General features: G+C 72.2%; 47 protein-coding genes and 2 pseudogenes (2 of these 49 only partly in view). 21 read left to right on the forward strand and 28 right to left on the reverse strand.

Annotated features, from left to right (window positions below):
- Both Asera_RS24230 and Asera_RS24235 read left to right on the forward strand, forming a co-directional pair.
- A protein-coding gene (locus tag Asera_RS24230; RefSeq protein WP_051802530.1) for an MFS transporter crosses the window boundary here: on the forward strand, positions 1-800 show its 3' portion. It extends 478 nt beyond the left edge of the window; 800 of the gene's 1278 nt are visible here — the last part of the coding sequence; the start codon falls outside the window, past its left edge; the stop codon is at positions 798-800.
- Positions 797-1249: a GNAT family N-acetyltransferase gene (locus tag Asera_RS24235; RefSeq protein ID WP_030447512.1), complete on the forward strand. Its 453-nt coding sequence runs from the start codon at positions 797-799 to the stop codon at positions 1247-1249. The genes Asera_RS24230 and Asera_RS24235 overlap by 4 nt, the downstream gene beginning before the upstream one ends.
- An 89-nt stretch (positions 1250-1338) precedes the next feature.
- Here Asera_RS24235 and Asera_RS24240 read toward each other — a convergent pair whose 3' ends face one another.
- Positions 1339-2961, reverse strand: a complete 1623-nt coding sequence (locus Asera_RS24240; protein ID WP_030447513.1) for an ABC-F family ATP-binding cassette domain-containing protein — start codon at positions 2959-2961, stop codon at positions 1339-1341.
- A gap of 227 nt (positions 2962-3188) precedes the next feature.
- Positions 3189-3998, reverse strand: coding sequence for an acVLRF1 family peptidyl-tRNA hydrolase (locus Asera_RS24245; RefSeq protein ID WP_035297374.1), 810 nt, complete (start codon positions 3996-3998; stop codon positions 3189-3191).
- Positions 3999-4068: 70 nt separating this feature from the next.
- Between Asera_RS24245 and Asera_RS24250 the strand changes: the two genes are divergently transcribed.
- Positions 4069-4773 carry a DNA alkylation repair protein gene (locus tag Asera_RS24250; RefSeq protein ID WP_030447515.1) on the forward strand — a complete coding sequence of 235 codons (705 nt, stop codon included), beginning with the start codon at positions 4069-4071 and terminating at the stop codon, positions 4771-4773.
- 75 nt (positions 4774-4848) lie between these two features.
- Here Asera_RS24250 and Asera_RS24255 read toward each other — a convergent pair whose 3' ends face one another.
- From Asera_RS24255 to Asera_RS24290, 8 genes and pseudogenes are all read right to left on the reverse strand, one after another.
- The gene (locus Asera_RS24255; protein ID WP_030447516.1) at positions 4849-5289 is read right to left on the reverse strand and encodes a metal-sulfur cluster assembly factor; all 441 of its coding nucleotides are present in this window, start codon (positions 5287-5289) and stop codon (positions 4849-4851) included.
- Positions 5289-5777: a Fe-S cluster assembly sulfur transfer protein SufU gene (gene sufU / locus Asera_RS24260; protein WP_030447517.1), complete on the reverse strand. Its 489-nt coding sequence runs from the start codon at positions 5775-5777 to the stop codon at positions 5289-5291. Before sufU ends, Asera_RS24255 begins: the two co-directional genes overlap by 1 nt.
- A 44-nt stretch (positions 5778-5821) precedes the next feature.
- A complete protein-coding gene (locus Asera_RS24265; protein ID WP_035297478.1) occupies positions 5822-7132 on the reverse strand; it encodes a cysteine desulfurase in 1311 nt (436 codons plus the stop codon).
- Positions 7133-7144: 12 nt separating this feature from the next.
- Positions 7145-7909 (reverse strand): Fe-S cluster assembly ATPase SufC, encoded by a 765-nt coding sequence (gene sufC / locus Asera_RS24270; protein WP_030447519.1) that lies wholly within the window; start codon positions 7907-7909, stop codon positions 7145-7147.
- 95 nt (positions 7910-8004) lie between these two features.
- Entirely contained in the window at positions 8005-8328 is a 324-nt protein-coding gene (locus Asera_RS24275; RefSeq protein ID WP_030447520.1) for a non-heme iron oxygenase ferredoxin subunit, read from the reverse strand.
- A 1-nt stretch (position 8329) separates the two neighbouring features.
- A complete protein-coding gene (sufD, locus tag Asera_RS24280) occupies positions 8330-9523 on the reverse strand; it encodes a Fe-S cluster assembly protein SufD (RefSeq protein ID WP_084131998.1) in 1194 nt (397 codons plus the stop codon).
- A 122-nt stretch (positions 9524-9645) separates the two neighbouring features.
- Positions 9646-11055: a Fe-S cluster assembly protein SufB gene (sufB, locus tag Asera_RS24285; RefSeq protein WP_030447522.1), complete on the reverse strand. Its 1410-nt coding sequence runs from the start codon at positions 11053-11055 to the stop codon at positions 9646-9648.
- Between the two features lie 209 nt (positions 11056-11264).
- Positions 11265-11948, reverse strand: a pseudogene (locus Asera_RS24290) (helix-turn-helix transcriptional regulator); the annotation flags it as partial.
- Between the two features lie 209 nt (positions 11949-12157).
- On the opposite strand from Asera_RS24290, the gene Asera_RS24295 reads away from it, so the two are divergent.
- The 5 genes from Asera_RS24295 to Asera_RS24315 all read left to right on the forward strand — a co-directional run bounded on the left by Asera_RS24295 (position 12158) and on the right by Asera_RS24315 (position 19620).
- Positions 12158-13108 carry a COX15/CtaA family protein gene (locus Asera_RS24295; RefSeq protein WP_035297376.1) on the forward strand — a complete coding sequence of 317 codons (951 nt, stop codon included), beginning with the start codon at positions 12158-12160 and terminating at the stop codon, positions 13106-13108.
- Between the two features lie 91 nt (positions 13109-13199).
- A complete protein-coding gene (locus Asera_RS24300; protein ID WP_211255644.1) occupies positions 13200-15704 on the forward strand; it encodes an HAD-IB family hydrolase in 2505 nt (834 codons plus the stop codon).
- Positions 15701-16966 (forward strand): zinc-dependent alcohol dehydrogenase, encoded by a 1266-nt coding sequence (locus tag Asera_RS24305; RefSeq protein WP_030447526.1) that lies wholly within the window; start codon positions 15701-15703, stop codon positions 16964-16966. Before Asera_RS24300 ends, Asera_RS24305 begins: the two co-directional genes overlap by 4 nt.
- 79 nt (positions 16967-17045) lie before the next feature.
- A complete protein-coding gene (larAH, locus tag Asera_RS24310) occupies positions 17046-18623 on the forward strand; it encodes an NPN-dependent hydroxyacid isomerase, LarAH14/15/16 family (RefSeq protein WP_030447527.1) in 1578 nt (525 codons plus the stop codon).
- A 4-nt stretch (positions 18624-18627) separates the two neighbouring features.
- A complete protein-coding gene (locus tag Asera_RS24315) occupies positions 18628-19620 on the forward strand; it encodes a lysophospholipid acyltransferase family protein (RefSeq protein WP_035297378.1) in 993 nt (330 codons plus the stop codon).
- A gap of 161 nt (positions 19621-19781) precedes the next feature.
- Here the strand turns inward: Asera_RS24315 and Asera_RS24320 are convergent, their stop codons facing one another.
- Together Asera_RS24320 and Asera_RS24325 are read right to left on the reverse strand one after the other, a co-directional pair.
- A complete protein-coding gene (locus Asera_RS24320) occupies positions 19782-20087 on the reverse strand; it encodes a hypothetical protein (protein WP_244844008.1) in 306 nt (101 codons plus the stop codon).
- A gap of 188 nt (positions 20088-20275) precedes the next feature.
- A complete protein-coding gene (locus Asera_RS24325; protein ID WP_030447530.1) occupies positions 20276-21235 on the reverse strand; it encodes a heme o synthase in 960 nt (319 codons plus the stop codon).
- A 440-nt stretch (positions 21236-21675) separates the two neighbouring features.
- On the opposite strand from Asera_RS24325, the gene tkt reads away from it, so the two are divergent.
- The 5 genes from tkt (at position 21676) to pgl (ending at position 28541) form a co-directional block, all read left to right on the forward strand.
- A complete protein-coding gene (tkt, locus tag Asera_RS24330) occupies positions 21676-23769 on the forward strand; it encodes a transketolase (RefSeq protein WP_030447531.1) in 2094 nt (697 codons plus the stop codon).
- Between the two features lie 113 nt (positions 23770-23882).
- Positions 23883-24989 (forward strand): transaldolase, encoded by a 1107-nt coding sequence (tal, locus tag Asera_RS24335; protein WP_030447532.1) that lies wholly within the window; start codon positions 23883-23885, stop codon positions 24987-24989.
- A gap of 71 nt (positions 24990-25060) precedes the next feature.
- A complete protein-coding gene (gene zwf, locus Asera_RS24340) occupies positions 25061-26611 on the forward strand; it encodes a glucose-6-phosphate dehydrogenase (RefSeq protein ID WP_030447533.1) in 1551 nt (516 codons plus the stop codon).
- Positions 26608-27645: a glucose-6-phosphate dehydrogenase assembly protein OpcA gene (locus Asera_RS24345; RefSeq protein WP_084132004.1), complete on the forward strand. Its 1038-nt coding sequence runs from the start codon at positions 26608-26610 to the stop codon at positions 27643-27645. Before zwf ends, Asera_RS24345 begins: the two co-directional genes overlap by 4 nt.
- Positions 27646-27758: 113 nt before the next feature.
- The gene (pgl, locus tag Asera_RS24350) at positions 27759-28541 is read left to right on the forward strand and encodes a 6-phosphogluconolactonase (RefSeq protein ID WP_030447535.1); all 783 of its coding nucleotides are present in this window, start codon (positions 27759-27761) and stop codon (positions 28539-28541) included.
- Positions 28542-28633: 92 nt separating this feature from the next.
- On the opposite strand, the gene Asera_RS24355 is transcribed toward pgl, so the two are convergent.
- The 3 genes from Asera_RS24355 to Asera_RS24365 all read right to left on the reverse strand — a co-directional run bounded on the left by Asera_RS24355 (position 28634) and on the right by Asera_RS24365 (position 31257).
- Complete coding sequence (locus tag Asera_RS24355) at positions 28634-28975, reverse strand: RNA polymerase-binding protein RbpA (RefSeq protein ID WP_030447536.1); 342 nt, start codon at positions 28973-28975, stop codon at positions 28634-28636.
- Between the two features lie 164 nt (positions 28976-29139).
- Positions 29140-29394, reverse strand: a complete 255-nt coding sequence (gene secG, locus Asera_RS24360) for a preprotein translocase subunit SecG (protein ID WP_030447537.1) — start codon at positions 29392-29394, stop codon at positions 29140-29142.
- A gap of 192 nt (positions 29395-29586) precedes the next feature.
- Entirely contained in the window at positions 29587-31257 is a 1671-nt protein-coding gene (locus tag Asera_RS24365) for an ABC transporter substrate-binding protein (RefSeq protein WP_157034946.1), read from the reverse strand.
- A gap of 167 nt (positions 31258-31424) precedes the next feature.
- On the opposite strand from Asera_RS24365, the gene Asera_RS24370 reads away from it, so the two are divergent.
- Positions 31425-32267, forward strand: coding sequence for a DUF6082 family protein (locus Asera_RS24370; RefSeq protein ID WP_030447539.1), 843 nt, complete (start codon positions 31425-31427; stop codon positions 32265-32267).
- 13 nt (positions 32268-32280) lie between these two features.
- Here the strand turns inward: Asera_RS24370 and tpiA are convergent, their stop codons facing one another.
- The 7 genes from tpiA to uvrC all read right to left on the reverse strand — a co-directional run bounded on the left by tpiA (position 32281) and on the right by uvrC (position 40737).
- Positions 32281-33084 carry a triose-phosphate isomerase gene (tpiA, locus tag Asera_RS24375; RefSeq protein ID WP_030447540.1) on the reverse strand — a complete coding sequence of 268 codons (804 nt, stop codon included), beginning with the start codon at positions 33082-33084 and terminating at the stop codon, positions 32281-32283.
- A 4-nt stretch (positions 33085-33088) separates the two neighbouring features.
- Positions 33089-34285 carry a phosphoglycerate kinase gene (locus Asera_RS24380; RefSeq protein ID WP_030447541.1) on the reverse strand — a complete coding sequence of 399 codons (1197 nt, stop codon included), beginning with the start codon at positions 34283-34285 and terminating at the stop codon, positions 33089-33091.
- Positions 34286-34293: 8 nt separating this feature from the next.
- Entirely contained in the window at positions 34294-35304 is a 1011-nt protein-coding gene (gene gap / locus Asera_RS24385) for a type I glyceraldehyde-3-phosphate dehydrogenase (protein WP_030447542.1), read from the reverse strand.
- Between the two features lie 285 nt (positions 35305-35589).
- Positions 35590-36576 (reverse strand): DNA-binding protein WhiA, encoded by a 987-nt coding sequence (gene whiA, locus Asera_RS24390; protein ID WP_030447543.1) that lies wholly within the window; start codon positions 36574-36576, stop codon positions 35590-35592.
- Positions 36577-36584: 8 nt separating this feature from the next.
- Positions 36585-37601, reverse strand: a complete 1017-nt coding sequence (locus tag Asera_RS24395) for a gluconeogenesis factor YvcK family protein (protein ID WP_051802532.1) — start codon at positions 37599-37601, stop codon at positions 36585-36587.
- Positions 37598-38452 carry an RNase adapter RapZ gene (rapZ, locus tag Asera_RS24400; protein WP_030447545.1) on the reverse strand — a complete coding sequence of 285 codons (855 nt, stop codon included), beginning with the start codon at positions 38450-38452 and terminating at the stop codon, positions 37598-37600. Before rapZ ends, Asera_RS24395 begins: the two co-directional genes overlap by 4 nt.
- Positions 38453-38532: 80 nt before the next feature.
- Positions 38533-40737: an excinuclease ABC subunit UvrC gene (gene uvrC / locus Asera_RS24405; RefSeq protein WP_084132007.1), complete on the reverse strand. Its 2205-nt coding sequence runs from the start codon at positions 40735-40737 to the stop codon at positions 38533-38535.
- A 139-nt stretch (positions 40738-40876) separates the two neighbouring features.
- On the opposite strand from uvrC, the gene Asera_RS24410 reads away from it, so the two are divergent.
- Complete coding sequence (locus Asera_RS24410; RefSeq protein WP_030447547.1) at positions 40877-41737, forward strand: hypothetical protein; 861 nt, start codon at positions 40877-40879, stop codon at positions 41735-41737.
- Positions 41738-42082: 345 nt separating this feature from the next.
- On the opposite strand, the pseudogene uvrA reads toward Asera_RS24410, so the two are convergent.
- Both uvrA and rsgA read right to left on the reverse strand, forming a co-directional pair.
- Positions 42083-44983: pseudogene (gene uvrA / locus Asera_RS24415) on the reverse strand (excinuclease ABC subunit UvrA); the annotation flags it as partial.
- Positions 44984-45420: 437 nt separating this feature from the next.
- On the reverse strand, positions 45421-46524 hold the full coding sequence (gene rsgA / locus Asera_RS24420) for a ribosome small subunit-dependent GTPase A (RefSeq protein ID WP_051802558.1): 1104 nt from the start codon (positions 46522-46524) through the stop codon (positions 45421-45423).
- Positions 46525-46773: 249 nt separating this feature from the next.
- On the opposite strand from rsgA, the gene Asera_RS24425 reads away from it, so the two are divergent.
- Entirely contained in the window at positions 46774-47424 is a 651-nt protein-coding gene (locus Asera_RS24425) for an MBL fold metallo-hydrolase (protein ID WP_030447550.1), read from the forward strand.
- Positions 47425-47526: 102 nt separating this feature from the next.
- Here Asera_RS24425 and Asera_RS24430 read toward each other — a convergent pair whose 3' ends face one another.
- Positions 47527-48990 carry a glycosyltransferase family 39 protein gene (locus tag Asera_RS24430; RefSeq protein WP_051802533.1) on the reverse strand — a complete coding sequence of 488 codons (1464 nt, stop codon included), beginning with the start codon at positions 48988-48990 and terminating at the stop codon, positions 47527-47529.
- Between the two features lie 166 nt (positions 48991-49156).
- On the opposite strand from Asera_RS24430, the gene Asera_RS24435 reads away from it, so the two are divergent.
- The 3 genes from Asera_RS24435 (at position 49157) to Asera_RS24445 (ending at position 52924) form a co-directional block, all read left to right on the forward strand.
- Complete coding sequence (locus Asera_RS24435) at positions 49157-50062, forward strand: GNAT family N-acetyltransferase (RefSeq protein WP_211255645.1); 906 nt, start codon at positions 49157-49159, stop codon at positions 50060-50062.
- 72 nt (positions 50063-50134) lie between these two features.
- Entirely contained in the window at positions 50135-52006 is a 1872-nt protein-coding gene (gene typA / locus Asera_RS24440; protein ID WP_030447553.1) for a translational GTPase TypA, read from the forward strand.
- Between the two features lie 78 nt (positions 52007-52084).
- Complete coding sequence (locus Asera_RS24445) at positions 52085-52924, forward strand: serine hydrolase (protein ID WP_051802534.1); 840 nt, start codon at positions 52085-52087, stop codon at positions 52922-52924.
- Between the two features lie 65 nt (positions 52925-52989).
- Here the strand turns inward: Asera_RS24445 and Asera_RS24450 are convergent, their stop codons facing one another.
- Together Asera_RS24450 and Asera_RS24455 are read right to left on the reverse strand one after the other, a co-directional pair.
- Positions 52990-53700 carry a YqeB family protein gene (locus Asera_RS24450; RefSeq protein WP_035297381.1) on the reverse strand — a complete coding sequence of 237 codons (711 nt, stop codon included), beginning with the start codon at positions 53698-53700 and terminating at the stop codon, positions 52990-52992.
- Entirely contained in the window at positions 53697-54377 is a 681-nt protein-coding gene (locus Asera_RS24455) for a TetR/AcrR family transcriptional regulator (protein WP_084132014.1), read from the reverse strand. Before Asera_RS24455 ends, Asera_RS24450 begins: the two co-directional genes overlap by 4 nt.
- Positions 54378-54568: 191 nt before the next feature.
- Here Asera_RS24455 and Asera_RS24460 point away from each other — a divergent pair, with 191 nt between their 5' ends.
- Both Asera_RS24460 and Asera_RS24465 read left to right on the forward strand, forming a co-directional pair.
- Positions 54569-55666, forward strand: a complete 1098-nt coding sequence (locus Asera_RS24460; RefSeq protein ID WP_030447557.1) for a mandelate racemase/muconate lactonizing enzyme family protein — start codon at positions 54569-54571, stop codon at positions 55664-55666.
- 293 nt (positions 55667-55959) lie between these two features.
- Complete coding sequence (locus tag Asera_RS24465) at positions 55960-56805, forward strand: C40 family peptidase (protein ID WP_244844009.1); 846 nt, start codon at positions 55960-55962, stop codon at positions 56803-56805.
- Positions 56806-56994: 189 nt separating this feature from the next.
- On the opposite strand, the gene Asera_RS24470 is transcribed toward Asera_RS24465, so the two are convergent.
- Positions 56995-57671, reverse strand: the 3' portion of a protein-coding gene (locus Asera_RS24470; RefSeq protein WP_030447559.1) for a TerC family protein. 316 nt of this gene lie beyond the right edge of the window; only the last 677 of its 993 coding nucleotides appear in the window; the start codon falls outside the window, past its right edge; it ends in the stop codon at positions 56995-56997.

Genomic DNA, 57671 nt, shown 5'->3' on the forward strand with positions numbered 1-57671 from the left:
CCAACGTGGGGATCGGCGCCGGCTCGGCGCTCGCCGCGGTGGCGCTGTCGATCGACACCCGGAGCGGCTACCTGACCCTGATCGCGGTGGACGCCGCGACCTTCCTCGCCACCACCCTGCTGCTGCGCGGCATCCCGGCCGGTACTCCGGCGCGGCGTGCGGCCGACGCGCCCCGCGGCCGGCGGTTCGGCGCGCTGGGCGACCCGGCGTTCCTCGCCGTCACCGCGCTCAACGGGGTGCTGGCCATCCAGTTCAGCCTGATCGACGTGACCGTGCCGCTGTGGGTGGTCGGGCACACGCAGGCGCCCGCCGCGGTGGTGTCCGCGATCATGATCACCAACACGGTGCTGATCGTACTGTTCCAGGTGCGCGCCACCCGCAACATCGCCGACCCGGCACCGGCGGCCCGGGTCGCCCGGCGCGCCGGGCTGCTGCTCGCCGCCGCCTGCGCGGTGTACGGCCTGGCGCACGGCGTCGGACCGGTCGCGGCGGTACTGATCCTGTTGGCGGCCACCGGGTTGCAGGCGGTCGCCGAGATGCTGTCGTCGGCGGCCGGCTGGGCGCTGAGCTACGAGCTCGCCGATCCGGCCGCACCCGGCGCGTACCAGGGCCTGTACAACACGGGGTTCGCCGCGGCGAGCATGCTGGCGCCGGCGCTGACCACCAACACCGCCATCCGGTTCGGGCTCGGCGGATGGCTGGCCCTGGCCGCACTGTTCGCGGTCGCCGGCGCGGCACTGGTACCGGTCACCCGCTGGGCCCTGGCCACCCGACCGTCCACAGTGGAGGAGCAGACATGACCGAACTGACCGTACGGCGGGCCCGCCCCGCCGACGTGCCCGCGATCGTGGCGCTGATCGCCGCCGACCAACTCGGCGCGGGCCGGGAGACACCGGACGACCCGGTGCCCTACCTCGCCGCGTTCGCCGCGATCGACGCCGATGCGAACCAGTACCTCGCCGTGGCGGAGCTCGACGGTGCGCTGGTCGGCACGCTGCAACTGACCTACCTGCCGGGACTGTCGCACCGCGGTGGCTGGCGGGCGCAGATCGAGGCGGTCCGCATCGCCGAGCCGCACCGGGGCAGCGGACTGGGCAGCGATCTGATCGCCTGGGCGATCGGGCAGGCCCGCGACCGCGGCTGCCGGATGGTGCAGCTGACCTCGAACGCCACCCGGGACGGCGCGCACCGCTTCTACACCCGGCTCGGCTTCGTGCCGAGCCACGTGGGCTTCAAGCTCGCGCTCTGACCCCGCCGCCGGCCGCCTGCCGGCCGGCACCGACACCGGCCGGCCGTCGAGCAACGGCCGGGCCACGGCGTCGGGCCGGACGGCCGGCCTCAGGCCAGCTCGACGAGCTCGAGCAGGTCGTCGCTCCAGGCGTCCTCGTCGCCGTCGGGCAGCAGGATCGCCCGGTCCGGCCGCAGCGCCTGCACCGCGCCCGGGTCGTGGGTGACCAGCACGATCGCGCCGGGGAACCGGGAGATCGCGTCCAGCACCTGCTCCCGGCTGATCGGGTCGAGGTTGTTCGTCGGCTCGTCCAGCAGCAGCACGTTGGCGCCCGAGGTGACCAGAGTGGCCAGCGCCAGCCGGGTCTTCTCGCCACCGGAGAGCACGCCGGCCGGTTTGTCCACGTCGTCACCGGAGAACAGGAACGCACCGAGGATCTTGCGCAGGTCGGTGTCGGTCTGCTTGCCGCCGTTGGCCGAGTCGGCGGTGCGCATGTGCTCCAGTACGGACCGGTCGACGTCGAGGGTCTCGTGTTCCTGCGCGTAGTAACCGATCCGCAGGCCGTGCCCGGGGACCAGCTCGCCGGTGTCGGGCTGCTCGTACCCGCCGATCAACCGCAGCAGCGTGGTCTTACCGGCACCGTTGAGACCGAGGATGACCACCCGGGACCCGCGGTCGACGTTCACGTCGACGTCGACGAACACCTCCAGCGACCCATACGACTTGGACAGGCCGCGGGCGGTCAGCGGAACCTTGCCGCACGGCGCCGGGTTCGGGAACCGGACCTTGGCCACCTTGTCGGCGACCCGGACCTCCTCCAGCCCGGACAGCAGCTTCTCCGCCCGGCGGGCCATGTTCTGCGCGGCGGTCGCCTTGGTCGCCTTGGCGCCGAGCTTCGCCGCCTGCGCCTGCAGCGCGCCGGCCTTGCGCTCGGCGTTGGCCCGCTCCCGGCGCCGGCGGCGCTCGTCGGTCTCCCGCTGCTCCTGGTACTTCTTCCAGCCCATGTTGTACGCGTCGACCACCGAGCGGTTCGCGTCCAGGTACCAGACCTTGTTGACCACGTCGGCGAGCAGCTCGACGTCGTGGCTGATCACGATCAGGCCGCCCTTGTGCCCGGACAGGAAGCCGCGCAGCCAGGTGATCGAATCCGCGTCCAGGTGGTTGGTCGGCTCGTCCAGCAGCAGCGTGCCGCCGGATGCCCCCTCGGAGAACAGGATCCGGGCCAGCTCGATGCGCCGGCGCTGCCCGCCGGACAGGGTGCGCAGCGGCTGGGCCAGCGAACGGTCCGGCAGCGCCAGGTTCGCGCAGATCCGGGCCGCCTCGGCCTCCGCCGCGTACCCGCCGAGCGCGGCGAACCGGTCCTCCAGGTTGCCGTACCGGCGAACCAGCTTGTCGCGCTGACCGTCGTCGGCCGCCTCGGCCAGCGCGGTCTGCAGCTTGGCCATCTCGGTCAGCAGCGTGTCCAGGCCGCGGGCGGACAGCACCCGGTCCCGGCCGGTCACGTCCAGGTCACCGGTGCGTGGGTCCTGCGGCAGGTAGCCGATCGGGCCGCGGCGATCCACCGAGCCCGCGTATGGGGTGCCCTCGCCGGCGAGCACCTTCAGCGTGGTGGTCTTGCCGGCACCGTTGCGGCCGACCAGGCCGATCCGGTCACCGGGTTGCACCCGCAGCGCGGTGTCGGACAGCAGAATGCGTGATCCGGCACGCAGTTCCAGACCGGAAACGGTGATCATGGGATGACGCTGCCTCTCTGAGGGAAAGGGGACCGACCGCGGGCACACGAAAGCACCGGCTGAGCGATCTCAGTCGGTGCTGGGCTGGTCAGTCTTCGCAGAGGAGCACCCGACAAGTGTAGCGGAGCACCGCGGGCGGCCCGCCAGTGATTTACGCCAAGCCGACCCGTCGCCACCAGGCCCGTGTGCATCGGCAGGGACCCGGTTCTTCTCCCAGGTGGTCCGCATCAGTCCCCCGGCTCGGTGAGCCGGATCCGGACCTCGCGGTACCGCCGGGCCACCTCGACCAGCGTCGCACGCCGCGGCTCCGGCACGTCCGGCAGTTCCACCCGGGGCAGCGCGGCGACCGGCCGCAGCCGCGGATCGTCGAGTACCGCGCTCAGCAGCGCCCGGTCCCCGCCCAGGACCAACCCGGACAGGGTCGGCTCGGACGACAGCAGCCGGGCGGCATGGTCCGCGGCGGCCTCCGTCGACTCGCGGGTCTGCTTGTCCCGGCGCCGGGCGAACCGCTGCTGCGACCAGCCGCCCGCGGCGGTACGGCCCTGCACGTACCGGGTGTCCACCTTCGAGGTGACCAGCCGGTCGCCGTCGGCGACGCCGACCGCGTGCGCGCCGCGGCGGACCAGCAGCAGGCCGACCCGGCGCGTCGCGACCGCGGCGGCGACCAGCGCGGCGACCCCGGCACCGGACGTCCCGGCGGAATCCGCACCGAGCACCGAGGCACCATCGGTGCCGGTCCTATCCGCACCGAGCGCCGAGGCACCGTCGGTGCTGGACGTCCCGGCGGGACCCGCACCGAGCACCGGGGCGGTGGTGCCGGGTTCATCCCCGGTCGCGGGCTCGGCCGGCCAGCCGAACGGCAGGTGGCACTCGGCGCGGGCGCCGTCCGGCGCCGAAGCGACCGCACCGTCCGGAATCCTCGACCAGGCCAGCGGGGCGCCGTGCCGGTCGGCGAAGCCGTCCAGCCAGCGCGGGAGGCGGGCCGGGTCGAGCGGGATCCACCGGCCGCCGCCGGCCGCCGGACGTGGTTTCGGCACCGCGACCTCCCGACACGCCGATCCGGCGATCTTCGCTTCCTGCCCGCCGACGGTACGCGATCCTGAAGGCGTGGCCGACACCACGAGCGGGACCGAGCTGGCCGATCGGGTACTGGACCGGCTCGACACCCTGTACGAGCCGGCCCGCGACGAGACGCGGGCGGCCGCGATGACCAGGTACATGCGCGGCGAGTTCCCGTTCCTGGGCATCCCGGCGCCGCGGCAACGGCTGCTGGCCCGGCAGGCCATCGGCACCCTGCCGCGGCCATCGGAGCCCGACCTGGTGGCCGTCGCCGTCGCCTGCTGGGACCGGGCGGAGCGGGAGTACCAGTACTTCGCCTGCGGGTACCTGCGCCGCTACGTGCGGGTGTGCTCCGCCTCGTTCGCGCCCACGGTGCAGCAGCTGATCACCACGAAGTCGTGGTGGGACACGGTCGACCCGCTCGCCGCGCACGTGGTGGGTGGCCTCGTGGCGCGGCACCCGCGGCTGGTCTCGCTGATGGACCGGTGGGCACTGTCCGACAACCGCTGGCTGGTCCGCAGCGCGCTGCTGCACCAGCTGCACTACCGGGAGAGCACCGACCCGAAGCGGCTGTTCCGGTACTGCACCGAGCAGTCCACGCATCCGGACTTCTTCGTCCGCAAGGCGATCGGCTGGGCGCTCCGGGAGTACGCGAAGACCGACCCGGGCGCGGTCCGCCGGTACGTGTCGGCGCACCGCGGTCGGATGTCGCCGCTGTCGGTGCGCGAGGCCCTCAAGCACCTCGCCGGCTGACCGCGCGCCGGTCCGGCCGGGCCGCACACACCGGGACCCGGCCCGCACGATGGCGAACCGGGTCCCGGGCGGCACTCAGACGTTGAAGCCGAGCGAGCGCAGCTGCTCGCGGCCATCGTCGGTGATCTTGTCGGGGCCCCACGGCGGGATCCACACCCAGTTGATCCGAACGCCGCCGACCAGCGGACTCGGCCCGCCGCACAGCGCCTGCTGCGCCTGGTCCTCGATCACGTCGGTCAGTGGGCAGGCCGCAGAGGTCAGCGTCATGTCCACGATCGCGGTGTTCTCGTCGTCCACGTACAACCCGTAGACCAGCCCGAGGTCGACCACGTTGATGCCGAGTTCCGGGTCGACGACGTCCCGGAGCGCCTCCTCGACGTCCTCGATCTTCGCCTTGGCACCGGCGTCGGCCGGCGGGTCGGCCGGGGCCGGCGGCTGCGCCTGCTCGGCGGGCTCCGGTTCGGTCGCGCCGGCCAGCCCGGCCGGGTCGACCGTGCGCGTCTGTTGCTCGCTCATCAGTTGCCTCCTGCGGTTTCCGCGGTGGCCCGCGCGGCGGCGTCCTTGAACGCCATCCAGGACAGTAGTGCGCACTTGACCCGGGCCGGGTACCGCGCGACGCCGGCGAACGCGACCGCGTCCTCCAGCAGTTCCTCGTCCGGCTCGACCTGCCCGCGGCCGGTCATCAGCTCGTTGAACGCCTCGTGCAGCCGCAGCGCCTCGTCCAGGGTGCGACCCGACACCAGGTCGTGCAGCACGCTCGCGGACGCCTGGCTGATCGAGCAACCCATCCCGTCGTACGACACGTCCGACACCCGGGCCTTGTCGCCGTCGCCGGTCAGGTGCACTCGGACGGTCATCTCGTCACCACAGGTCGGGTTGACGTGATGCGCCTCGGCCACGTGCGGGGCGCTCTCCCCGGCCGCGTCCGGCTCCCGCAGGCCACGGCCGTGCGGATGCTTGTAGTGGTCCAGGATGATCTCCTGGTAGAGCGAGTCAAGCTGCATCTCGGGTCATGATCCTCGGGTCGGTCTGGTCGGGTGAGACACGCTCAGGAAAACAGCTTCCGGACGCTGCCAATTCCTCGGACCAGCGCGTCGATCTCCTCGGTCGTCGTGTACAGGTAGAACGAGGCACGGGTGACCGCAGGAACGCCGAAGCGGGCACAGGTGGGCCGGGCGCAGCCGTGACCCACCCGAACCGCGACGCCCTCGGCGTCCAGCACCTGCCCCACGTCGTGCGGGTGGATGCCGTCCAGCGCGAACGAGATCGTACCGCCGCGGCCGACCGGGACCTCCGGCCCGAAGATCCGCAGCCCCGGGATCTCGGTGAGCGCGTCCAGCGCGTACGCGGTGAGCTCCTTCTCGTGCCAGCGCACCGCGTCCATGCCGATCGAGGTCAGGTAGTCGACCGCCGCACCGAGCCCGATCGCCTGCGCGATCGGCGGCGTACCGGCCTCGAACCGCGCCGGCGGCGGGGCGAAGGTGGAGCCCTCCATCTTCACCGTCTCGATCATCTCGCCACCGCCCAGGAACGGCGGCATCGCGTCGAGCAGCTCCGCGCGGCCCCACAACGCCCCGATGCCGGTCGGGCCGCACATCTTGTGCCCGGTGAAGGCGAGGAAGTCGACGTCCAGGTCGGTCACGTCGACCGGCGAGTGCGGGACCGCCTGCGAGGCGTCCAGCATCACCAGCGCGCCGACCTCGTGCGCCCGGCGAACGATCTCGGCGACCGGGTTGATCGTGCCGAGGATGTTCGACTGCAGCACGTACGAGACGATCTTGGTCTTCTCGTTCACCAGCTCGTCCAGGTTGGACGTGTCGAGCCGGCCGTTGTCGGTGATGCCGAACCAGCGCAGCGTCGCGCCGGTGCGCTGGCACAGCAGCTGCCACGGCACGATGTTCGAGTGGTGCTCCATCTCGGAGATCACCACCTCGTCGCCCGGGCCCAACCGGAACCGCGGATCGACGTCCGCACCGGCGTGCCCGAACGAGTACGCGACCAGGTTCATCGCCTCGGACGAGTTCTTGGTGAACACGACCTCGCCGGCGGTGCTGGCGCCGATGAACCGGGCGATCTTCGCCCGGGCCCCCTCGTACGCGTCGGTGGCCTCGGTACCGAGCGTGTGCACGGCCCGGGCCACATTGGCGTTGTGGTGCTCGTAATGGTCGGCGAGCACCTCCAGCACCTGGCGCGGTTTCTGCGAGGTGTTGGCCGAGTCGAGGTAGACCAGCGGGTGACCGTCGATCTCCCGGGTCAGGATCGGGAAGTCGGCCCGCACCTTCGCCACGTCGAAGCGCGGCACGTCGGTGTACGCCGGCATGCCGCCATGCCGGCCCGCTGCGCGCGTGTCGCTGGTCATCTCGATCATCGCCTATGCACCCACCTTGTTGACGAACCGCTCGTAGCCGGACGCTTCCAGGTCCTCGGCGAGCTCCTTGCCACCCTCCTCGACGATGCGCCCGGCGACGAACACGTGCACGAAGTCGGGCTGCACGTACCGCAGGATCCGGGTGTAGTGGGTGATCACCACCAGACCGGTCGAGCCGGCGTCCTTGACCCGGTTGATGCCCTGGCTGACCTCGCGCAGCGCGTCGATGTCCAGGCCGGAGTCGGTCTCGTCCAGGATCGCCATCTTCGGCTTGAGCAGTTCCAGCTGCACGATCTCGTGCCGCTTCTTCTCGCCGCCGGAGAACCCCTCGTTGACGTTGCGCTCGGCGAACGCCGGGTCCATGCCCAGCTTCTCCATCGAGGTGCGCAGCTCCTTGACCCAGGTGCGCAGCTTCGGTGCCTCGCCGTCGATCGCGGTCTTCGCGGTGCGCAGGAAGTTCGCCACCGACACGCCCGGCACCTCGACCGGGTACTGCATGGCGAGGAACAGGCCGGCCCGGGCGCGCGCGTCGACGCTCATCGACAGCACGTCCTCGCCGTCCAGCGTCACGCTGCCGCTGGTGATCTTGTACTTCGGGTGGCCGGCGATCGCGTACGCGGTCGTCGACTTGCCCGAGCCGTTCGGGCCCATGATCGCGTGCGTCTCCCCGGACCGGATGGTCAGGTCGACGCCGTGCAGGATCGGCTTCAACTCGTCCTCGGACACCTGCACCGATGCGTGCAGGTCGCGGATCTCCAGAACGCTCACGTCAGTCCTTGCTCTTTCGTCGTTCGGCCGCTGTCGGCCGTATCACGTCGCCGGCTTCCGCCGGCCAGGTAACGCCGGCCGCCCGCCGGCCGGGTTCACTTCTTCGGTTCGGGGCACACGTAGATGTCGTCGTCGCGGATCTCGACCGGGTAGACCGGCACCGGTTCGGTGGCCGGCAGCCCGGTCGGCGCACCGGTCCGCAGGTCGAAGCGGGAGCCGTGCAGCCAGCACTCCAGGGTGCAGCCCTCGATCTCCCCCTCGCTCAGCGGCACCTCGGCGTGCGAGCACACGTCGCGGATCGCGTACACCTCGCCGTTGTCGGTGTGCACCACCGCGATCGGCTCGTCGTCGATGTCGACGTGCACCGCGGTGCCCTTCTCGATCTCGTCGAGGCCACAGATGCGCAGGAAGTCGGCCATCTCAGGCACCGGCCTTGCTCAGCCGCTGGTCGATCTCGCCCTCCAGCCGCTCGCGCAGCTCGCCGGCCGGGATCTTCTCCAGCAGTTCGACGAAGAAGCCGCGGACCACCAGCCGCCGCGCGGACAGCTCGTCGATGCCACGCGACATCAGATAGAACAGGTGCTCGTCCTCGAACCGACCGGTGGCGCTGGCGTGCCCGGCGCCGACGATCTCGCCGGTCTCGATCTCCAGGTTCGGCACCGAGTCGGCCCGCGCACCGTCGGTGAGCACCAGGTTCCGGTTCACCTCGTACGTGTCGGTGCCGGTGGCGTTCGCCCCGATCAGCACGTCGCCGACCCAGACGGTGTGCGCGTCGACGCCCTGCAGCGCGCCGCGGTAGGTGACCCGGCTGCGGCAGTCGTTCACCTGGTGCTCGACGAACTGCCGGTGCTCCAGGTGCTGCCCGCCGTCGGCGAAGTAGACCCCGTAGGCCTCCAGGTCACCGCCCGGGCCCGCGTACTCCACCGAGACGTACTGCCGGACCAGGTCGCCGCCGAGGTTGACCGCGATGTGCACGGCGCGGGCGTCGCGGCCCAGCCGCAGCTTCTGGTGCTGTGCCTGCACCGCATCGCCGGCCCAGTCGGCCACCCACACCAGGGTCAGCCGGGCGCCGTCGCCGACCACCACCTCGACGTTGTCGGCGTAGGTGGTGCTGCCGGTCTGGTCCACGATCAGGGTCACCTCGGCCAGCGCACCGACCTCGATGAACGTGTGCCCGAACGACGCGCCGTCGGCCCCGGTCCCGGTCAGCCGCACCGTCACCGGCTCGGCGACCACGGCCTCGCGCGCCACGTCGACCACCAGCGTCTCGGTCGACCGCTCGTAGGCCAGCGCGCTGATCCGGTCGAACGGGGTCAGCACCGAACCCTTGCGCGGCTCGTCGGCGACCCGGCGGATGGTCACCCCGGCCGGCGGCTCGTCGAACCGCGCGGCCGGCGGTGTGCCACCGTCGGCGAAGGTGTCGTCGGTCAGCCCGCGCAGCCGCTTGATCGGGGTGAACCGCCACTCCTCCTCGCGGCCGGTCACCGCCGGGAAGTCTGCCACCGCGTACGAGCGCAGTGCCTGTGCCTTGGTCTCCGCCGGCTTGGTCGCGGCCACCGCCGCCTCGCCCCCGTGGCTGTGCGGGCGCGACACGACGGGTACGTCAGTCGTCATCGTGCGAGTGTTCTCCTGCAATTCGTGGCCCGTAGGGGCTCAGCTGGTCAGCATGGGTCGCGCCGGAGGCACCGCACCCCCGGCCGGCACGGCGCGCGGCGCCGACCGGGGTATCGGACCGGTCAGCCGACGGCGCCTTCCATCTGCATCTCGATCAGCCGGTTGAGCTCCAGCGCGTACTCCATCGGCAGCTCCTTGGCGATCGGCTCGATGAAGCCGCGGACGATCATCGCCATCGCCTCGTCCTCGGTCATCCCCCGGCTCATCAGGTAGAAGAGCTGGTCCTCGCTGACCTTGGACACCGTCGCCTCGTGGCCCATCTGCACGTCGTCCTCGCGCACGTCCACGTACGGGTAGGTGTCGGACCGGGAGATCGCGTCCACCAGCAGCGCGTCGCACTTAACCGTGCTCTTGGACTGCTCGGAGCCCTCCAGCACCTGCACCAGCCCGCGGTACGAGGTGCGGCCGCCCCCGCGCGCGATCGACTTGGAGATGATCGTCGAGGACGTGTTCGGCGCCTGGTGCACCATCTTCGCGCCGGCGTCCTGGTGCTGGCCCTCGCCGGCCATCGCGACCGACAGCACCTCGCCCTTGGCGTGCTCGCCGAGCAGGTAGACCGACGGGTACTTCATCGTCACCTTGGAGCCGAGGTTGCCGTCGATCCACTCCATCGTCGCGCCCTCCTCGCAGGTGGCGCGCTTGGTGACCAGGTTGTAGACGTTGGTCGACCAGTTCTGGATGGTGGTGTAGCGGCAGCGGGCGCCCTTCTTGACGATGATCTCCACGACCGCCGAGTGCAGCGAGTCGGACTGGTAGATCGGCGCCGTGCAGCCCTCGACGTAGTGCACGTAGGCGTCCTCGTCGACGATGATCAGCGTCCGCTCGAACTGGCCCATGTTCTCGGTGTTGATCCGGAAGTAGGCCTGCAGCGGGATCTCCACGTGCACGCCCTTCGGCACGTAGATGAACGAGCCGCCGGACCACACCGCCGTGTTCAGCGCGGCGAACTTGTTGTCACCGGCCGGGATGACGGTGCCGAAGTACTCCTCGAACAGCTCCGGGTGCTCCTTGAGGCCGGTGTCGGTGTCCAGGAACAGGACGCCCTGCTCCTCCAGGTCCTCGCGGATCTTGTGGTACACGACCTCCGACTCGTACTGCGCGGCCACACCGGCGATCAGCCGCTGCTTCTCCGCCTCCGGGATACCGAGCCGGTCGTAGGTGTTCTTGATGTCCGCCGGCAGCTCGTCCCAGGTGGTCGCCTGCTTCTCGGTGGAGCGCACGAAGTACTTGATGTTGTCGAAGTCGATGCCGGACAGGTCGGCGCCCCAGTTCGGCATGGGCTTGCGGCCGAACAGCTTCAGGCCCTTGAGCCGCCGGGAGAGCATCCACTCGGGCTCGCTCTTCTTCGCCGAGATGTCGCGCACCACGGCCTCGGACAGACCACGCTTCGCCGTCGCGCCGGCCGCGTCCGAGTCGGCCCAGCCGTACTGGTAGCGGCCGATCCGCTCGAGCTCCTCGGCCTGCGCGGCCATCGGGTCGAGCACCTGCTCCGGCGCCTGGTTGGTCGTCTCTGCCGTCATCGCATCCTCACCGGATTCGGATCATCAGTGTCGGGTTCGGCCACACCGTCGGCGCGGCCTGGTGGTGCGGGTCGTTCAACCGCCGAGTGACTGGGCGGTTCGACCGTCGAGCGGTCTTCTGCTGGTGCCGGGTCCGCGAGCGTGCGGGCACGTCGCGGATCGGGTATGTAGGTGGTGCAGATCCCGTCGCCGTTGGCGATCGTGGCCAGCCGCTGCACGTGGGTGCCGACCAGGCGGCTGATCACCTGCGTCTCGGCCTCGCACAGCTGCGGGAACTCGGCCGCGACGTGCGCCACCGGGCAGTGGTGCTGGCACAGCTGGCCACCGGCGGCGAGGGCCGAGGCGCTCGCCGCGTACCCCTCGCCGGACAGCGCGCTGGCCAGCGCGTTCGCCCGGGCGAGCGGGTCGTCGCCGGCGTCCTCCATGGCCGTGCGGCAGCTGTCCTCCAGCGCCGCCACCTGCTGGGCGACGAACGCGGAGACCGCGTCGGCGCCGCCGGAGGCGTAGATCCAGCGCAGCGCGGCGGCGGCCAGGTCGTCGTAGGTGTGCGGGCCGCAGCTGCCCCGGCCGGAGTCGGTGAGCACGAACTCGCGGGCCGGCCGGCCGCGCCGGCGCCGGCCCCGGACCACCCGGTCACGGTCGGCGACCAGGCCGTCGGCGAGCATGGCGTCCAGGTGGCGGCGGATGGCGGCCGGACTGACCCCGAGCTCGGCGCCGAGCTCGGCGGCGGTCAGCGCGCCGCGCTCCAGCAGCAGCCGGGTGACCGCGTCCCGGGTGCGGCCGTCCCGGGCGCGCGCGTCACCGGCGGTGTCGCCGAGCCGACCGGACGACCGTGGCTCCGGCACACCGCCCGCGCGCGCCCCGAGATCCGGGGTCGAGCTGGCCGCGTTTTTCACAACATCAGTGTGACGTATTTCAGGGGGCCGGTGCAAACGGGGGCGGCGGTGAAACAAGACACGAAGCCGAGCCTTACCTCAATTCACGCTCATCCGCCCGCGACCAGCCCGCACACCCCGTCTACGACGCGTAGAACGTCCGCGCCTACGATGGCCGGGTGAGTCTGGAACGGGTGCGGGTCTCGGCCACCACGGTTCGCCGACTGGCCCTCACGACGGTGGCGCTCAACGTCGTCCTGGTGGTCACCGGTGGCGCGGTGCGACTGACCGGTTCCGGCCTCGGCTGCCCCACCTGGCCGAAATGTACCGATGCGTCGTACCACAACACCCCGGCGTACGGCATCCACGGCTACATCGAGTTCAGCAACCGGATGCTGACCTTCGTCCTGGTCGGCGCGGTCGTGTTGACGTTCCTCGCGGCCCTGGTGACGAACCCGCGCCGGCGCTCGCTGATCTGGCTGTCGGTGCTGTCCGGGGCGACCATCCCGGCCCAGGCGGTCATCGGCGGCATGACCGTGCTCACCGACCTCAACCCGTACGTGGTCGCCGGGCACTTCCTGTTCACCGTGCTGATCATCGCCATCGCATACTGGCTGTGGAAGCGCAGCCGGGAGGGCGACGAGCCGGCGCAGACGCTGGTCCGGTCGCCGCTGCGCGGGCTGACCATGCTGCTCGCCGCGCTGACCGTCGCGGTGCTCACCATCGGCACCGTGGTCACCGGCTCCGGGCCGCACGCCGGCGACGAGGACGCCCGGCGGACCGGGCTGGACCCGGGCATGGTGGCACAGCTGCACGCCGACTCGGTGATGCTGCTGATCGGGGCGAGCGTCGCGGCCTGGTTCGCGTTCCGGGCGACCCGCGCACCGGCCGTGGTGCAGCGGGCCGCGGTGGCGCTGGTCGCCATCGAGCTGGCGCAGGGGGTGATCGGCTTCGTGCAGTACTTCACCCACCTGCCGATCCTGCTGGTCGGGCTGCACATGGCCGGCGCCGCCGCGGTGTGGCTCGCGGCGCTGGTCCTGCTGTTCGCCACCCGCAGCCGTGGCCCGGCGCCGGAACCGGCGACGGTGACCGGCCCGGAGGTGGTTCCGCCCGGTTCGGTCCCCGCCTGAGACAACCCGGCACCGCAGGTCATCGCGACGTCGCGGTACGAATCGAGGCATCGTCACCCGGCCTGGAACACCGCGGGTGGCAACGTATAACGTGTCGGAGCCGACGGGATCGGCCGGCGACTGCCGGGACCGGGCCGCGGTGATGGCGATCGATCTGCCGGGGAGGGCGCAGGTGGCGGACGACCACAGCGGCGAGCACGTCGGTACGGGCGGGGAAGCTCGCCGGTTGGCCGGTGCGCACGTCTTGCTCACCGGGGCGACCGGCTTCCTGGGTCAGGCGACCCTGGAGAAGCTGCTGTCCGACTATCCGGACACGCGGGTCTCGGTGCTGATCCGGCGCAAGGGCAGCACGCCCGCCGCGCAGCGACTGGACAGCATGCTGCGCAAGCCGGTGTTCAACACCTGGCGCGAGCGGGTCGGCGACGAGGAGGCGGCCCGGATCGCGGCCGAACGCGTCGACGTGGTCGAGGGCGACCTGGGCGGCAACCCGCCGAGCCTGCCGGACGATCTGGACGTGGTGATTCACTGCGCGTCCACGGTGTCGTTCGACCCACCGATCGACGAGGCGTTCCGGACCAACGTGTCCGGCGTGGTCAACCTGTACCAGGCGATCGCGGCGACCGGCACCAGCCCGCACGTGGTGCACATCTCGACCGCGTACGTCGCCGGCGCCCGCAAGGGCGTGGTGCCCGAGGCGTCGCTGGATCACACCGTCGACTGGCAGACCGAGCTCGCCTCGGCGCTGGCCGCGCGCGACGAGGTGGAGCGCGACTCGCGCCGGCCGGAGGCGCTGCGCAAGGCGCTCGCCGAGGCCCGCGAGGAGCACGGCAAGGCCGGCCCGCAGTCGGCCGCGCTGGCCGCCGAGGAGGCCCGCAAGGAGTGGGTGTCCAAGCGGCTGATCGACTACGGCCGGCTGCGCGCGCAGAGCCTCGGCTGGCCGGACGTGTACACGTTCACCAAGGCGCTGGGCGAGCGCGCCGCGGAGCAGCTGTGGGCCGGCGCCGGCCACCGGCTGACCGTGGTGCGACCGGCGATCGTGGAAAGTGCCCTGAAGTACCCGTTCCCGGGGTGGATCGACGGCTTCAAGATGGCCGACCCGATCATCCTGGCGTACGGGCGGGGTGTGTTGCAGGAGTTCCCCGGCCTGCCGGACGGCGTGCTCGACGTGATCCCGGTCGACCTGGTCGTCAACGCCACGCTGGCCGCCGCGACCGCACCGACGCAGCCGGGCGAGGCACAGTACTTCCACGTCGGGTCCGGGCACTCCAACCCGCTGCCGATCCGGGAGATGTACCGGACCATCCGGGAGTACTTCGAGGCGCACCCGATGCCCGACGGCGGGCGCGGCGAGATCAAGGTGCCGCTCTGGACGTTCCCCGGCTCGCAGGCGGTCGAGCGGCTGCTGCGCACCGGCGAGCGGGCGACCGGTTTCGCCGAGTCCGCGCTGCTGAAGATGCCGGCGTCGCCGCGCACCCGCGACTGGATGACCAAGGTCCACCGCAAGCAGCGCGAGCTGGAGTTCCTGCGCAAGTACTCCGATCTCTACGGGGTGTACACCGAGGCCGAGGTCATCTACACCGACGACCGGCTGCTCGCGCTGCACGAGTCGCTGCCGGCCGACGAGCGGGAGCGGCACGGCTTCGATCCGCGCGTCATCGACTGGACCTACTACCTCGAGGACGTGCACTACCCGGCGATCACCGCGGCGATGCGGGCGATCGGGTCGCGGCCCCGCTCGCGTACCGTCGCCAAGCGCGAGACGCTGCCGGAGCGCACCGATGCGGTCGCGGTGTTCGACCTCGAGGGCACGGTCATCGCCTCGAACATGATCGAGGCGTACCTGTGGGCCCGGCTCGCCGGCCGACCGAAGTCCGGCTGGGTGGGCGAGCTGGCCGACCTGGCCACCTCGATGCCGAAGTACCTGCGCGCCGAGCGGCGCGACCGGGGCGACTTCGTCCGCACCTTCCTGCGCCGCTACGAGGGCGCCGACGAGCAGGCGCTGCGCCGGATCGTCGCGGACCGGCTCGGTGACACGCTTCTGGCCCGGGCGCTGCCGGAGGCGGTCCGGCAGATCCGCAGGCACAAGGCCGCCGGGCATCGCACGCTGCTGATCACCGGCGCGATCGACATCCTGGTCGAACCGCTGAACGGGCTGTTCGACGACATCGTGGCGAGCCGGTTGCACGTGGTGGACGGCCGGTTCACCGGCTACCTGGACGGGCCGCCGCTGGTCGGCGAGGCGCGGGCGGCGTTCCTGCGCCGCTACGCCCGGCTCAACGGGTTCGACCTCGGCAAGTCGTACGCCTACGGCGACAGCTTCTCCGACCGACCGCTGCTCGAGGCGGTCGGCAACCCGAACGCGGTCAACCCCGACCCGAAGCTGTACCGGCATGCGAAGCGGAAGAAGTGGACAGTGCGCGAGTGGGGTAAGCACACCCGCGGCCCGGTGGAGGCGCTGATGGACGGCAGTCGCGACAGCCTGCTCGCGGGCAGCTGGGGGCAGGCGGCGGTGTTGCCGACCGGGACGAGCACGACCGCGCTGCCGGGTGCGCCGGTCCGCTCGCTGCCCGCCGGCGGGTCGGAGGTGACCCGGTGATCCTGGCGCTGGAATACCACCGCTCCGCGGCCCGGTACATCGCGACCCGCACCGCGACCGGCACCAAGCTCGGCGGCCGGATGGCCGGCCTGCTCGTCGGCAACATGGCGCCGCTGCGGCTGACCAACAAGTCCGAGCCGCGCCGGCCCAGCGACGAGTGGACCCGGCTCAAGCCGCTGCTGTCCGGCATCTGCGGCTCGGACCTGGGGCTGCTGTCCGGCTCGAACTCGCCCTACCTGTCGCCGATGATCTCGACGCCGTTCGTGCCCGGGCACGAGGTCGTCGCGGAGACCATGGACGAGCTGCCCGGCCTGCCGAAGGGCAGCCGGGTGGTGATGGACCCGGTGCTGTCCTGCCGGCCGCGCGGCGTCGAGCCGTGCATCTGGTGCGCCACCGGCCGCGAGTCGCGCTGCGACCGGATCACCGGCGGCGCGGTCTCCTCCGGGTTGCAGACCGGGTTCTGCGGCGACACCGGCGGCGGCTGGAGCAAGCAGTTCGTGGCGCACGCGAGCCAGCTGCACCCGGTACCGGACGAGCTGAGCAACGAGCGCGCGGTGCTGGTCGAGCCGATCGCGTGCGCCGTGCACTCGGTCCGCCGGGTACACGTACCGGCCGGCGCCTCGGTACTGCTGATCGGCGCCGGCACGGTCGGCCTGTTCACCCTGCTGGCGCTGCGCGAGTTCACCCAGGCCGGCCCGATCTACGTCGTCGCCAAGCACCGCCACCAGCGGGAGCGCGCGCTGCAGCTGGGCGCCACCGAGGTGTTCGAGCCGAAGCGGGCGGCGCGGGCGCTGCGCCGCGCCACCGGCGGTTCGTTGCAACACCCGCAGATGGGTGCGGACTTCCTGCTCGGCGGCGCGGACATCGCGTTCGAGTGCACCGGCGGGGCCGGCGGCCTGACCTCCGCGCTGCGGATGGTGCGCGCCGGCGGCACCGTGGTCGCCTCCGGCATCCCGGCGAGCGGCGTCGACCTGACCCCGCTGTGGTACCGGGAGCTGAGCCTGGTCGGCGCCTACGCCTCCGACCACGGCGGCCCGGAGAAGGTCACCGACGACGTGCCGAACGCGGCCGAGGAGCGCACCCGCGCCGATGGCCGGGACGGCGACTTCGCCGAGGCGATGGCGCTCGCCGGAACCGCGCCGCTGGACGGTTACGTGGACGCGGTCTACTCGCTGAGCCAGTGGCGGGACGCGATCGGGCACGCCTTCGCGGCGGGCCGGCTCGGTACCGTCAAGGTCGCCTTCGCCCCGGGCCAGCAGTGACGGGGGCGGTCATGACGAAGGCGGCGCGGACAGACGCGATGGACACGACATTTGTTGGTACCCAACGGGAGGCTGCGGCGTGAGCAGGCCAGGGTTCGTACTTGAGGTCGATGAGCGGACCCCACCGCTGCTGATCCACCAGGGCGAGGGGTTCCGGCTGGAAAATCTGCCGCTGGGCAGCAAGGTCATCTACGGGCCGGATCCGCTGCCCGGGCTGCGGGACGTGAACGCCGCGATCCGGCACGCGCTGCTGCACCCGCACGGCATGGAGCCGCTGCCCGAGCTGCTGAAGCCGGGCATGAAGCTGACGATCGCGTTCGACGACATCTCGCTGCCGTTGCCGCAGATGCAGACCCCGGACATCCGGCAGCGCATCCTCGAGCACGTGCTGGAGCTGGCCGCGCGCAAGGGCGTCAACGACGTCGAGCTGGTCGCGGCGAACGCGCTGCACCGGCGGATGACGCCGAGCGAGCTGAAGCGGGCGGTCGGCGAGCGGGTGTTCCGCGCGTTCTTCCCCGAGCACCTGCGCAACCACGACGCCGAGGACAAGGACAACATGGTCCACCTCGGCAAGACCGACCACGGTGAGGACGTGGAGCTCAACAAGCGGGCGATGGAGTCCGACCTGTTGATCTACGTCAACATCAACCTGACCCCGATGTCCGGTGGCCCGAAGTCGGTGTCGGTGGGCCTGGCCGGCTACAACAGCCTGCGCCACCACCACAACTCGCACGTGCTGAAGCACTCGCGGTCGTTCAACGACCCGCCGAACTCGGCGATGCACCACTCGTACAACCGGATGGCCGACCTGCTCGGCGGGCACGTCAAGGTGTTCACCATCGAGACGAGCGTCAACAGCGAGTCGTTCCCGTCCGCGATGGGCTTCCTGAACAAGCGCGAGTGGGAGTGGAACCTCAAGGACCAGGCGTCCTACCTCGCGGTCAAGCGGGCCAACGAGATGCTGCCGACCAAGATGCGGCGCAAGGTCTGGCAGAGCCAGTACGCGCCGTACAAGATGACCGGCATCAACGCCGGTGCGCCGAGCGAGGTGCACCCGCTGACCATGGCCAAGGTCCACGAGCAGCAGCGGGTCGAGGTCAACGGCCAGGCCGACATCGGCATCTTCGGCGTGCCGTTCATCTGCCCCTACAACGTCAACTCGATCATGAACCCGATCCTGGTGACGTCGATGGGGCTGGGCTACCAGTTCAACATGTACCTGAACAAGCCGATCGTGCGGCAGGGCGGCGTCGGCATCTTCTACCACCCGATGCCGAACGAGTTCCATCCGGTGCACCACCCGAGCTACATCGACTTCTTCGAAGAGGTGCTGGCCGAGACGACCGACCCGGCGCAGCTGGAAGCCAAGTACGAGAAGCAGTTCGCCACCGACGAGTGGTACATCCACCTGTACCGCAACTCGTACGCGTACCACGGCGTGCACCCGTTCTACATGTGGTACTGGGCGTCGCACGCCATGGACCACCTGGGCGACGTGATCTTCGTCGGCGCGGACCGCAAGACCGCCGCACGGCTGGGCTTCCGTACCGCGACGACGCTGGGCGACGCGCTGGAGATGGCCAAGCACACGGTCGGGTCCAGCCCGGAGATCAGCTACCTGCACATGCCGCCGCTGACCCTCGCGGATGTGAGGTAGGGCCATGGGTCTGATCAGTGAGGCCAAGCTGCTGTCGCGGGGCCGGGACTGGCGTGGCCGGTCCCGCACCCCGCGCTCGGCCGAGCCGTGGGCGCACAAGCACGAGCCGAAGGAGTTCCCGACCGCGTGGGCGCGCACCCCGGTCACCGGCATCGTGCGCACCGCGATCCAGCGCGGCGTGCTCAAGCCGGTGGCCTGGAGCCAGACCCGGGTTACCGTCGAGGGGCGCGAATACCTCGACGGGCTGCGCGGCCCGGCGATCTTCATCGCCAACCACTCCAGCCACCTCGACACGCCGATGATCCTCGGTTCGCTGCCTCGCCGGTTCACCGACCGGCTGGCGGTCGGCGCCGCGGCCGACTACTTCTTCGACGCCCGCTGGCGCGCCTTCACCACCGCGCTGGTGTTCAACACCTTCCCGGTGGAGCGGTACGGGTCGCGCCGGCTGCGCGGGCTCGCCGGCCGGCTGGTCGACGACGCCTGGTCGCTGCTGCTGTTCCCGGAGGGCACCCGGTCGCAGGACGGCTGGATGAACCCGTTCAAGGTGGGCGCCGCGGCGCTGTGCATCTCCAAGGGCATCCCGTGCGTGCCGATCTCGCTGCGCGGCACGTACGGTGCCATGCCGCGCGGCCGCAACTGGCCGCGGCCGGGCCGCCCGAAGGTCGTCATCCGGTACGGCCGGCCGATGCGGGCCGAGGCCGGTGAGGGTGTGCGCGACTTCAGCTTCCGGATGATGTCCGAGGTCACCCGGCTGTGGAACGAGGAGGAGCTCGGCTGGTACGAGGCGCTGCGGGCCTCGGCCGCGGGCCAGCTCTCCGCCCCGACCGGGCCGAAGGCGATCGCCGCCGAGGCCACGCCGGCCATCGAGGCGGCCCCGGCCGCCGGTACCGACGTGGCGCCGGCCGAGCCGGCGGACGCGTCCCGGTGGCGGCGGATCTGGGAGTCCACCCGGCCGCTCGACGACGAGCGCCCCCGCCCGGTCTGGCCCGGCCGCTGAGGCACGGCGGGTACCTGCCGCCCGGCAGGTGCCCGCTCCCGGCGGACATGCCATCGCCGGCGCGGACCGCTTGATTTTCGCTGCGGCGCCCCGTTGAAAGAATCCGATCCGGATCACCGGTACGGCCCCGCCGGCGCGACGCCCGACGGGGCCGGCGCGGGTCAGCGGGCCAGCGCGGTGCGGCCCATCGAACCCCACAGCGAGGGGCCGCCGTGCATGTTCTCGGTCAGTTCGCGCTCCCAGCCGTTCTCGACCGGTACGCCGGCCTCCCGGCACGCTGCCCGGGCGACGTCGGTGGCCGGGGCGAGCTGGTCGCCCCACGCGCCGTCCTCGCCGACCAGCACGATGCGCGCGCCGCGGCGGCCGACGTACTCGATCACGGCGGTAGCACCGTCGTGCTCACTGGTGAACGCCTTGAGTCCCGCCACGATCCCGGAGGGGACCTGTTCGGACTCCGTTGAAGCCATGGGGGTATCTGGCATGTCAGTGAGGCTAGGCAGTCGATGCGCGGCCCGCGGCGGAACTCGTCAAAAGCTGTGATGCGACTTACTGCTCATCGGCCCGTTTACCGCCGGTTTAGTCCGGTCCGCGAGCGCGTCCCGGACCACCATATCGATGGGCATGACATCCCTCACCCGGGGGCCCCGTTCGGTGCCTACAGGAAGGCGTCGACGGCCAGCGCGATGAACAACAGCGTCAGGTAGGTGATCGACCAGTGGAACAGGTACATCGGCTTGATCTTCTGACCGCGCTTCTCGCGGTGCAGCAGCCGGTGCACCTCGAACAGGAACAGCGCGCCGAGCACCACCGCGACCGCGCCGTAGACCCAGCTCGTCGCGACCGGCCAGAGCGCGATCGAGCAGGCGACCATCAACCACGAGTAGATCGCCGACTCCACCAGCACCCGGCGCAGCGAGGCGACCACCGGCAACATCGGCACCCCGGCAGCGGCGTAGTCCTTCTTGAACTTGATCGCCAGCGCCCAGAAGTGCGGCGGCTGCCAGAAGAACACCACCGCGAACACCAGCCACGGCGTGATGCCCAGGCCGCCGGTCACGGCCGCCCAGCCGATCAGTACCGGTGCACTGCCGCAGGCGCCGCCCCAGAACGTGTTCGCCGCGGTGCGCCGCTTGAGCAGCAGCGTGTAGACCACGTCGTAGTAGAAGATCGCGGCGAGCGTCAGCCCGCCGGCCAGCCAGTTGGTGGTCAGCCCGATCAGCAGCACCGAGGTGACGCCGATGACCAGCCCGAACACCAGCGCCGCGCGCGGCGAGACGATGTGCCGCACCAGCGGGCGGGTCGAGGTGCGCCGCATCACCTGGTCGATGTCGCGGTCGATGTAGCAGTTGAGCGCGTTGGCGCTGCCGGCGGCGAGCGCGCCGCCCACCACCACGATCACCATCGTCACGATGCTCGGCAACCCGTGCGCGGCGAGGAACATGGCCGGCACCGTGGTGATCAGCAGCAGCTCGATGATGCGCGGCTTGGTCAGCGCCAGGTAGGCGGCGAACACCGCCCTCGCGTGCGCGGCCCGCGTCGGCGTCGAGGCAACGGCCGGGGCGGTCTCCGCGGACTGCTGCGCGTCGGAGGCTTCGCGGTCGGCGACCGTACTCACGCGGATCCAGCCACCTTCCGGCGTCGGGACGAGGAGTGCTCCTGCGAACTGCACCGGAGCCGTACTACGTGTCGTAGAACAGACTAGTGCCGCTCGGTGCGCCGGCTGCGGCAGGGTGCCGGATTCGGCGCGCCCATCTCACCCCGGAGGGACGGTGGCGAGCCGGTCACCCGCGGTACCGACGGACCCCCGGCGCACGCCCGCACGTCGCGATGAGAAACGATGGACAAACGATTGCCGACCAACGGCATCGACGACCGGCAGGGTGCGTTTCCCCTGACTACAGGTTGGCACAGGGTCCAGCAGGTGGCACGCGAGGGATCCAACCACGCTGCGTGCGCGGCGTGGGTAGGGTCGACCTGGTGGGTTTCAGGCGGGCACGTGCACGCACGCCGCACACCACCGGTTCGAAGCAACGTTGAGGACAGGAGAGCCATACCGTGACGGACACCCCATTCGAATGGTCTGAGCTCGACCGGCGCACGGTGGACACGGTCCGGGTCCTCGCCGCGGACGCCGTCGAGCAGGCGGGCAGCGGCCACCCCGGCACCGCGATGAGCCTCGCGCCGGCCGCGTACCTGCTGTTCCAGCGGGTGATGCGGCACGACCCGGCCAACCCCGACTGGGCCGGACGGGACCGCTTCGTGCTCTCCGCCGGGCACTCCAGCCTCACCCTGTACATCCAGCTCTACCTGGCCGGGTACGGCCTGGAGCTGGAGGACCTCAAGCAGCTGCGGCAGTGGCAGTCGCGGACCCCCGGGCACCCGGAGCACGGCCACACCGCCGGCGTCGAGACCACCACCGGGCCGCTCGGCCAGGGGCTCGGCAACGCGGTCGGGATGGCGATGGCGGCCCGCCGGGAGCGCGGCCTGTACGACCCGGACGCGGCGCCGCAGCGCAGCCCGTTCGACCACTTCGTGTACGCGATCTGCTCCGACGGCGACATCGAAGAGGGCATCACGCACGAGGTCAGCGCGCTGGCCGGGCACCAGCAGCTGGGCAACCTGGTCGTGCTCTACGACGACAACTACATCTCGATCGAGGACGACACCAACGTCGCCAAGTCCGAGGACGTGCTGGCCCGCTACGAGGCGTACGGCTGGCACGTGCAGAAGGTGGACTGGACCACAGGTGGCGATTATCACGAGGACCCGGAGGCGCTGTACCGGGCGATCGAGGCCGCGAAGGCGGTGACCGACAAGCCGTCGTTCATCGCGCTGCGCACCATCATCGGCTGGCCGGCGCCGAACAAGCAGAACACCGGCAAGATCCACGGTTCGGCGCTGGGCGCCGACGAGCTCGCCGCCACCAAGAAGGTCCTCGGCTTCGACCCGGAGCAGCACTTCGCAGTCGCCGACGACGTCCTGGCGCACGCCCGCAAGGCGCTGGCCCGCGGCGAGGCCGAGCAGGCCGAGTGGACCAAGGGCTACGACGCCTGGGCGAAGGCCAACCCGGAGCGGCACGCCCTGTACGAGCGGCTGTCCCGGCGGGCGCTGCCGGACGGCTGGCACACCGCGCTGCCGGAGTTCCCGGCCGACGCAAAGGGCATGGCCACCCGCAAGGCGTCCAGCAAGGTGATCAACTCGATCGCCGAGATGCTGCCCGAGCTGTGGGGCGGCTCCGCCGACCTGGCCGAGAGCAACAACACCACCATCGAGGGCGCCGAGTCGTTCCTGCCCACCGAGCACGCGACGAAGATGTTCCCCGGCGACCCGTACGGCCGGGTGCTGCACTTCGGCATCCGCGAGCACGGCATGGGCTCGATCCTCAACGGCATCGTGCTGCACGGCGGGACCCGCCCGTTCGGCGGCACGTTCCTGGTGTTCAGCGACTACATGCGGCCCGCGGTGCGGCTCGCGGCGCTGATGCAGCTGCCGGTGGTCTACGTGTGGACGCACGACTCGATCGGGCTGGGCGGCGACGGCCCGACCCACCAGCCGATCGAGCACCTGACCGCGCTGCGCGCCATCCCCGGCCTGGACGTGGTCCGGCCGGCCGACGCGAACGAGACCGCGTGGGCGTGGCGGGGTGCGCTGGAGCACACCGACCGGCCGACCGCGCTGGTGCTGTCCCGGCAGAACCTGCCGACCGTCGACCGTGCCACCCACGGCGCGGCCGAGGGCACCGCCAAGGGCGGGTACGTGCTCGCCGAGGCCGAGGGGGCCGCGCCGGAGGTGATCCTGGTGGCCACCGGCAGCGAGGTGCAGCTCGCGCTGCGCTCCCGGGACGCGCTGCAGGCCGAGGGGGTGCCGACCCGGGTGGTCTCGATGCCGTGCACCGAGTGGTTCGAGGCGCAGCCCCGGTCGTACCGGGACGAGGTGCTGCCGCCGTCGGTGCGGGCGCGCGTCTCGGTCGAGGCCGGCATCGCGCTGTACTGGCGGGGCATCGTGGGTGATCTGGGCGAGTCGGTGAGCATCGAGCACTACGGCGCCAGCGCACCCGACACCGTCCTGTTCGAGGAGTTCGGTTTCACCGTCGACAAGGTGGTGGCGGCCGCGCACCGCAGCCGCGAGCGGGTGGCCGCCATCGGCTGACCGGGAACGTTTGACGGCGGGTTTCCCGTTGAACCCATAAAGGGAACAGAACACGAACGCAGCCGCGCGCCCCGCCGGCGGGCCTGGCGAGCGGCAGGAGGTGAAAGCTCATCATGACCGACAAACTCGCCGAACTGTCCGCAGCCGGCGTGGCGCTGTGGCTCGACGACATCTCCCGGCAACGGCTCGTCTCGGGCAACCTGGACGAGCTGCGCCGGGACAAGCACGTCGTCGGCGTCACCAGCAACCCGACGATCTTCGCCAAGGCGCTGGCCGGTGCCGACGCGTACGCCTCGCAGGTCACCGACCTGGCGCGGCGCGGCGTCTCGCTGGACGAGGCCACCCGGATGATCACCACGTACGACGTGCGCTGGGCCTGCGACGTGCTGCGCCCCGAGTACGACGCGAGCGACGGGGTCGACGGCCGGGTCTCGCTGGAGGTCGACCCGCGACTCGCGCACGAGACCGACAAGACCGTCGCCGAGGCCAGCGCGCTGTGGTGGCTGGTGGACCGGCCGAACCTGTTCATCAAGATCCCGGCCACGCCGGAGGGCGTGCCGGCGATCACCGCCACCCTGGCGGAGGGCATCAGCGTGAACGTGACGCTGATCTTCGGCCTGGAGCGGTATGCCGAGGTGATCGACGCGTTCTTCGCCGGGCTGGAGCAGGCCAAGGCGAACGGGCACGACCTGTCCCGGCTGACCAGCGTCGCGTCGTTCTTCGTCTCCCGGGTCGACACCGAGGTGGACAAGCGCCTGGACGCGATCGGCGGCCCGGAGGCGGACAAGCTGCGCGCCACCGCGGCGATCGCCAACGCCCGGCTCGCCTACCAGCTGTACGAGCAGAAGTTCGCCTCCGAGCGGTGGCAGGCACTGGCCGCGGCCGGCGCGAAGCCGCAGCGTCCGCTGTGGGCCTCCACCAGCACCAAGGACCCGAACCTGCGCGACACCCTGTACGTGGAGGAGCTCGTCGCCCCGGGCGTGGTGAACACCGCGCCGGAGAAGACCATCCTCGCCTACGCCGACCACGGGGAGACCCGCGGTGACACCATCACCGGCAACTACGCCGACGCGCAGCAGGTGATGGAGTCACTCAGGGCGCTGGGCGTCGACTTCGACGACGTGACCGCGGTGCTGGAGCGCGAGGGCGTGGAGAAGTTCGAGAAGAGCTGGCAGGAGCTGCTGGACAGCGTGTCCGACCAGCTCGGCCAGGCGAAGTGACCGCATCCGCGGACGAACCCGCGGCCGCCGGGCGTAACCGCCCGGCGGCCACCGATGCAGGGAGGGCACCAGTGAGGCGGTCCGCCGCCACCGAGCCTGTCAAGGCTCGCAACCCGCTGCGCGATCCGCAGGATCGCCGGCTGCCGCGGGTACCGGAGCCGTGCGCCTTGGTGATCTTCGGGGTCACCGGCGACCTGGCCCGCAAGAAACTGATTCCGGCCGTCTACGACCTCGCGAACCGGGGGCTGCTGCCGCCCGGTTTCGTCATGCTGGGCTTCGCCCGGCGCGACTGGGGGCACGGCGACTTCGAGTCCATCGCCCGGGACGCGGCGCAGCAGCATGCGCGTACCCCGTGGCGGGAGCAGGTGTGGGCCCGGCTGTCGGGCAGCATCAAGTTCGTACCGGGCTCGTTCGACGACGACGAGGCGTTCGACACGCTCGCCGCCACCCTGGACAAGCTGCGCGAGACGCACGGCATCCCCGGCAACGCGGCGTTCTACCTGTCGATCCCGCCGCCGGCGTTCCCGACCGTGCTCAAGCAGCTGGAGCGCACCGGGATGGCCGACAACGACAAGTCCGGCGGCTGGCGCCGGGTGGTGGTGGAGAAGCCGTTCGGGCACGACCTGGACTCGGCACGGGAGCTCAACGGCCTGGTGGACAACGTGTTCACCCCGCACGACGTGTTCCGCATCGACCACTACCTCGGCAAAGAGACGGTGCAGAACATCCTGGCACTGCGCTTCGCCAACACGCTGTTCGAGCCGGTCTGGAACTCGCACTACGTCGACTCGGTGCAGATCACGATGGCCGAGGACGTCGGCATCGGTACCCGCGCCGGGTTCTACGACGCGGCCGGCGCCGCCCGGGACGTGCTGCAGAACCACCTGCTGCAGCTGCTGACGATGGTGGCGCTGGAGGAGCCGGTCAGCTTCGACTCCGAGTCGCTGCGGGTGGAGAAGCTGAAGGTGCTGCGGGCGATCACGCTGCCCGACGACACCAAGCGCTACGCCATCCGCGGGCAGTACAGCCAGGGATGGGTCGCCGGCGAGCGCGCGATCGGCTACCACCAGGAGAAGGACGTCCCGGCCGACTCGACCACCGAGACCTACGTCGCGGTCCGGCTCGGCGTGCAGAACCGGCGGTGGGCCGGGGTGCCGTTCTACATCCGGGCCGGCAAGCGGCTGCCGCGGCGGGTCACCGAGATCGCGGTGTCGTTCAAGACCGCGCCGCACCTGCCGTTCGCCAAGACCGACACCGAGGAGCTGGGCCACAACCAGCTGGTGATCCGGGTCCAGCCGGACGAGGGCGTCACGCTCAAGTTCGGGTCGAAGGTGCCCGGCAGCGCCATGGAGGTCCGCGACATCGCGATGGACTTCCTGTACGGCGAGGCGTTCACCGAGTCCTCCCCGGAGGCGTACGAGCGGCTCATCCTGGACGTGCTGATCGGCGACAAGACGCTGTTCCCGAACTCCCAGGAGGTCGAGGAGAGCTGGAAGATCGTCGACCCGCTCGAGGAGTACTGGACGAACACCACGCCCTACCACTACCGGGCCGGTGAGTGGGGCCCGCGCGAGGCCGACGAGATGCTGGCCCGCGATGGTCGGACCTGGAGGCGGCCGTGATCGCACTGTGGGACACCACCGGTCAAGAGGTGGTCAAGGCACTGGCCGCGGAGCGGCGCAGCGCGGGCGGCGTGACCAGCGGCCTGGCGTTGACGCTGATCGCCGTGGTCGACGAGCGGCACGTGCGCGACACCGAGCAGGCCGCGATGATCGCCGCGCAGCAGCACCCGTGCCGGCTGATCATCGTGGTCCGGCGCAACGTGCTCGACCAGGACTCCCGGCTGGACGCCGAGATCATGGTCGGCGGCCGGCTCGGCCCGTGCGAGGCGGTCATCATGCGCATGCACGGCCGGCTCGCGCTGCACGCCGAGTCGGTGGCGCTGCCGTTGCTGGCCCCGGACGTCCCGGTGGTCACCTGGTGGCACGGCGACCCGCCGGAGAAGATCGCGTACGACCCGCTGGGGGTGGTCGCCGACCGGCGCATCACCGACACCGCGCAGGCGGCCGACCCGGACGCGGCGCTGAAGTGGCGGGCCGAGGACTACGCGCCGGGCGACACCGACCTGGCCTGGACCCGGCTGACACCCTGGCGCACCACGCTGGCCGGCGCGTACGACACCGCCGACGGGGTGGCCGCCGACAAGGTGACGATCAAGGGCGACCGGCACGACCCGAGTGCCCGGCTGTTGGGCGGCTGGCTGCAGGCGCGGCTGGGCGTCAAGCCGACGTACGCCGACGGGGACGGCAAGGCGATCGCCTCGGTCGAGGTGACCGTGAAGTCCGGCGGCACGCTGAGCGTCACCGCGGACGACGGTACGGCGGTGCTCAGCCGCACCGGGTTCCCGGACCGGACGATGCCGCTGCTGCGGCAGCCGCTCGGTGAGGAGCTGGCCGAGGAGCTGCGCCGGCTCGACCCGGACGAGCCGTACGCGGCCGCCCTGTCGTCGACCACCGGCATCAGGGGCCTGAACGACCGGGAGAGCCAGCGGGTACACATCTGGCACGACCCGGCGCTGGCGGAGAAGCCGGAGCCGGACGAGCCGGACACGCCGCCACCGGCGGCACGCAAGAAGCCGGCGAAGTCCGGCAAGTGAGCCGGGACCCGGGGCGCGTCGACATGGCGCGCCCCGGGTCGTCTCGGCATCCGATCGACCGCGGCCCGTCGGCGCACCGCCGGGTCGCCGAGCAACAGGGAACGGAGAGACCGGTGAGTTCGAGGGTGATCGTGCACGCCGACGCCGGGGTGCTGGCGGAGGCGGTCGCGGCCCGGCTGACCACCCGGCTGCTGGACGCGCAGGCCGCCCGCGGGGTGGCCAGCGTGGTGCTGACCGGTGGGCGGATCGCGGACGCGGTGCACCGGGCGGTGGCCGCCTCCCGCGCCAGGGACGCGATCGACTGGTCCCGGGTCGACGTGTGGTGGGGCGACGAGCGGTTCCTGCCGGCCGGCGACCCGGAGCGCAACGAGACGCAGGCGCGCGCCGCGCTGCTGTCGGCGGTACCGCTGGATCCGGCGCGGGTGCACCCGATGCCGGCGAGCGACGGGCCGGACGGTGACGACGCGCAGGCGGCCGCGGAACGGTACGCGGCAGCGCTCGCCACGGCGGCCGGGCCGGGTCACCAGACGATCCCGTACTTCGACGTGCTGATGCTCGGGGTCGGCGAGGACGGGCACGTGGCGTCGCTGTTCCCGGAGCACCCGGCGGCGCACCCGGACTCGTACGGCGAGGCCACGGTGATCCCGGTGCACAACGCGCCGAAGCCGCCGCCGACCCGGTTGAGCCTGACTCCCCCGGTGATCGACTCCGCCGAGGAGGTGTGGCTGGTCGCGTCCGGCGCCGGCAAGGCACGGGCGGTCGAGCTGGCGCTGGCCGGCCCGGGCCCGGTGCAGTTGCCGGCCGGTGGGGTGCACGGCACCCAGGACACGGTGTGGCTGCTCGATCAGGCCGCGGCCGCCGGCGTCCCCGCCCGGTTCCGTTCCCCGCTTCGTTAGGTCTGCGGCCCCGGGCGACGGCCTTCGTCGCTCTCCTCGGGGCTCGGCACCCGCCGATCGGCACACCACCCGGTGTACCGGTCGGCGGCTGGCTACGCTCGTTCGCCGCGGAGTCGGGCGAGCGCCTCGGCGAGGATCGCCTCGCCATCGCTGTCGCTGCGGCGTTCCTTCACGTACGCGAGGTGGGTCTTGTACGGCTCGGTGCGCGGTCGCTCGGGCGGGTTGTCCCGGTCGCGTCCGGCCGGCAGGCCGCACCGCGGGCAGTCCCAGGTGTCGGGTGCCGCGGCACCCGCCGAGAACAGCGGCCGAGCCTCATGACCGTTCGCGCACCAGTAACTGACGTGCTGCCGGGGGGCCGGTTCGGCGTGATCGGCCCAGCGTGCCGGGCCGGCGCCGACTCGTGTTCCACGGATGGCGCTGTTGCCAGTGGCCACGGTTTCTCGCTCCTGTCTTCGCGCTGGGGGGTGCAGAACGCAAGACACCACGCGAGTCCGCCACGACGGGCCGGGACAGACTCAGCGCGCGGCCGCATTGCGGCCGCGCGCTGAGTTTATGACGAATCCCCTGTTCAGGCACCTGCCCGGGGGTGATTTTCACATTACGACTTAGCTTGGAACACTTTCAGCAACAATCCGAGGCCGACAATGCAGGCGAACCACAGCACGCCGCAGATGACGGTGAACCGGTCCAGGTTCTTCTCCGCGACCGACGAACCGGACAGGCTCGACGACACACCGCCACCGAACATGCTGGACAGCCCGCCGCCCTTGCCGCGGTGCAGCAGGATCAGCAGCACCATCACGCCGCTGGTGGCGAACAGGAGGCCGGTCAGGACGTACACCAACCAGTTCATGCGGGGCGAATCCTCTCGGGTACATCGGGCGGTCCGGTCGCGCCGGGTCGACACGTCGGGCGGGCCGCACGCAATCAGAGCAGGGCGCCGCACACCGTGACCGGTGTCCCAGCATAACCGGCCATCGGCGCACGACCACGGGCAGACCCGTACCGAAACGCGCCGGCCGGCGGCCTCGACGGTACCCGTCGATCACGCTCGGCGCAGGCCCAGGCCCAGCACGTCCGGCTCACCGTAGACCGGCTGCATGACCGCGCCGCCGACATCGCCGCCGTACATCGCCAGGCCCCGCTCGTACAGGATCGGCACCACCGCGCCGCGGTCCCGGACGGCGGCGTCCACGGCGGCCCAGCCGGCGTCCTGCCGCCGGCGGCTGGTCGCGGCCTGCGCGGCGTCGATCATGTCGTTCACGGCCGGATCGTCGAGCTGGGACAGGTTGTAGTTGCCACCCGTGGCGTTGCCCTCCAGCAGCCGGCCGTCGAACAGCGTCGGCAGGTACGAGGAGCCGTTCGGCCAGTCCGGTACCCAGGCCGCGAGGACCAGGTCGTGCTCGGCCCGGGGATCGCCGACCACGTCGTAGAAGCGGGACTTGGGGATCGCGTTGGCGTGCACCTGGACGCCGATGCGCTGCAGCGAGTCGACGATCGTCTGCGCCGCCCAGCGGAAGCTCGACACGTCCTGGTAGTCCAGCGTCAGCTGGTCGGGGCACCGGCCGGTACGGCCGATCAGCGACACCGCCGCGGACAGGTCACCGGCCGGGGCGGCGACGGTGGGATGCCGGACGGTCGGCGCGATGTCGCGCGGCAGCATCGTGGCGGCGTAGTCGCCGGCGACGAACCCGCCGACCGCCATCCGGTACGCCTGCTTGTCCAGCACGTGCCCGATCGCCCGCCGGCAGCGCAGGTCGGTGACCCGCCGGGTGTTGATCGCGAGGTAGCGGATCGCGCCGGTCGGGCCGGACACGGTCCGGGCACTCTGCTCCGGATCGTTGATGACCTGCTGGACGAAGTTCGCCGGCACGTTGTAGTCGAGCTGGATCGAGGCGCGGGCGTTGCCGCGGTCGGTGACCAGCGCGTCGGTCGACCAGCCGGGGTCGGCGCCGAACCGCACCACGAACCGGTCCGGGTACGCCGGCCGGATCGGGTCGCTGGCCGCACGCCAGTACCGGTTGCGGGTCAGCACCAGCTCGCTGTCGGTCCGGCGGGCGATCCGGTACGGGCCGTCGGAGGCCGGCCGGGCGTCGTAGTCGCCGCGGGCGTCGAGGTCCGGACGCACCGGCGCGAACACCGGCATCGCCACCACGTCGCCGAAGTCCCCGCACGGCCGGCGAAGGTGGAAGGTCACCGTCCGGCCGTCGCAGCGCACCGAGGACAGCCCGGGCGCCGACGCGTCGCCGGGTGGCGGCCCGTGGTACCCGGCGGTGTCGGCGAGCAACTGCCGCGGGTAGCTCGGGCCACCGGCCGCGGCGGGCGCGAAGCTGCGCTCCACGCCGTACCGCAGCTGCGCGCAGGTGACCGGCTTGCCGTCGGCCCAGCGGGCGCCGGTTCGCAGGGTGAACCGCCAGGTGCGGTTGCCGTCGGAGGCCCGGCCGAGGTCGGTGGCGAGGTCCGGGTGCACCGTCACGCCGACCCCGTTCGGGTTGGTACGAAAGGCGGTCAGGGTGCGGTAGATCAGGCGGCTGACGTTGAGCGCGGCCGTGGTGAAGGTGCGCTGCGGGTCCAGGTGCGCGAACCCGTTGGACTCGGCGAGCAGGTAGACGGTCCCGCCGCGGCGCAGTACGCGGGCCGGCTCGGCGTGGCCGGCCGGCCCGGAGCAGCCGGCGGCGACGGCCAGCAGCGCCGTCCCGATGGCAGCGATCCCCACGATCCGCACATTGTGTAGCCATACAAGTACTCCGCGCACCCTGCGAAGATAGCCTCGGCCGGGGCGCGACCGCCGAGCAGGGCACGCATGCCGCGACCGTGACGACCTCGATGGAAACGGGTCGGTGGAAACGGGTCGGTGGAAACGGAGAGGACGGCACCGTGTCGATGGGTGCGGCCCGGACCGCCGCGCGGGTGGCGCTGTGGGTGTTCGTCGGCGTCGCCGCGCTCGGACTCGTTGCGCTGTCCCCGCTGCTGATCTGGCCGCTGCTGCACGCCCACACCGACGCCGACTGGCGGCGGCTCGGCGCGGTCGGCGACACGTACGGCGGGGTCGCCGCGATCGTCTCCGGTGTCGCCCTGCTCGGCGTGGCCGGATCGCTCGTCCTGCAACGGCGACAGAGCCGGATCGAGCGCGAGTACGCGTTCCGCGAGTATCACCGCGAGATGCTGCGGATGTCGATGGACGATCCGGCGCTCGCTGCGTGCTGGGGGCCGCAGCGTGACACCGGCCTGGCGGTCGACGTCCACTTCTACGTGACCCTGATGATCGGCTACTGGCACGCCGGCTGGCTGGTCGGCGCGTTCAACGAGCAACGGCTGCGGCTGAGCCTGCGAACGTTCTTCGCCGGCGACATCGGCCGCCGCTCCTGGCGCGAGCACGACAGCCAGCGGATGATCGGGCGCTCCCGGCGCAGCCGCCGCTTCTTCCGCATGGTCGAGCAGGAGTACCGCACCGCGGTCGCGGCCGGGCCGCCGGTCACCGTGCGACCACGGGTGCGCACGACACGGCCGACCACCGCACCGCAGCGGAACGAACGCACCCTGCCCGCCGCGACCGGTCCGGACACGGCGGCGGCAACGGCGGACACTGGCGCCGCGACGCAGCCGGTACGGCGGGGTGGTCCGGCCGGCCGCACGCTCGCCACGGGCGTGGGAGCACTCGTGGTGGGCGCCGCGATCGGGTGGTGGATACGCGAAAGGGGCGGACGCCGCGGCGCCCGCCCCTGACCACTGGTCGGCCTCAGCCGAACAGGTCGCGGTAGCGGCAGATCAGCACGAACTCCTCGACGTCCAGGCTGGCCCCGCCAACCAGGGCGCCGTCGATGTCCGGCTGCGCCATGATCCCGGCGATGTTCTTCGACTTCACCGAACCGCCGTAGAGGATGCGGATCTGCTCGGCCACCTCCGGCGAGTACAGCTCGGCCAGCCGGACCCGCAGCGCCGTGATGACCTCCTGCGCGTCCTCGGGCGTCGCGGTCTCGCCGGTACCGATCGCCCAGACCGGCTCGTACGCCACCACCAGGGAGACGGCCTGCTCGGCCGTGACGCCCTTGAGCGCGGCGCCCAGCTGCTCGGTGCAGTGCGCGACGTGACCGTCCGCCTTGCGCACGTGCAGACCCTCGCCGACGCACAGGATCGGCGCGATCTCGTGCTTGATCGCCGCCCGCAGCTTGGCGTTGACGACCGCGTCGTCCTCGCCGTGATGCTCGCGCCGCTCCGAGTGCCCGACCAGCACGTACGAACAGCCGAGCTTGGCGAGCATCACGCCGGAGATGTCCCCGGTGTAGGCACCCGAGTCGTACGGCGAGAGGTCCTGCGCGCCGTACCCGATCAGCAGCTTGTCGCCGGCCACCAGGGTCTGCACGCTGCGGATGTCGGTGAACGGGGGCAGCACCACCGTTTCCACCGCCGACAGCTGCTTCTCGTTCAGCGAGAACGCGAGCTTCTGGGTCAGCGCGATGGCCTCGAGATGGTTGAGGTTCATCTTCCAGTTGCCCACCATCAGCGGCCGGCGGCCCGGCACCGCCTCGGGCTTCTTCGCCATCGGTTCAGGCCTCCAACGCCGCGACGCCGGGCAGGGTCTTGCCCTCCAGGTACTCCAACGAGGCGCCGCCACCGGTGGAGATGTGCGAGAAGCTCGCCTCGTCCACCCCCAGCGCGCGCACCGCGGCGGCCGAGTCGCCACCCCCGACCACGCTGAACCCGGCGCCGGCCACGGCCTCGGCGACCGCCTTCGTACCCGCCGCGAACGGCTCGTACTCGAAGACGCCCATCGGGCCGTTCCAGAACACGGTGGCCGCGCCGGCCAGCTTCCCCGCGAACGCCCGCGCCGTCTCCGGGCCGATGTCGAGGCCCTTGTCGCCGGCGCCGATCGCGTCGACGCCGACCACCCGGGTCTCCGCGGTGGCCGACAGCTCGGCCGCGACCACCACATCGGTGGGCAGCACGATCTTGGCGCCCGCCTCGGCCAGCAGCTGCTTGCAGGTGTCGATCTGGTCGGCCTCCAGCAGCGAGTCACCGACCCCGTGGCCCTGCGCAGCCAGCAGGGTGAAGCACATCCCGCCGCCGATCAGCAGCGCGTCCACCTTCGGCAGCAGGTTGTTGATGACGCCGAGCTTGTCGGACACCTTCGCCCCGCCGAGCACCACCACGTACGGCCGCTTCGGGTCGCTGGTCAGCGTCGACAGCGTGTCCAGCTCACGCACCACCAGGCCGCCGGCGAAGTGCGGCAGCAGCTTCGGCACGTCGTAGACGCTCGCGTGCTTGCGGTGCACCGCGCCGAACGCGTCGTCCACGTACGCCTCGCCGTAGCGGGCCAGCTTCACCGCGAACTCGCCGCGCTGCGCGTCGTCCTTGCTGGTCTCCCCGGCGTTGAAGCGCAGGTTCTCCAGCAGCGCGACCTCCCCGGCCGCGAGCGAGGCGGTGACGGCGTCGGCCGACTCCCCCACCGTGTCGGTCGCGAACGCCACCGGCGCCCCCAACAGCTCGGAGAACCGGGCCGCGACCGGGGCCAGCGAGTACTTCGGGTCCGGGGCGCCCTTCGGGCGGCCCAGGTGCGAGCAGACCACCACGTGCGCGCCGGCCTCGGCCAGCGCCCGGATGGTCGGCAGCACCGCGCGGATCCGGCCGTCGTCGGTCACCGTGACCGACTCCTCGGTGTGCCGCAGCGGCACGTTCAGGTCGGCGCGCACCAGCACGCGCCGACCGGAGACGCCCTCCGCGAGCAGATCGTCCAGGGTTCGCATGAACGTCCTTACAGGTCGGCGCCGACGAGCTTGACCAGGTCCACCAGCCGGTTGGAGTAGCCCCACTCGTTGTCGTACCAGCCGAGGACCTTGACCTGGTTGCCGATGACCTGGGTCAGCGGCGCGTCGTAGATGCAGGACGCCGGGTCGGTGACGATGTCGCTCGACACGATCGGGTCCTCGTTGTACTTCAGGTAGCCCGACAGCGGGCCGGACTCGGCGGCCGCCTGGTACGCCGCGTTCACCGCCTCGACCGTCGGGGCCTCACGCAGCAGCACGGTCAGGTCGGTGGCCGAACCGGTCGGCACCGGCACCCGCAGCGCGGCACCGGTGAGCTTGCCGTTCAGCTCCGGCAGCACCAGGCCGATCGCCTTGGCCGCACCCGACGACGCCGGTACGACGTTGATCGCCGCCGCGCGCGCCCGGCGCAGGTCCTTGTGCGGGCCGTCCTGCAGGTTCTGGTCCTGGGTGTAGGCGTGGATCGTGGTCATCAGACCACTCTCGATGCCGAACGCGTCGTTCAGCACCTTCGCCAGCGGGGCCAGGCAGTTCGTGGTGCAGGACGCGTTCGAGATGACGTGGTGCTTGGCCGCGTCGTACTGGTCGTCGTTGACGCCCAGCACCACGGTCAGATCCTCGCCCTTGGCCGGGGCGGAGATCACGACCTTCTTCGCGCCGGCGTCCAGGTGGCCGCGGGCGTCCTCGGCCTTGGTGAACCGGCCGGTGGACTCGACCACCACGTCGGCGCCCAGGTCCTTCCACGGCAGGCCGGACGGGCCGACCTTCTCCGCCAGCGCCACGATGCGCTTGCCGTCGACCGTGATCGACTTCTCGTCGTGGCTGATCTCGGCGGGCAGCCGGCCCAGCACCGAGTCGTACTTGAGCAGCTGCGCGATCGTGGCCGTGTCGCCCAGATCGTTGTAGCCCACGACCTCCACGTCGGCGCCCTGCTCGAGCGCGGCACGGAAGAAGTTGCGGCCGATCCGGCCGAAGCCGTTGATGCCAACGCGGATGGTCACGCGACCCATCTCCTCACCAGAATGTCCGCCGGCCGCAGCCGGCCCGTCGTTGTCACAGGTGTGGGACCGCCTCGCCGCCGGTCCACGGGCACCCGGCACGCCGCCACCGTCGGCAGCGACGCTCGAACGCCGCCACTGCCGGCGGGGAGCGAGCCGTCGGCCTCGTCGCCGAACACACCCGACCCTATCGTTGCGACCCGCACCGGCCGTGAGCGGCCGGCGCTACGGCCAGCAGACACCGCCGCGGGCGCAGGCGAACCCCGAACCGCGAACCGGTGACGCTGCTCATGCCTCGCTGGCAAGCATCTCCGCGGTCACCGCCGACTCGGTGTCCGGGATCGACCGGTCGTGCGCCTGCTTGTCCGCCAATGCCAGCAACCGTCGGATGCGTCCCGCAATCGCGTCCTTGGTCAGCGGCGGGTTGGCCAGCGCGCCCAGCTCCTCCAGCGACGCCTGCCGGTGCTCCAGCCGGAGCCGGCCCGCGACCACCAGGTGGTCCGGCGCCTCCGCGCCGAGGATCTCCAGCGCCCGGGTGACCCGCGCCGCCGCCGCCACCGCGGCCCGCGCCGACCGGCGCAGGTTGGCGTCGTCGAAGTTGGCCAGCCGGTTCGCGGTCGCCCGCACCTCCCGGCGGACCCGGCGCTCCTCCCACGCCAGCACGCTGGCATGCGCACCGAGCCGGGTCAGCATCGCGCCGATCGCATCGCCGTCCTTGACCACCACCCGGTCGATGCCGCGCACCTCCCGGGCCTTGGCCATGATGCCGATCCGGCGGGCCGCGCCGACCAGCGCCAGCGCCGCCTCCGGCCCCGGGCAGCTGACCTCCAGCGAGCAGGACCGGCCCGGCTCGGTCAGCGAGCCGTGCGCGAGGAACGCACCCCGCCAGGCCGCGACCGCGCAGCACACGCTCGCCGACACCACGTGCGGTGGCAGCCCGCGGGCCGGTCGGCCGCGCAGGTCCAGCAGGCCGGTCTGGCGGGCCAGCGCCTCGCCGTCCCGGACCACCCGGACGATGTAGTGGCTGGCCTTGCGCAGCCCACCGGACGCGAGCACGTGGATCTCACTCGGGTAGCCGTACACCTCGGCGATCTCGCGGCGCAGCCGGCGCGCCGCGGCGCCGGTGTCCAGCTCCGCCTCGACCACCACGTGGCCACCCATGATGTGCAGGCCGTCGGCGAAGCGCAGCATCGCCGCCATCTCCGCCTTCCGGCAGCACGGCTTGGTGACATCGACCCGGCTCAGCTCGTCCTTCACGGCCCCCGTCATGGCCATCGTGTCGCTCACCTCACGTCCACTCGGTCCACCTGGGAACCGAGGATCGGCTTGTTCGAACCGAGAATGCCCTCGAGTGCCGCGGCCAGCGCGGCCGGATCGTGGCGCGGTGCACCGTCGGCGGCGGCCACCCGCGCCGTGACCAACCGGGCACCCAGTGATTCTGCCGCAAGCCCCAACGGCGCCTGCTCCCCCATCGCCCGTACGTCGGCCAGCACCACGTCGGCCCGCAGCTGCGGCAGGTAGCGGGTCAGCTCCGCCAGGTGGTCGGCGGCCGACAAACCGCTGGTCTCCGACTCGGTGGCGAGGTTGAGAGTCACCAGCCGTTGCGCCGGACTCGCCACGATCGCCGACCGCAGCTCGGGCACCAGCAGGTGCGGAATCACGCTGGTGTACCAGGAGCCGGGGCCGAGCAGCAGCCAGTCGGCGGCACCGATCGCGGCCACCGCCTCGGCGCAGGCGGCCGGCGAGTCGGGCACCAGCCGTACCTCCCGGACCGCTCCGGTACTCACCGCGAGCTCGTGCTGCCCCCGCACGGTGACGGTGTCGCCCGGACGGGCCGGGTCGGCACCGCGCACGCTCGCCTCGATCGACAGCGGGATACGCGACATCGGCAGCACCCGGCCGGTCGCCCGGACCAGTTCGGCGGCATGGTCCAGCGCCGCCACCGGATCGTCGAACACCTCGAACAGCCCGAGCAGCAGCAGGTTGCCCACCGCGTGCCCGGCCAGCTCGTCGTCCCCGGCGAACCGGTGCTGCATCAACCGGGCGTTCGTCGCGCTCGTGTCGTCGTCGGCGGCCAGCGCGGCCAGCGCCTGGCGCAGATCGCCGGGCGGCAGGATCGGCCGGGACCGGCGCAGCCGGCCGCTCGACCCGCCGTTGTCGGCGACCGTCACCACCGCGGTCGGCGCGCAGCCCAGCCGGCGCAGCGCCCGCAGCATGGCGGACAGCCCGTGCCCGCCGCCGAACGCGACCACGTTGCCGACCGACCGCTGCGGGGAGCTGGCGCGCTCCGCCGCCGTCATTCGCGCCCCAGATCGCGATGCTGGGCGTGCGCGGCGAGGCCGGCGTCTCGCAGCCGGCCGGCCAGCGCCTCGCCGATCGCCACGCTGCGGTGCTTGCCGCCGGTACACCCCACCGCCACGGTCAGGTACCGCTTGCCCTCCCGCTCGAAGCCGCCGGCGGACGCCTCGATCAGCTCGGCGTACCCGGAGACGAAGGTCTGCGCGCCGGGCTGCCCCAACACGTACGCGCTGACGTCGGGTTGCAGGCCGGTGTGGTCGCGCAGCTCCGGCACCCAGAACGGGTTCGGCAGGAACCGCGCGTCGACCACGAAGTCGGCGTCCGGGGGCAGTCCGTACTTGAAGCCGAAGGACAGCACGGTGATCCGCAGGGTGCGCACGTCCGGCGTGCCGAACAGCTCCTCGACCCGGGCCCGCAGCTGGTTGACGTTGAGCTGGCTGGTGTCGATGAGCACGTCGGACTCCGAGCGGGCACCGGCGAGCAGCGCGCGTTCGGCCGCGATTCCGTCCGCCAGCCGGCCGTCGCCCTGCAACGGATGCGAGCGCCGGACCGACTCGAACCGGCGGATCAACACCTCGTCGTCGGCGTCCACGAACACCACGTGCGGCCGGAACCCGCGCTCGCGCAACGCCCGGACCGCGCCGGCCAGATCGGTGGAGAACGCGCGGCTGCGCACGTCCAGCACCATCGCGGTGCGCCGGGTCGCCCCGCCCGAGCGGTACGCCAGCTCGGCCATGGTGACCATCAGCGCCTGCGGCAGGTTGTCGACCACGTAGTAGCCGACGTTCTCCAGCGCGCGGGCCACCGTGGACCGGCCGCCGCCGGAGACGCCGGTGACGATCACCAGCTCCATCTCGGCATGCTGCGGCCCGTCCCGTTCACCGTCGCCGGTCGCGCCGCCGGCACGGTCGGCCGTCACGGCCTGCTGGTTGTTCACTCGCCCCCCTCGTGACCGGCACGCCGGTCACCGGTCCGGTCGGCATCGCCGACCACTCCCCCGTCCGCCGGTCCCCCGTCCGCCGGTGCGGCTGCCACACCGGAGGTTACGTCGGCGGTGCCTGGATCGGGGCCGGTGACGACACCGTGTCCAGCTGTCGTGTCGCCCCCGGACGCGTCGTCCGACCTCGCCGCGTCGTCCGACCTCGCCGCGTCGTCCGGGTGCAGGGCGTGGAAGACCAGTGCCGCCGTGCGTGGGCCGACACCGGACACCTCGGCGATCTCCTCCACCCGGGCCGAACGCAGCCGCTTCACCGAACCGAAGCGGCGCAGCAGCGCCTTGCGCCGCACCTCGCCCAACCCCGGCACCTCGTCCAGCGCCGAGGTCGTCATCCGCTTGGAACGACGCTGCCGGTGGTAGGTGATGGCGAACCGGTGCGCCTCGTCCCGGACCCGCTGCAGCAGGTAGAGGCCCTCGCTGGTGCGCGGCAGGATCACCGGGTACTCGTCGACGGCGCTCGGCAGCCACACCTCCTCCAGCCGCTTGGCGAGGCCGCACACCGCCACGTCGTCGATGCCCAGCTCGGCGAGCACGCCGGCCGCGGCGTCCGCCTGCGGCTGTGCGCCGTCCACCACCACCAGCTGCGGCGGGTACGCGAACCGGCGGGGTCGGCCCGTCGTCGGGTCGATGCCCGGTAGCGGCCCGGCGACCGCGTCGCCGGTGCTCGCATCCTCCGCCGCCTCGTCGCCGACGTCGTCACCGCCGATCGGATCACCCGACTGCGCCCGCGCCTCCAGATAGCGGGAGAACCGGCGGCGCAGGATCTCGGCCATCGCCGACACGTCGTCGGTACCGGTGCCGTCCGGGTTGCCGCGCACCGCGAACCGGCGGTACTCGCTCTTGCGGGCCAGGCCGTCCTCGAACACGACCATGCTCGCCACCACGTCGGTGCCCTGGATGTGCGAGATGTCGTAGCACTCGATCCGCAGCGGCGCGGTGTCCATCCCCAGCGCGTCGGCGATCTCCTGCAGCGCCTTGCTGCGCGCCGTCAGGTCGCTGGAGCGGCGCAGCTTGTGCTGCGCCAGCGACTGGCCGGCATTGCGCTCCACCGTCTCGTACAGGGCGCGCTTGTCGCCGCGCTGCGGCACCCGCAGCCGCACCCGCGACCCGCGCCGCTCCGACAACCACTCGGCGAGCGTGTCGGCGTCCGCCGGCAGCTGCGGTACCAGCACCTCCCGCGGGATGTTCGCCGACTCCGGCGAGTCGCTCGCGCCGTAGACCTGGGTGCAGAACTGCTCGACCAGATCGGCGGTGCTCAGGTCCTCGACCTTCTCCACGACCCAGCCGCGCTGGCCGCGCACCCGCCCGCCGCGCACGTGGAACACCTGGACCGCGGCCTCCAGCGGGTCCTCGGCGAACGCCACCACGTCGGCGTCGGTACCGTCCGGCAGCACCACCGCCTGCTTCTCCACCGCGCGGCGCAGCGCCGCCAGGTCGTCCCGGATCCGCGCCGCCCGCTCGAACTCCAGCTGCTCGGACGCCGCGGCCATCTCGCGCTGCAGCCGCCGGTCCATCTTGTCGGTGTGCCCGGCCATGAAGTCGCAGAAGTCGTCGACGATCGCGCGGTGCTCCTCGGCGCTGACCCGGCCCACGCACGGCGCCGAGCACTTGCCGATGTAGCCGAGCAGGCACGGCCGGCCGATCTGCCCGGACCGCTTGAACACCCCGGCCGAACAGGTGCGGGCCGGGAACACCCGCAGCAGCAGGTCGAGCGTCTCACGGATCGCCCAGGCGTGCGAGTACGGCCCAAAGTAGCGCACCCCCTTGCGCTTGGCGCCGCGCATCACCTGCAGCCGCGGGTACTCCTCGTTGAGGGTGACGGCGAGGTAGGGGTAGCTCTTGTCGTCGCGGTACTTGACGTTGAACCGCGGATCGAACTCCTTGATCCAGCTGTACTCCAGCTGCAGCGCCTCGACCTCGCTGGACACCACCGTCCAGTCGACCCGGGCCGCGGTGGTGACCATCTGGAAGGTGCGCGGGTGCAGCCCGGCAGGATCGGCGAAGTACGAATTGAGCCGGTTGCGCAGGCTCTTCGCCTTGCCGACATAGATCACCCGGCCGCTCGGGTCACGAAACCGGTACACCCCGGGCGCATCGGGAATCGTGCCCGGCGCTGGGCGGTAGCTCGACGGATCCGGCACCTGCCAAGCCTATCCACCGGTACCGACAGCCCCGCAGCTGCACGCCGCTGTGTCGGTACCGGCGGTCACCGTTGTCCTGGCTGGCTAGGGTCGGGGACGGTCCGGGCCAGCACCGGTCCCCGGCGGGTGAGGAGGAGCGGTGAGCGTGCCACCATCCGGGCCCACGCCGCCCGGGTACGACCCGACCGGAGCGGCGCCGCCCCCGTCGCCGCCCGACCCCGCGGCGCCGGGCGCACCGTCGGACCCGGTCGCCGCGTGGCGGCCCGGCCCACCCGCCGAGGACCCGGCGCCGCCCGACCCGGCTCCGACCGCATCGGCGCCGGGCTGGAATCCGTACGCGTCCCGGACCGAGTGGGCCGACGGCCGGGTCGGCGAGGGCGGCGGGACACCGCCCGCCTGGCAGCGCCGGGTGCGGATCCGGCGCCGTCGATGGCCGGTGCTTCTCGGCGTCTCGGCCACCTGCGTACTGCTGATACTGGCCGGCGTGGTGGTGGTCGGCCTGCTCTGGATCCGGTCGGCGGCACCGGGTGCCGCCGGCGACGACATCAACCACGGTCCGCTGCGCCAGTCGAACTACCATGACTGGCACTTCAGGCTCGACGACGTGAAGCTCGACGCCACCAAGACCGGCGGCCGTGACCTGCACAGCTGCGGGCCGGTCGAGCGCGCCCGGTCGCTCACCGCGCAGGGCTGCCGGTCCGGCATCGAACTGGACTACCGCACCGCCGGCGACCGGATCCGCCTCGAGCAGTTCGTGCTGGTGTTCGACACCGCCGCGCACGCGAAGAAGGCGGGCCGCGACCTGACCGGCGACCAGCTCCGGCTGCGTCGATCCACGCTGCACCCGCACGTCGAGGGCACCATGGTGCAGCAGTCCACCAAGCAGTACCTGGTGGTCACCGTCGGCACCGCCGCCGACCGGGCGGACGATCACCGGCGGGACACGTTCGTGCACTACGCGAACGCCGACATGGCGGCCGCGATGATCTGGCGCGACTGACCGCGTCGCCGACGGCGTCGCCAGGCAGGTGCGTCGGCACGCAGGTGTGACGACGCGCAACGTGCCGGCGCAGTTCGGCGGCGCAGCAACCCGACCGCGCCGGCTCGACCCGGATCGCGGCGCTCAGCGGCTCTTCGTCGTCGGCTTCGTCCGGGCGCCGCGGCTTGCGGCGGTCGCCTTCGCCGCACCGGTCTTCGCCGCACCGGTCTTCGTCGCGGTCGACCTCGCCGCCGGCTTCGAGGCGTTCGCCGTGCTCCCGGCCGGCTTCGCCGCGCTCGACTTGGCGCCGCTGGGCTTGGCGCCGTTGGACTTCGCGGCGGTCGTGCGTGAGGTCGCCGAGCCGGTGGCGGTGCGCCGGGTCGAGCGAGCCGCGACGGTGCGCGTGCCGGCGCCGGCGTGCCCGGCGCCCGCCAGGATCGGCTGCAGGAACCGGCCCGTGTGGCTCTGCCCGTCCGCCGCGACCTGCTCCGGGGTGCCGGTCACGAGGACGGTGCCGCCCTTGTTGCCGCCCTCCGGGCCCATGTCGATCAGCCAGTCGGAGGTCTTGATGATGTCGAGGTTGTGCTCGATCACCACGACCGTGTTGCCCTTGTCGACCAGGCTCTGCAGCACGTGCAGCAGCTTGCGGATGTCCTCGAAGTGCAGCCCGGTGGTCGGCTCGTCCAGCACGTAGACGGTGCGGCCGGTGGAGCGCTTCTGCAGCTCGCTGGCGAGCTTGACCCGCTGCGCCTCGCCGCCGGACAGGGTCGGTGCCGGCTGGCCGAGCCGAACGTACCCGAGGCCCACCTCGACGAGCGTCTTGAGGTGCCGGTGGATCGAGGTGATCGGCTCGAAGAACCCGGCCGCCTCCTCGATCGGCATGTCCAACACCTCGGCGATGGTCTTGCCCTTGTAGTGCACCTCGAGGGTCTCCCGGTTGTACCGGGCGCCGTGGCACACCTCGCAGGGCACGTACACGTCGGGCAGGAACTGCATCTCGATGCGGATGGTGCCGTCGCCGGCGCACGCCTCGCAGCGCCCGCCCTTGACGTTGAACGAGAACCGCCCCGGGGTGTACCCGCGGACCTTGGCCTCGGTGGTCTCGGCGAACAGCTTGCGGATGTTGTCGAACACCCCGGTGTAGGTGGCCGGGTTGGACCGCGGGGTGCGGCCGATCGGCGACTGGTCGACGCCGACCACCTTGTCGACCTTGTCGATGCCGGTGATGCGGGTGTGCCGGCCGGGCACCAACCGGGCGCCGTTGACCTGGTTGGCCAGCACCGCGTAGAAGATGTCGTTGATCAGCGTCGACTTGCCCGAGCCGGACACCCCGGTCACCGTCACCAGGCACCCCAGCGGGATGGTCACGTCGATGTTGCGCAGGTTGTGCTCGCGGGCGCCCTTGATGACCAGCTCGTGACCCTTGGTCGGGGGTCGGCGCACGGCCGGCAGCTCGATCGCCGTGCGCCCGGACAGGTACGCCCCGGTCAGCGAGTCGGCGTTGGTCAGCAGGCCGGAGACCGAACCGGAGTGCACGATGTGGCCACCCCGCTCGCCGGCGCCCGGGCCGATGTCGACGACCCAGTCGGCCGAGCGGATGGTGTCCTCGTCGTGCTCCACCACGATCAGCGTGTTGCCCAGATCGCGCAGCCGGGTCAGCGTCTCGATCAGCCGGTTGTTGTCCCGCTGGTGCAGCCCGATCGACGGCTCGTCCAGCACGTAGAGCACCCCGACCAGGCCGGACCCGATCTGGGTGGCGAGCCGGATGCGCTGCGCCTCGCCGCCGGACAGCGTCGCGGACGGCCGGTCCAGCGACAGGTAGTCGAGGCCGACGTCGAGCAGGAACCGCAGCCGAGCCTGGATCTCCTTCAGCACCGCCTCGGCGATCAGCTTCTGCCGCTTGGTCAGGTCCAGCCCGCCGATCAGCGCCGCGCACTCGTCGATCGGCAGCGCGCACACCTCGGCGATGTTGTGGCCGGAGATGGTGACCGCGAGGATCTCCGGCTTGAGCCGGGTGCCGCCGCAGGCCGGGCACGGGATGTCGCGCATGTAGCCCTCGTACCGGTCGCGGCTCCACTCGCTCTCGGTCTCCGCGCGACGCCGCTCCAGGAACGGGATGACGCCCTCGAACGCGGCGTAGTAGGACCGCTGCCGCCCGTACCGGTTGCGGTACTTGACGTGCACCTGCGCGTCGGAGCCGTGCAGCACCGCCTTCTGGGCCCGGGCGGGCAGCTTGCGCCACGGCGCGTCCAGGTCGAAGCCGAGCTGGTCGGCCAGCCCCTGCAGCAGGCGCTGGAAGTACTCCATGTTGTGGCCGGTGGACCAGGGCTGGATCGCGCCGTCGGCCAGCGACTTCTCCTGGTCGGGCACGACCAGCTCCGGGTCGACCTCCTTGCGGGTGCCGATGCCGGTGCAGGTCGGGCACGCGCCGTAGGGGGCGTTGAAGGAGAACGACCGCGGTTCCAGCTCCTCGATGCTGAGCGGGTGATCGTTCGGGCAGGCGAAGTGTTCGGAGAAGCGGCGCTCCCGGCCCTCGTCGTCGGCGGGCAGGTCGACGAAGTCGAACACCACCCGGCCGTCGGCGAGCCCCAACGCGGTCTCCACCGAGTCGGTCAACCGCTGCTTGCTGGTCGGCTTGACCGCGAGCCGGTCCACCACCACCTCGATGGTGTGCTTCTCCTGCTTCTTCAGCGTCGGCGGATCGGTCAGCTGGTGCACCGACCCGTCCACCCGGGCCCGCGCGTAGCCCTTGGACTGCAGCTCGGCGAACAGGTCGACGTACTCGCCCTTGCGGCCGCGCACCACCGGCGCGAGCACCTGGAACCGGGTCCCGGCCGGGTAGCCGAGAATCCGGTCGACGATCTGCTGCGGGGTCTGCCGGCTGATCGCCTCACCGCAGATCGGGCAGTGCGGCGCGCCGATGCGGGCGAACAGCAGCCGCAGGTAGTCGTAGATCTCGGTGATGGTGCCGACGGTCGACCGCGGGTTGCGGGAGGTGGACTTCTGGTCGATCGACACCGCCGGGGACAGCCCCTCGATGAAGTCGACGTCCGGCTTGTCCATCTGGCCCAGGAACTGCCGCGCATAGGCGGAGAGGCTCTCGACGTAGCGCCGCTGCCCCTCCGCGAAGATCGTGTCGAACGCCAGGCTCGACTTGCCCGAACCGGACAGCCCGGTGAACACCACCAGGGCGTCCCGGGGCAGGTCGAGGCTGACGTCTCGCAGGTTGTGCTCGCGCGCACCGCTGATGATCAGGCGATCGGCCACTGTCTCCCGCTTCCGCTCTGTCGGGCCTGTTGCACGGCCCACCCCACGACATCCGCGCCTCGACCAACGAGACACCGGCGAGAACGGTGTCTCGCCGCGGGTCGGTGTCGGGCCCGCCACCCGGCGGCCGCCCACCGGAGCATGCCGCCACGCCAGGGTTACGAACCCAGGGCTACGAACCCGTGGCCGGCGACCGCCCGCCGGCGGCAGACGCACACGGCAACTCTAACCGTGGCCCCCGACATTCCCGGCGCGACGACGGTCACGCCACCAGGCGCCGGCCGCGTGTCGACACCGCCGACACCACCCGCTGGATCGACCCCGACGAGCGGCCACCAACCGGTGCCGATCGGACGGCCGCGGGCCGGGTCACGGCGCAAATTCAAACACATGTACGACGGCATTGCCAGTGTCGGGGGGCACGGCTGTCGCCGGCGTCAGGACGGGTCGTGCCGGTCGCTGCGCCGGTCCAGCGTGCGGGCCCGGCGGGCGGCTGCCCGACGCGCGGCCGCGACCCGAGCGCCACGCCGGTCGTACTGCCAGGCCAGCTCGGCGGCGAGCTTGCGCCAGCTCGCCAGCCGGCGGGCCGGCAGGCTGCCGTCGGCGACCGCGGCCAGTACGGCGCAGCCCGGCTCCTGCTCGTGCCGGCAGTCCCGGAACCGGCACTCCGCCGCGAGCGCCGCGATGTCGGCGAACGCCCGGCGCAGGCCGTCCTCGGTCTCGTCGAGCCCGACGGACCGAACGCCCGGAGTGTCGAGCACCGCGCCGCCGCCCGGCAGCGGGACCAGGGCCCGAAACGTGGTGGTGTGCCGGCCTCGGCCGTCGGCCCGCAGCGCCCGGGTGACCAGCACGCTCGTCCCGACCAGAGCGTTGACCAGGCTGGACTTGCCCACCCCGGAGGCGCCGAACAGCCCCAGGGTGCGCCCGTGACCGACCCGCCGCGCCAGCTCCGCCATCGTGGCCGGGTCGCGCGAGCTGACCGGCAGCACCTCGACGCCCGGCGCCGAGCGCGTCAGCTGCGCCACCAGCCCCGTCACGTCCGGTACCAGATCGGCCTTGGTCAGCAGTACCAGCGGCTCGGCCCCCGACTGCTGGACCAGCGCGACCAGCCGCTCGATCCGGCCGGCGTCCGGATCCGGATCCAGCGCCTCCACGACGGCGGCGACATCGACGTTGGCGGCGAGGATCTGGCCGAGCGAGTCGCGCCCGGCGCTGTTGCGGACCACCGCGGTGCGGCGCGGCAGGACCGCCTCGACGGTCGTGTGGCCGTCCGGCCAGTCCCGCAGCGCGACCCAGTCGCCGGCGACCGGAAGGGTGGACAGGTCCGCCGCCGCGGCGGCGAGCAGCCGGCCGGCGGCGGTGGTACGCATCGCGCCGGCGGCGGTGAGCACGGCGTAGACGCCGCGGTCGACCCGGCTGACCCGGGCCGGCCGGCAGCCGGACCGTGCGGCGGAAGCGAAGGAACGGGCCCGCTCGGCGTCCCAGCCCAGCGACGCGAGGTCGACCGGGGCGGGATGCGCGGCAGCGAGGTTGCTCGACATGTACGACGACACCCTTGGCTCGAAGCGGGCGCCGCGCCGCGATCAGCCGCGGACGGACACCCGGGACACGACGGTCGGACGGCAAGCCCGACCCCAGTGACTGCTGCGCACCGTCACCTCCCCGAGACTCCGTCGAACCGCATCTGCTCTGCCCCGACCGTACGGCCCGGCGACACGCCGACGCCACCCAATATCCCGACCACCCCGGTCCGGGATTTCTCCCCGTTCGGGGCCAGTAACGTGCCGGGCATGACCTACACCGGACAGGTCCGGCCCGGCGGGCCGGCCGCCACCCGCTCGCTGGACCGGCTGTCGATCACCAAGATCTCCGTCGGCCCGGCGGACAACGACGCCTACCTGCTGCGCTGCCGGGCCACCGGAGCGCAGGTGTTGATCGACGCCGCCGCCGATCCGGACGTGCTGCTCGACCTCGTCGACGACCACCCGCTGGACACCGTGGTGACCACGCACCGGCACGCCGACCACTGGCAGGCGCTCGCCGCGGTGGTCTCCGCGACCGGCGCCCGGTCGGTGGCCGGGGTGCGCGACGCCGCCGCGCTGCCGGTACCCACCGAGGGCGTCGCCGAGGGCACCACGGTGCCGGTCGGCGACTGCGTTCTGGAGGTGATCGAACTGGTCGGGCACACCCCGGGGGCGATCGCGCTGCTCTACCGCGACCCCGCCGGTCACCCGCACCTGTTCACCGGCGACTCGCTGTTTCCGGGTGGGCCCGGCAAGACCACCAGTCCGACCGACTTCACCAGCCTGATGGACGACCTGGAGGCGAAGGTGTTCGGTCGACTGCCGGACGACACCTGGGTCTACCCGGGTCACGGCGACGACACCACCCTCGGCGCGGAGCGACCGCATCTGGCGCGGTGGCGCCGCCGCGGTTGGTGAGCCGCGGGTAGAGGCACGCCCCTGCGGCGTCGGGCCGAGGTCCGGGACGTCCGGACCGGCCCGCCACCCGAGCACGGGTCGGCCGGGCTTCGTGCCGCTCGGTCAGCGCCGCACCAGCAGGGCGACCATCACCCGCGGCTGCACCCAGGTGTGCTCGATCCGGAAGTCGCGCCGCAGCAACGCCTCCTTTCGGGCACCGATGCCACGCAGCGGGTCGCCGTGGTGGAAGCAACGAATCACCCACAGCCGGGGTGTGTCACCCAGGCAGCGGGAAAGGTCCGTGCACTCGGTGGCGAGCATTCGGCCGTCCGTACGCTGCGGCCGGGTGGCGAACACGTCTCGCGGCCGCTTCCGCGTCGGCACGTACCGGGCGACCAGGTCCCGCGCCTCCCACGGCACGATCGGTTCGTGCAGCGCGACCGCGAGCCCGTCGCCGGGCCGGTAGTGGCCGGCGATCACGTCCGCGATCTGTTTCGTGCCGTCCAGGTGGCCCGCCGGCCCCCGCACGTCGCGCTGGACCGACAGCCCCGCCACCGCCAGTACGAGCACCGCGACCGCACCGCGCCACCACGCGACCCGGCCCAGGGTCCGGCCGGCGAGCATCGACCAGGCCGGCACCGTGTACAGCAGGTACCGGGGTGACAGCAGCGGCTTGACGTGCGAGACCGCGAACAGCACCAGCGCGGGCAGCACCGCGAGCGCGGCCGGCAGTACACCGGGCCAGCGCAGCGACACGGCCGGCAGGCTCAGCCCCACGAGCAGACCGCAGACCAACAGCGAACCGAACATGATCTCGGGCGCGGTGAACAGCGTGTCCCAGCCGGCCGGTTTCAGGTAGCCGATCGCGGACCGCTCGTGGTAGCCGACCCATACCAGGGGCAGTACCGGCAGCGTCCCGGCCGCGGCGGCGACCGCCCACCGCCACGACATGCGCCGCGAGCGCAGCAGTATCGCCAGCAGGTGGGCGCTGAGCATGAGCAAGGTCATCATGTGCAGCAGGCCCGCCACCGCGACCAACACGCCGTAGCCCAGCCAGCGCCCCGCCGTCGGCCGCTCCGTGGCACGGATCAGGGCCAGTGTCGCCAGACACACCGCGAGCGTCGCGAAGGCGTACACCCGGGCGTCCTGGCCGTAGCGGGAGAGAGAGGGGATCACGACGAAGACGGCCCCGCCGAGCAGCCCCGCGCGGGTGCCGCCCAGACGCGCGCCGATCCAGGTGACCAGGCCGGCCGCCGCCGCGATCGCCAGCACCGAGGGCAGCCGCAGCGCCAGCGTCGAGGTGCCGGCCACGCTCGTCCAGAGCTTCATCAGCAGGTAGTAGGGCGTGATGACGGCGTCCACGTCGCCGCCGAGGCGGACCAGGCCGGACCAGTCGAGCCGTACCGCTCCCCAGGTAGCCAGTTCGTCGGCCCACAGCGCCGGTCGAGTGAGGCCGATCGAGCCGACGACCAGCATGGCCAGCGTCGGCCACACCCAGACCAGCCGCTGCCACCAGGGCGGCGTACCTGACTCGGGCTCGGACTCGAACACGTCCTCGGTCCGGTCGGTGGCGGGCGCTGTGGGCACTACCGGTCTCCTGTCGCCGACGCACGGTGGGCCCCGGCCGAGCATCGCGGGTCGCGACGGGGCGCGGGTAGTTTATGGCGCCACCGCCGCGCGGCCGCACGGCACTCTCACCAGCACCGGGCGCCGGCGCGAAGGCCGGCCGCCAGCGGGAACGTAGGGTGGACCGGTGCGGATCGATGAGCCGACGCGGGCGGACCTCGGGCCGATCCTCGCCGACCACGATCGGTACTGGGGCGGTCGGGACCTGCGATGGCTGCACCACCCGATGTACTGCCGGCAGTTCGCCGACACCGGCCTGGTCGCCCGCGCCGACGGCATCGTCGGCTACCTGTTCGGGTTCGTGGCGCCGACCGGCGAGGGCTACGTGCACCTGGTGGCGGTGCGCGACGACGCCCGCGGTACCGGGCTGGGCCGCACCCTGTACGACCGGTTCGGCGAGCTCGCCGCCGCCCGCGGCGCCGACCGGCTGACCGCGATCACCACGCCCGGCAACGCCGGATCGATCGCGTTCCACCGCGCGCTCGGTTTCACCGCCGAGACCGTCGCCGACTACTCCGGCCCCGGCGGCGACCGGGTCGTGCTGCACCGCCCGCTCGACCGCGAACCGGTACGGATCGAGCCGGCGCGGGTGTCCGACGCCGGCGCGGTACTCACGGTCCAGCAGGCCGCGTTCGTCACCGAAGCGCTGGCGTACGGCGCGGCGATCCCGCCGGTACGCGAGAGTGTCGCCGACGTCACGGCGGCGATCGTCGCCGGCCGGGTACTGGTGGCCCGGGACGGGGCCCGGGTGATCGGCGCCGCCCGGGTCTCCCCCATCGACCACGGCACCGGGGCGGAGATCGGGCGGTTGGCGGTGGCGCCGGACCGGCAGGGCGAGGGGCTGGGCAGCCGGCTGCTCGCCGCCGCGGAGGCGCACGCCGGACCGGTCGAGCGGTACGTGCTGGTCACCGGTCACCGCAGCGAGCGCAACCTGGGCCTGTACCGGCGGCGCGGGTACACCGAGACGCACCGGGCCCTGGATCCGGTCGGAGTGCCGGTGATACATCTGGCCAAACCACGCCATACCAGCTGATTGCTCCGGCCCGGTCGCGCGGTTCTGCTCCCCGCCGCAGCGACGCCGAGCCGGGCACGGGAGGATGGTGTCATGGCAGTACGCACCGACCTCCGCAATGTCGCGATCATCGCGCACGTCGACCATGGCAAGACGACCCTCGTGGACGCGATGCTCCGGCAGTCCGGCGCGTTCGGCGCGCACCTGTCCGCGCACGAGGCCGAGGACCGGGTCATGGACTCGATGGACCTCGAACGGGAAAAGGGCATCACGATCCTGGCCAAGAACACGGCCGTGCACTACAGCCCGCCGGACGGCGGCGACCCGGTGACGATCAACATCGTGGACACCCCGGGGCACGCCGATTTCGGCGGCGAGGTGGAGCGCGGACTGTCCATGGTCGACGGCGTGGTGCTGCTGGTGGACGCCAGCGAGGGTCCGCTGCCGCAGACCCGGTTCGTGCTGCGCAAGGCGCTCGCGGCGAAGCTGCCGGTGGTACTCGTGATCAACAAGGTGGATCGCTCCGACGCCCGGATCGCCGAGGTCGTCGACTCCACCTACGAGCTGTTCTTCGACCTGGACGCGAGCGACGAGCAGATCGACTTCCCGATCGTGTACGCGTCGGCCCGATCCGGGCGGGCCAGCCTGGAGCGCCCGGCCGACGGCGGCCAGCCCGACTCCCCCAACCTCGAACCCCTGTTCCGTACGATCCTGGACACCGTCCCTGCCCCGTCGTACACCGAGGGCGCGCCGCTGCAGGCGCACGTGACGAACCTGGACGCGTCGCCGTTCCTCGGCCGCATCGCGCTGTGCCGGGTGCACGAGGGAACCATCCGCAAGGGCGAGACGGTCGCCTGGTGCCGGCACGACGGTACGGTCGAGCGGGTCCGGATCTCCGAGCTGCTGATGACCGAGGCGCTCGAGCGCAAGCCGGCCGAGTCGGCCCGGCAGGGCGACATCATCGCCATCGCCGGTATCGCCGACATCATGATCGGCGACACTCTCGCCGATCCGGAGGACCCGCGCCCGCTACCGCTGATCACCGTGGACGAACCGGCCATCTCAATGGTGATCGGTACCAACACCTCGCCGCTGGTCGGCCGGGTCAAGGGTTCGAAGGTCACCGCGCGGCTGGTCAAGGACCGGCTGGACCGGGAGCTCGTCGGCAACGTCTCGCTGCGGGTGCTGCCCACCGAGCGGCCGGACGCCTGGGAGGTGCAGGGCCGTGGTGAGCTGGCGCTGGCGATCCTGGTGGAGATCATGCGCCGGGAGGGCTACGAGCTGACGGTGGGCAAGCCGCAGGTGGTCACGCACACCGTCGACGGCAAGGTGCACGAGCCGACCGAGCGACTCACGGTGGATGCGCCGGAGGAGTACCTGGGCACGATCACCCAGCTGCTCAACCTGCGCAAGGGCCGGATGGAGAACCTGGTCAACCACGGCACCGGCTGGGTCCGGATGGAGTGGATCGTGCCGTCCCGCGGCCTGATCGGCTTCCGCACCGAGTTCCTCACCGAGACCCGCGGCACCGGCATCGCCCACCACGTCTTCGAGTCGTACGAGCCGTGGTTCGGTGAGCTGCGCACCCGCAACACCGGCTCGCTGATCGCCGACCGGGCCGGCGTGGCCGTCGCGTTCGCGATGCACAACCTGCAGGAGCGCGGCACCCTGTTCGTCGAGCCGACCACCGAGGTGTACGAGGGCATGATCGTCGGCGAGAACTCGCGCGCCGACGACATGGACGTCAACATCACCAAGGAGAAGAAGCTCACCAACATGCGCTCCTCCACCGGTGACGAGCTGGAGCGGCTGGTGCCGCCGCGCAAGCTGTCGCTGGAGCAGGCGCTGGAGTTCTGCCGCGGCGACGAGTGCGTCGAGGTGACCCCGGAGACGGTCCGGATCCGCAAGGTCGTGCTGTCGGCCGCCGAGCGGGGTCGCGCCCGCGGCCGCGCCAACCGCACCTGACCGTCGGCCACGCCGCCGCGGCCGACGGTCGGCGGTGCCCGGGCGGCACGGTGATCTCGGTGCCGTTAACCTCGGCGCATGACCGCCTCGCACCTGCCCGCGCTGACCGACACGCTCGACGCGGCGGGCGGCACCGTCTCGGTGTACGCCGGGCCGCTGTCCGGCCCGCCGGCGTTCACCCGGCTGCCGGACGAACCGCACTACGCCGCCAGCACGATGAAGGCGGCGGTGCTCGCCACCGCGTACCGGCTGGCCGAGGCCGGCGCGGTGGAGCTGGACGAGCCGCTCGCGGTGCACGACGAGTTCACCTCGGCGGCACCCGGCGACGCGCGGTTCGCGATGCGTCACTCGTACGACAACGACGACGAGGTGTGGGCCCGGCTCGGCGACACCGCGCCGCTGCGCTGGCTGCTGCGGCGCATGATCATCCGCTCCTCCAACCTGGCCACCAACCTGGTACTGGAACGGATCGGCACCCACGCGCTCGCCAACACGCTGCGCGACGCCGGGGCGACCAGGATGGTCGTGGCGCGCGGCATCGAGGACGCCGCCGCCGTCGACGCGGGGCTGGACAACCTGGTCACCGCCGGCGACCTGGCCCGGCTGCTCGCCGCGATCGCCGACCGGCGGATCGCCTCGGCACGGCACTGCGACGAGATGATGGGCATCCTGCTCGACCAGGAGTGCACCGAGGATCTGGCCGCGGGCCTGCCGCCGGGCACCCGGATCGCGCACAAGAACGGCTGGGTGGAGCGGATCCGCCACGGCGTCGGGGTGGTGCTGCCGGACGACGCCCCGCCGTACGCGATCGCGGTGTGCACCACCACCGACCTGCCCGACGCGCAGGCGTGCGCGCTGCTCGCCGAGGTGTCCGCCGCGGCGTGGGCGGACCGGCACGACCTCGGCCAGCCGGGCTGACCCCGGCCCACCCCGCTTCGGCGCGCCCGGATCGGGCCGGCCGGGTCCACGGGATGTCGGCGGCGTCAGTCCGGGACAGGCGCCCGGTGCGGCGGGCTCAGCCGGTAGTGCTGCCGACCGTCCCGGTCGCTGACCACCACGCCGAGTGCGGCGAGTTCGGTACGCAGCTGCGCCGCGTCGTTCGCGTCCTTGCTCAGCGCCTCCGCCCGGGCGCCCAGCAACGCGTCGGCCGCGGCCGGCAGCTCGGGCAGGCCGGGCACCCACCGCCGGTACTCTTCGGCGTGCGGGTCGCCGTCGGGCTGCCACGGGTACCCGTGGCGGTCGAACGCGGCGCGCAGCGCGGTGGCGTCCAGGTCGACGGCCTGGCGGGCCAGCTCCTCGGTACCGACGCCGAGCAGTACCAGGTCGTCGTCGGCCAGGAAGACCGCGCCGACCTGCGCCCGGGGTACCGACCGGACGGCCTCGTCCCGGGTGATCGTCACCGTCGTGTCGCTGACCCGTACGGAGACCTCCTCGGCGGCGGCGACCAGCGCGAGGATCAACCCCACCACGACGCCCAGCACCACCGCGCCGACCGTCGTGTACGGCTCGGGCAGCCGAGCGACCAACCGGAACGGGCCCTGCAGCGGCGCCCAGGGCAGCCCGGCGATGGCCGGTGCGAGCAGGTTGACCGCCTCGGCCACCGCGACGGTCAGCACGGGCAGCCCGACCGCGAGGAGGATGCGTTCGCCGGTGGAGCGGCTGACCAGGGTGCCGTCGGGCGAGGAGGTGGTCATCGGGTGATCTCCTTCTGTCGCGCGCCGTCGCGCCGCTGCCGGTGGGTACGCACCACCGGGCCGGGCCGGCGACCCGGTGGTGCGACGGTGGTCGTGCCGGCCACCCAGTCGACGATCGCGTGCAGTTCGGCGGTCTGGGCCGCGGCGTCGAAGCCGTCCTCGCCGACGGACAGGTAGCTCGCGTCGATCAGGGTCTGGATCCAGCCGGCCGCGCGCTCCGGCGGGAACGCGAGCCGGTGTCCGGCGACGGCCAGCCGGCTCAGCAGCGTGGTCAGGGTGGCCCGGGTGGCCGCGTCGTCGCCGCCGACCAGCTCGGCGAGCTCGGGATCCTCGTTGACCTGCAGGACCAGAACCGCGGTGAGACCGGGAGCGAGGGGGTCGGCCAGGTCGGCGGCGAGATGCGACACCAGCCGCCGCAGCCCCGCCGTCGGGTCGGGATCGGCGACCGCGGCGTCGCGCGCCTCCTGGTTGCCGGGCAGGTCGGCGGCGAACAGCGCGCGCACCAGCTCGCGCTTGGTGGCGAAGTAGTGGAACAGCGTGCCGGAGCCGATGCCGGCGCGGCGGCAGATGCTTGCGGTGGAGGCGCCGGCGACGCCGTGCTCGGCGAACTCGACCGCCGCCGCGGCGAGGATCTGCGCGCGCCGTCGGGCGTGCTGCTCGGGGTCGACGGTACGCATGCGCCGCAGTCTAGCGCATTACTAGAGTGCCTGCTCCAACAAACAAGTCGCCCACCGACACGGTCAGCCCGGGCCCGCACGAGGACCCGGTCGAGGTCGCGTGGCGAACCGGGCACGGCCGCCCGCCGCCGCGACGAACCAGCCCGTCACCTGCGGCTGGCGGTACCGGCGCGCCGGGTAGGGTGCGCATCGTGCCGATCATCGACGTCACCACCCAGGTGGTCTCCGCCCCGCTGCACACCCCGTTCGTGACCGCGCTGCGCCGCACGACCACCACCGACACGGTCGTGGTGACGGTCACCGACTCCGACGGACACCGCGGATACGGCGAGGCGCCGCAGGTGTGGCAGGTGACCGGCGAATCGCTGGCCGGTGCCCGCGCCTGCATCGACGGCCCGCTGCGCGCCGCGATCATCGACCGCGACCCCGACGACCTGCAGGAGTTGCTGCGGGCGGTGCGTGGCGCGGCGGTCGCCAACCACGGTGCCAAGGGCGCGGTGGACGTGGCGCTGCACGACCTCGCCGCCCGCCGCGCCGGGCTGCCGCTGGCCCGCTACCTCGGCGGCGCCGCGACGACGGTACGCACCGACGTGACGCTGTCGGTGGACGAGCCGGACCGGCTGGCCACCGCGGCCCGCACGCGCGTCGCCGACGGCTTCGACGTACTCAAGATCAAGGTCGGGACCGACCCGGTCGGCGACGTCGCCCGGGTCGCCGCGATCCGCGCCGCGGTCGGCCCGGACGTGCAGATCCGGCTGGACGCCAACCAGGGCTGGACCCCGCGCCAGGCGGTCCGCGCAATCCGCGCGATGGAGGACTCCGGCGCCGGGATCGAGCTGGTCGAGCAGCCCGTCGCCGGCCACGACATCGCCGGCCTCGCGCACGTCACCGCGCACGTCGACACCCCGACCCTGGCCGACGAGGCGGTGTACGGGGTGCGTGACCTACTCGCCGTCATCCAGCAGCGGGCCGCCGACATGGTCAACGTCAAGCTGGCCAAGAGCGCCGGCCTCGGCCCGGCCCGTACCCTGCTGGAGCTCGCGGCCGCGGCGGGCATCGGCACGATGGTCGGCTCGATGATGGAGACGCACGTGGGGCTGGGCGCCGCCGCGAGCCTGGTCGCCGCGTACGGCACCACCGCAGTCAGCGACCTGGACGCCGCCTGGTGGATCTCCGACACGCCGGTCGTCGGCGGCATCCGGTACGACGGGGCGACCGTGCACCTGCCCGATGCGCCCGGTCTTGGCATAGATGGCGTGGTCGACCGGCCCGCGATCACCGAACCGTGACGCTCGCGCAACCGGCCCGGTGCGGTACGAACCGGGCCGGTTCCGTATTCTCGTAGCCCACAGGTACCGCGGGGTGGACGCCGGTGGGGTCCATGGGGGAGGTTGATCGCGGGCCGTCTCGCGCGTCGTCAGCCGCACGGCCCCAGCCACCTGTCCATGCACACCGGCGCATCGGTAAGGGGGCTGAAAGACTCGTGAGCGGCAAGATCTTCGCACAGCGGACCGCACCACAGGCCGGCCGGACGGCCACCGTCGCGGTATCGGTAGCGACGGTATGGACCAGACCGGAGGCGGTGCGCGAGATCGACGCGCCGGCGATCGCCGAGGTGCCGGACATGCGCCGGTGGGTCGCGTCGATGAGCAAGCAGCAGCTGCTCGATCTCGACGGCCGTACCCTCACCCAGCTGCTGCTCGGTGAGCGGGTGCTGGTCGAGGAGGTGTCCGGCGACTGGACCCGGGTGATCGCGATCGAGCAGCCGGCCGGCAAGCTCGACGAGCGCGGCTATCCCGGCGTGGTGCGCACCGCACACCTGACCGGCGGTGAGCCCCCGCAGGGCGTACGGGAGGTCGTGGTCGACGCGACCGCCACCGCGCTGTGCGACGAGCCCAACGGCGACGTGTTGCTGCCCGGCGTCGTGATCGGCACCCGGCTCGCAGTCGCCGGTGAGCGCGAACGCGGCTGGCTGCCGGTCCTGGTACCGGCGGCCGACGGGCCGCTGTGGGTGCGCGAGGCCGACGTCGCGACCGCCCCGACCGGTACCCCCTCGACGAAGGACCTGCTCGCCGTCGCCGAGCGGCTGCGCGACGTGCCGTACGTGTGGGGCGGCCTGTCGGCCTACGGCATCGACTGCTCCGGGCTGGTGCACCTGGCGCACCGCCGGCTGGGCGTCACGGTGCCGCGCGACGCCGACGACCAGTCGGTGGTCGGTGAGCGGATCGAGCTCGGCCACGAGCAGCCCGGCGATCTGTACTTCTTCGCCCGGCCGGGCAAGTCGCCGCACCATGTCGGGCTGGCCGCCGGGCCGGACCGGCAGATGCTGCATGCCTCCGGGCAGGAGTCGGCCGGCAAGGTCGTCAACGAGCCGATGACCGAGGCCCGCAGCGCCACTCTGGTGGCCGCCCGCCGCACCCTGAGCTGACCGCCGGCGCGCCCGGGCCGGCCGGCCCGGGACCTGAACCGCCGCACCCGCGCCGCCCACGGTCGCCGCGTCGGACCCGCCGGCGCGGGCCGATTCGGCCGCCGATCGGGGCGGCCCGTCGCCAGTCGGATCGGTGAGTCTCGGGTAGGGGCGGCGCGCCGCCGCCGGGTCGCTGCCTCGCCGGTCGGGTCAGCGGTCGGCGTGCGCGGCGCGGCGCGCGTCGACCCGGGTCTTGGCCAGGCTGGCCACCGTGGTCACCGCGAGCGCGCCCACCACGACCGCCAGCGACAGCCAGGTCGGCACCTCCGGTACCGCCTCGAACGGCGCGCCGCCGTGCACGAACGGCAGGTCGTTCTGGTGCACCGCCTCCAGGATGAGCTTCACGCCGATGAAGCCGAGGATGATGCCCAGCCCGTAGTTGAGGTAGACCAGCCGCTCCATCAGCCCGCCGAGCAGGAAGTACAGCTGGCGCAGCCCCATCAGCGCGAACACGTTGGCGGCGAAGACCAGGTAGGCCTGCTTGGTGATGCCGAAGATCGCCGGAATCGAGTCGAGCGCGAACAGCAGGTCGGTGGTGCCGATGGTCAGGATGACGATCAACATCGGGGTGAACAGCCGCCGGCCCTGCTTGATCACGGTCATGCTGCCGTCGTGGAAGTCCTTCGACAGCGGCAGCGCCCGGCTGGCCCAGCGCACCAGCGCGTTCTCCTTGAACTCCGCCGGGTCGTCCTCGTGCGTGGCCGTCTTCACCGCGGTGTAGATCAGAAACGCCCCGAAGATGTAGAACACCCAGGAGAATCGGTCGATCACCGCGGCGCCGGCGGCGATGAACGCGCCCCGCATGACCAGGGCGATCACGATCCCGA

The organism is Actinocatenispora sera (assembly GCF_018324685.1).
GTDB classification, from domain to species: Bacteria; Actinomycetota; Actinomycetes; order Mycobacteriales; family Micromonosporaceae; genus Actinocatenispora; species Actinocatenispora sera.

What these genes read in the sequence shown, in the direction of transcription:
- tal (WP_030447532.1), top strand. Translation starts at nt 23,883, where the DNA reads ATGACCGACAAACTCGCCGAACTGTCCGCAGCCGGCGTGGCGCTGTGG.
- Asera_RS24395 (WP_051802532.1), bottom strand. Translation starts at nt 37,601, where the DNA reads ATGACGGCGGCGGAGCGCGCCAGCTCCCCGCAGCGGTCGGTCGGCAAC.
- Asera_RS24275 (WP_030447520.1), bottom strand. Translation starts at nt 8,328, where the DNA reads ATGGCCGACTTCCTGCGCATCTGTGGCCTCGACGAGATCGAGAAGGGC.
- Asera_RS24235 (WP_030447512.1), top strand. Translation starts at nt 797, where the DNA reads ATGACCGAACTGACCGTACGGCGGGCCCGCCCCGCCGACGTGCCCGCG.
- typA (WP_030447553.1), top strand. Translation starts at nt 50,135, where the DNA reads ATGGCAGTACGCACCGACCTCCGCAATGTCGCGATCATCGCGCACGTC.
- Asera_RS24455 (WP_084132014.1), bottom strand. Translation starts at nt 54,377, where the DNA reads ATGCGTACCGTCGACCCCGAGCAGCACGCCCGACGGCGCGCGCAGATC.
- sufD (WP_084131998.1), bottom strand. Translation starts at nt 9,523, where the DNA reads ATGACGACTGACGTACCCGTCGTGTCGCGCCCGCACAGCCACGGGGGC.
- sufB (WP_030447522.1), bottom strand. Translation starts at nt 11,055, where the DNA reads ATGGCCGCGCAGGCCGAGGAGCTCGAGCGGATCGGCCGCTACCAGTAC.
- Asera_RS24425 (WP_030447550.1), top strand. Translation starts at nt 46,774, where the DNA reads ATGACCTACACCGGACAGGTCCGGCCCGGCGGGCCGGCCGCCACCCGC.
- Asera_RS24380 (WP_030447541.1), bottom strand. Translation starts at nt 34,285, where the DNA reads ATGCGAACCCTGGACGATCTGCTCGCGGAGGGCGTCTCCGGTCGGCGC.
- rsgA (WP_051802558.1), bottom strand. Translation starts at nt 46,524, where the DNA reads ATGTCGAGCAACCTCGCTGCCGCGCATCCCGCCCCGGTCGACCTCGCG.
- Asera_RS24265 (WP_035297478.1), bottom strand. Translation starts at nt 7,132, where the DNA reads ATGACCAGCGACACGCGCGCAGCGGGCCGGCATGGCGGCATGCCGGCG.
- tpiA (WP_030447540.1), bottom strand. Translation starts at nt 33,084, where the DNA reads ATGGCGAAGAAGCCCGAGGCGGTGCCGGGCCGCCGGCCGCTGATGGTG.
- Asera_RS24445 (WP_051802534.1), top strand. Translation starts at nt 52,085, where the DNA reads ATGACCGCCTCGCACCTGCCCGCGCTGACCGACACGCTCGACGCGGCG.
- Asera_RS24320 (WP_244844008.1), bottom strand. Translation starts at nt 20,087, where the DNA reads ATGGCTTCAACGGAGTCCGAACAGGTCCCCTCCGGGATCGTGGCGGGA.
- Asera_RS24450 (WP_035297381.1), bottom strand. Translation starts at nt 53,700, where the DNA reads ATGACCACCTCCTCGCCCGACGGCACCCTGGTCAGCCGCTCCACCGGC.
- whiA (WP_030447543.1), bottom strand. Translation starts at nt 36,576, where the DNA reads ATGGCCATGACGGGGGCCGTGAAGGACGAGCTGAGCCGGGTCGATGTC.
- sufU (WP_030447517.1), bottom strand. Translation starts at nt 5,777, where the DNA reads ATGCAGCTTGACTCGCTCTACCAGGAGATCATCCTGGACCACTACAAG.
- Asera_RS24315 (WP_035297378.1), top strand. Translation starts at nt 18,628, where the DNA reads ATGGGTCTGATCAGTGAGGCCAAGCTGCTGTCGCGGGGCCGGGACTGG.
- rapZ (WP_030447545.1), bottom strand. Translation starts at nt 38,452, where the DNA reads ATGGAGCTGGTGATCGTCACCGGCGTCTCCGGCGGCGGCCGGTCCACG.
- secG (WP_030447537.1), bottom strand. Translation starts at nt 29,394, where the DNA reads ATGAACTGGTTGGTGTACGTCCTGACCGGCCTCCTGTTCGCCACCAGC.
- Asera_RS24240 (WP_030447513.1), bottom strand. Translation starts at nt 2,961, where the DNA reads ATGATCACCGTTTCCGGTCTGGAACTGCGTGCCGGATCACGCATTCTG.
- Asera_RS24255 (WP_030447516.1), bottom strand. Translation starts at nt 5,289, where the DNA reads ATGAGCGAGCAACAGACGCGCACGGTCGACCCGGCCGGGCTGGCCGGC.
- Asera_RS24370 (WP_030447539.1), top strand. Translation starts at nt 31,425, where the DNA reads ATGGGTGCGGCCCGGACCGCCGCGCGGGTGGCGCTGTGGGTGTTCGTC.